Annotated in this window: 53 protein-coding genes and 2 tRNA genes (1 of these 55 running past the window's edge); 19 read left to right on the top strand and 36 right to left on the bottom strand. The window is 68.5% G+C overall.

The window, feature by feature from the left end:
* Positions 1-235: 235 nt before the first annotated feature.
* From H5965_RS09115 to H5965_RS09055, 13 genes are all read right to left on the bottom strand, one after another.
* Complete coding sequence (locus H5965_RS09115) at positions 236-817, bottom strand: transglutaminase domain-containing protein (RefSeq protein ID WP_310969667.1); 582 nt, start codon at positions 815-817, stop codon at positions 236-238.
* 73 nt (positions 818-890) lie between these two features.
* Positions 891-1,496: a histidine phosphatase family protein gene (locus tag H5965_RS09110; protein WP_310968994.1), complete on the bottom strand. Its 606-nt coding sequence runs from the start codon at positions 1,494-1,496 to the stop codon at positions 891-893.
* A 49-nt stretch (positions 1,497-1,545) separates the two neighbouring features.
* The gene (locus H5965_RS09105) at positions 1,546-1,899 is read right to left on the bottom strand and encodes a hypothetical protein (protein WP_310968992.1); all 354 of its coding nucleotides are present in this window, start codon (positions 1,897-1,899) and stop codon (positions 1,546-1,548) included.
* A gap of 139 nt (positions 1,900-2,038) precedes the next feature.
* The gene (locus H5965_RS09100; RefSeq protein WP_310968991.1) at positions 2,039-2,482 is read right to left on the bottom strand and encodes a hypothetical protein; all 444 of its coding nucleotides are present in this window, start codon (positions 2,480-2,482) and stop codon (positions 2,039-2,041) included.
* Between the two features lie 665 nt (positions 2,483-3,147).
* Positions 3,148-4,362 carry a site-specific integrase gene (locus tag H5965_RS09095; protein ID WP_310968990.1) on the bottom strand — a complete coding sequence of 405 codons (1,215 nt, stop codon included), beginning with the start codon at positions 4,360-4,362 and terminating at the stop codon, positions 3,148-3,150.
* Positions 4,362-4,553, bottom strand: a complete 192-nt coding sequence (locus H5965_RS09090; protein ID WP_310968988.1) for a helix-turn-helix domain-containing protein — start codon at positions 4,551-4,553, stop codon at positions 4,362-4,364. The genes H5965_RS09095 and H5965_RS09090 overlap by 1 nt, the downstream gene beginning before the upstream one ends.
* A gap of 12 nt (positions 4,554-4,565) precedes the next feature.
* Positions 4,566-6,173, bottom strand: coding sequence for a replication initiator (locus tag H5965_RS09085; RefSeq protein WP_310968986.1), 1,608 nt, complete (start codon positions 6,171-6,173; stop codon positions 4,566-4,568).
* The gene (locus H5965_RS09080; protein ID WP_310968984.1) at positions 6,173-6,559 is read right to left on the bottom strand and encodes a hypothetical protein; all 387 of its coding nucleotides are present in this window, start codon (positions 6,557-6,559) and stop codon (positions 6,173-6,175) included. The genes H5965_RS09085 and H5965_RS09080 overlap by 1 nt, the downstream gene beginning before the upstream one ends.
* Positions 6,556-8,109 (bottom strand): FtsK/SpoIIIE domain-containing protein, encoded by a 1,554-nt coding sequence (locus tag H5965_RS09075; protein ID WP_310969666.1) that lies wholly within the window; start codon positions 8,107-8,109, stop codon positions 6,556-6,558. The genes H5965_RS09080 and H5965_RS09075 overlap by 4 nt, the downstream gene beginning before the upstream one ends.
* Positions 8,110-8,444: 335 nt before the next feature.
* Positions 8,445-8,696 (bottom strand): AMED_5909 family protein, encoded by a 252-nt coding sequence (locus H5965_RS09070; RefSeq protein ID WP_310968982.1) that lies wholly within the window; start codon positions 8,694-8,696, stop codon positions 8,445-8,447.
* Complete coding sequence (locus H5965_RS09065; protein WP_310968979.1) at positions 8,677-8,943, bottom strand: hypothetical protein; 267 nt, start codon at positions 8,941-8,943, stop codon at positions 8,677-8,679. The genes H5965_RS09070 and H5965_RS09065 overlap by 20 nt, the downstream gene beginning before the upstream one ends.
* 246 nt (positions 8,944-9,189) lie before the next feature.
* Positions 9,190-9,642 (bottom strand): hypothetical protein, encoded by a 453-nt coding sequence (locus tag H5965_RS09060; RefSeq protein ID WP_310968978.1) that lies wholly within the window; start codon positions 9,640-9,642, stop codon positions 9,190-9,192.
* Between the two features lie 22 nt (positions 9,643-9,664).
* On the bottom strand, positions 9,665-9,889 hold the full coding sequence (locus H5965_RS09055; RefSeq protein WP_072476542.1) for a hypothetical protein: 225 nt from the start codon (positions 9,887-9,889) through the stop codon (positions 9,665-9,667).
* 236 nt (positions 9,890-10,125) lie between these two features.
* Between H5965_RS09055 and H5965_RS09050 the strand changes: the two genes are divergently transcribed.
* The 3 genes from H5965_RS09050 to H5965_RS09040 are packed head-to-tail and all read left to right on the top strand — an operon-like array spanning position 10,126 to position 12,108.
* Positions 10,126-10,869, top strand: coding sequence for a DUF5919 domain-containing protein (locus tag H5965_RS09050; RefSeq protein WP_310968977.1), 744 nt, complete (start codon positions 10,126-10,128; stop codon positions 10,867-10,869).
* Positions 10,870-10,877: 8 nt separating this feature from the next.
* Positions 10,878-11,348 (top strand): NUDIX domain-containing protein, encoded by a 471-nt coding sequence (locus H5965_RS09045; protein WP_310968976.1) that lies wholly within the window; start codon positions 10,878-10,880, stop codon positions 11,346-11,348.
* A 16-nt stretch (positions 11,349-11,364) separates the two neighbouring features.
* On the top strand, positions 11,365-12,108 hold the full coding sequence (locus H5965_RS09040) for a hypothetical protein (RefSeq protein WP_310968975.1): 744 nt from the start codon (positions 11,365-11,367) through the stop codon (positions 12,106-12,108).
* A 7-nt stretch (positions 12,109-12,115) separates the two neighbouring features.
* Here the strand turns inward: H5965_RS09040 and H5965_RS09035 are convergent, their stop codons facing one another.
* The 12 genes from H5965_RS09035 to H5965_RS08980 all read right to left on the bottom strand — a co-directional run bounded on the left by H5965_RS09035 (position 12,116) and on the right by H5965_RS08980 (position 22,976).
* Complete coding sequence (locus H5965_RS09035; RefSeq protein WP_310968974.1) at positions 12,116-12,580, bottom strand: hypothetical protein; 465 nt, start codon at positions 12,578-12,580, stop codon at positions 12,116-12,118.
* Positions 12,581-12,867: 287 nt separating this feature from the next.
* Positions 12,868-13,782 carry a DNA-processing protein DprA gene (locus H5965_RS09030; protein ID WP_310968972.1) on the bottom strand — a complete coding sequence of 305 codons (915 nt, stop codon included), beginning with the start codon at positions 13,780-13,782 and terminating at the stop codon, positions 12,868-12,870.
* Entirely contained in the window at positions 13,779-15,179 is a 1,401-nt protein-coding gene (locus tag H5965_RS09025) for an SIR2 family protein (RefSeq protein WP_310968970.1), read from the bottom strand. The genes H5965_RS09030 and H5965_RS09025 overlap by 4 nt, the downstream gene beginning before the upstream one ends.
* Before the next feature lie 572 nt (positions 15,180-15,751).
* Positions 15,752-17,185, bottom strand: a complete 1,434-nt coding sequence (locus H5965_RS09020; RefSeq protein ID WP_310968969.1) for an MBOAT family protein — start codon at positions 17,183-17,185, stop codon at positions 15,752-15,754.
* Positions 17,186-17,238: 53 nt separating this feature from the next.
* Positions 17,239-18,195: a 23S rRNA (guanosine(2251)-2'-O)-methyltransferase RlmB gene (rlmB, locus tag H5965_RS09015; protein WP_310968968.1), complete on the bottom strand. Its 957-nt coding sequence runs from the start codon at positions 18,193-18,195 to the stop codon at positions 17,239-17,241.
* Between the two features lie 29 nt (positions 18,196-18,224).
* Positions 18,225-19,613 (bottom strand): cysteine--tRNA ligase, encoded by a 1,389-nt coding sequence (cysS, locus tag H5965_RS09010; protein ID WP_310968966.1) that lies wholly within the window; start codon positions 19,611-19,613, stop codon positions 18,225-18,227.
* 43 nt (positions 19,614-19,656) lie between these two features.
* Positions 19,657-20,343, bottom strand: a complete 687-nt coding sequence (locus tag H5965_RS09005; protein WP_310968964.1) for an HAD family hydrolase — start codon at positions 20,341-20,343, stop codon at positions 19,657-19,659.
* Between the two features lie 57 nt (positions 20,344-20,400).
* Positions 20,401-20,796 carry a PPOX class F420-dependent oxidoreductase gene (locus H5965_RS09000; RefSeq protein ID WP_310968963.1) on the bottom strand — a complete coding sequence of 132 codons (396 nt, stop codon included), beginning with the start codon at positions 20,794-20,796 and terminating at the stop codon, positions 20,401-20,403.
* A gap of 10 nt (positions 20,797-20,806) precedes the next feature.
* The gene (locus tag H5965_RS08995) at positions 20,807-21,202 is read right to left on the bottom strand and encodes a PPOX class F420-dependent oxidoreductase (protein WP_310968961.1); all 396 of its coding nucleotides are present in this window, start codon (positions 21,200-21,202) and stop codon (positions 20,807-20,809) included.
* Between the two features lie 147 nt (positions 21,203-21,349).
* Entirely contained in the window at positions 21,350-21,817 is a 468-nt protein-coding gene (gene ispF / locus H5965_RS08990; protein ID WP_310968959.1) for a 2-C-methyl-D-erythritol 2,4-cyclodiphosphate synthase, read from the bottom strand.
* The gene (locus tag H5965_RS08985) at positions 21,814-22,428 is read right to left on the bottom strand and encodes a 2-C-methyl-D-erythritol 4-phosphate cytidylyltransferase (protein ID WP_310968958.1); all 615 of its coding nucleotides are present in this window, start codon (positions 22,426-22,428) and stop codon (positions 21,814-21,816) included. Before H5965_RS08985 ends, ispF begins: the two co-directional genes overlap by 4 nt.
* Before the next feature lie 56 nt (positions 22,429-22,484).
* Positions 22,485-22,976, bottom strand: a complete 492-nt coding sequence (locus H5965_RS08980; RefSeq protein ID WP_004559016.1) for a CarD family transcriptional regulator — start codon at positions 22,974-22,976, stop codon at positions 22,485-22,487.
* 286 nt (positions 22,977-23,262) lie between these two features.
* Between H5965_RS08980 and H5965_RS08975 the strand changes: the two genes are divergently transcribed.
* Together H5965_RS08975 and radA are read left to right on the top strand one after the other, a co-directional pair.
* Entirely contained in the window at positions 23,263-23,952 is a 690-nt protein-coding gene (locus H5965_RS08975) for a hypothetical protein (protein WP_310968949.1), read from the top strand.
* Between the two features lie 126 nt (positions 23,953-24,078).
* The gene (radA, locus tag H5965_RS08970) at positions 24,079-25,437 is read left to right on the top strand and encodes a DNA repair protein RadA (protein ID WP_310968947.1); all 1,359 of its coding nucleotides are present in this window, start codon (positions 24,079-24,081) and stop codon (positions 25,435-25,437) included.
* Here radA and H5965_RS08965 read toward each other — a convergent pair whose 3' ends face one another.
* Complete coding sequence (locus H5965_RS08965; protein ID WP_310968946.1) at positions 25,438-26,547, bottom strand: hypothetical protein; 1,110 nt, start codon at positions 26,545-26,547, stop codon at positions 25,438-25,440.
* Positions 26,540-27,133, bottom strand: coding sequence for a sigma-70 family RNA polymerase sigma factor (locus tag H5965_RS08960; RefSeq protein ID WP_310968944.1), 594 nt, complete (start codon positions 27,131-27,133; stop codon positions 26,540-26,542). The genes H5965_RS08965 and H5965_RS08960 overlap by 8 nt, the downstream gene beginning before the upstream one ends.
* 157 nt (positions 27,134-27,290) lie before the next feature.
* Between H5965_RS08960 and H5965_RS08955 the strand changes: the two genes are divergently transcribed.
* On the top strand, positions 27,291-27,884 hold the full coding sequence (locus H5965_RS08955) for a C39 family peptidase (RefSeq protein WP_310968943.1): 594 nt from the start codon (positions 27,291-27,293) through the stop codon (positions 27,882-27,884).
* On the opposite strand, the gene H5965_RS08950 is transcribed toward H5965_RS08955, so the two are convergent.
* From H5965_RS08950 to H5965_RS08925, 6 genes are all read right to left on the bottom strand, one after another.
* Positions 27,881-29,155, bottom strand: coding sequence for a serine aminopeptidase domain-containing protein (locus H5965_RS08950; protein ID WP_310969665.1), 1,275 nt, complete (start codon positions 29,153-29,155; stop codon positions 27,881-27,883). The genes H5965_RS08955 and H5965_RS08950 overlap by 4 nt on opposite strands.
* Positions 29,156-29,203: 48 nt before the next feature.
* Positions 29,204-29,770, bottom strand: coding sequence for a winged helix-turn-helix domain-containing protein (locus H5965_RS08945; protein ID WP_310968941.1), 567 nt, complete (start codon positions 29,768-29,770; stop codon positions 29,204-29,206).
* Between the two features lie 113 nt (positions 29,771-29,883).
* Entirely contained in the window at positions 29,884-30,411 is a 528-nt protein-coding gene (locus H5965_RS08940; RefSeq protein ID WP_310968940.1) for a hypothetical protein, read from the bottom strand.
* Positions 30,412-30,498: 87 nt separating this feature from the next.
* A complete protein-coding gene (otsB, locus tag H5965_RS08935) occupies positions 30,499-33,030 on the bottom strand; it encodes a trehalose-phosphatase (protein ID WP_310968939.1) in 2,532 nt (843 codons plus the stop codon).
* Positions 33,031-33,066: 36 nt separating this feature from the next.
* Positions 33,067-34,509 (bottom strand): trehalose-6-phosphate synthase, encoded by a 1,443-nt coding sequence (locus H5965_RS08930; RefSeq protein ID WP_310968938.1) that lies wholly within the window; start codon positions 34,507-34,509, stop codon positions 33,067-33,069.
* A gap of 81 nt (positions 34,510-34,590) precedes the next feature.
* Complete coding sequence (locus H5965_RS08925) at positions 34,591-36,090, bottom strand: threonine/serine exporter family protein (protein ID WP_310968936.1); 1,500 nt, start codon at positions 36,088-36,090, stop codon at positions 34,591-34,593.
* 180 nt (positions 36,091-36,270) lie between these two features.
* Here H5965_RS08925 and H5965_RS08920 point away from each other — a divergent pair.
* A tRNA-Thr gene (locus H5965_RS08920) sits at positions 36,271-36,343 on the top strand.
* Positions 36,344-36,527: 184 nt separating this feature from the next.
* Positions 36,528-37,631 (top strand): hypothetical protein, encoded by a 1,104-nt coding sequence (locus H5965_RS08915; RefSeq protein ID WP_310968934.1) that lies wholly within the window; start codon positions 36,528-36,530, stop codon positions 37,629-37,631.
* A gap of 61 nt (positions 37,632-37,692) precedes the next feature.
* Here the strand turns inward: H5965_RS08915 and H5965_RS08910 are convergent, their stop codons facing one another.
* Positions 37,693-38,835, bottom strand: coding sequence for a Fic family protein (locus H5965_RS08910; protein ID WP_310968933.1), 1,143 nt, complete (start codon positions 38,833-38,835; stop codon positions 37,693-37,695).
* Between the two features lie 228 nt (positions 38,836-39,063).
* Here H5965_RS08910 and H5965_RS08905 point away from each other — a divergent pair, with 228 nt between their 5' ends.
* From H5965_RS08905 to H5965_RS08865, 9 genes are all read left to right on the top strand, one after another.
* On the top strand, positions 39,064-39,642 hold the full coding sequence (locus H5965_RS08905; RefSeq protein ID WP_310968931.1) for a hypothetical protein: 579 nt from the start codon (positions 39,064-39,066) through the stop codon (positions 39,640-39,642).
* Between the two features lie 5 nt (positions 39,643-39,647).
* Entirely contained in the window at positions 39,648-41,657 is a 2,010-nt protein-coding gene (locus tag H5965_RS08900) for a flotillin family protein (RefSeq protein ID WP_310968929.1), read from the top strand.
* On the top strand, positions 41,654-46,510 hold the full coding sequence (locus tag H5965_RS08895) for a DNA repair ATPase (protein ID WP_310968926.1): 4,857 nt from the start codon (positions 41,654-41,656) through the stop codon (positions 46,508-46,510). Before H5965_RS08900 ends, H5965_RS08895 begins: the two co-directional genes overlap by 4 nt.
* 306 nt (positions 46,511-46,816) lie before the next feature.
* Positions 46,817-46,888, top strand: a tRNA-Glu gene (locus H5965_RS08890).
* A 171-nt stretch (positions 46,889-47,059) separates the two neighbouring features.
* Positions 47,060-49,162, top strand: coding sequence for a hypothetical protein (locus tag H5965_RS08885; protein ID WP_310968925.1), 2,103 nt, complete (start codon positions 47,060-47,062; stop codon positions 49,160-49,162).
* Between the two features lie 138 nt (positions 49,163-49,300).
* Entirely contained in the window at positions 49,301-50,164 is an 864-nt protein-coding gene (locus tag H5965_RS08880; protein ID WP_310968924.1) for an alpha/beta hydrolase, read from the top strand.
* Positions 50,165-50,340: 176 nt separating this feature from the next.
* The gene (locus tag H5965_RS08875) at positions 50,341-50,571 is read left to right on the top strand and encodes a hypothetical protein (protein ID WP_310968922.1); all 231 of its coding nucleotides are present in this window, start codon (positions 50,341-50,343) and stop codon (positions 50,569-50,571) included.
* Between the two features lie 59 nt (positions 50,572-50,630).
* The gene (locus tag H5965_RS08870) at positions 50,631-52,028 is read left to right on the top strand and encodes an MFS transporter (protein WP_310968921.1); all 1,398 of its coding nucleotides are present in this window, start codon (positions 50,631-50,633) and stop codon (positions 52,026-52,028) included.
* Positions 52,029-52,042: 14 nt separating this feature from the next.
* Positions 52,043-52,675 carry a TetR family transcriptional regulator gene (locus tag H5965_RS08865; protein ID WP_310968919.1) on the top strand — a complete coding sequence of 211 codons (633 nt, stop codon included), beginning with the start codon at positions 52,043-52,045 and terminating at the stop codon, positions 52,673-52,675.
* On the opposite strand, the gene H5965_RS08860 is transcribed toward H5965_RS08865, so the two are convergent.
* Positions 52,672-52,842 (bottom strand): hypothetical protein, encoded by a 171-nt coding sequence (locus tag H5965_RS08860; RefSeq protein ID WP_310968917.1) that lies wholly within the window; start codon positions 52,840-52,842, stop codon positions 52,672-52,674. The genes H5965_RS08865 and H5965_RS08860 overlap by 4 nt on opposite strands.
* 375 nt (positions 52,843-53,217) lie before the next feature.
* Positions 53,218-55,416 carry an NB-ARC domain-containing protein gene (locus H5965_RS08855; protein ID WP_310968915.1) on the bottom strand — a complete coding sequence of 733 codons (2,199 nt, stop codon included), beginning with the start codon at positions 55,414-55,416 and terminating at the stop codon, positions 53,218-53,220.
* Positions 55,417-55,796: 380 nt separating this feature from the next.
* On the opposite strand from H5965_RS08855, the gene H5965_RS08850 reads away from it, so the two are divergent.
* Both H5965_RS08850 and H5965_RS08845 read left to right on the top strand, forming a co-directional pair.
* A complete protein-coding gene (locus H5965_RS08850; protein WP_310968914.1) occupies positions 55,797-56,780 on the top strand; it encodes a hypothetical protein in 984 nt (327 codons plus the stop codon).
* A gap of 185 nt (positions 56,781-56,965) precedes the next feature.
* Positions 56,966-57,022, top strand: the start of a protein-coding gene (locus tag H5965_RS08845) for an ion transporter (RefSeq protein WP_310968912.1). 786 nt of this gene lie beyond the right edge of the window; only the first 57 of its 843 coding nucleotides appear in the window; its start codon is at positions 56,966-56,968; its stop codon lies off the right edge, out of view.

The following is a 57,022-nucleotide window of genomic DNA, read 5'->3' as shown; positions in this document are numbered from 1 at the left end:
CTTGCAGTGGGGTACGGCGGAGGCGTCCGCCAGCCGCGGCCACGTGCTTCACCTCCCTCGAACCACCCGAACGGACGTATGCGTAAAGTGTCTGTTCGAGCGCGGGGAGTCACTTTACGCCCGTCCCGGGGTGTGCGAAATAAGAAGTTCGGGGGACAGGACTGACGGACAGACGTCACTCTCGGCAATAATTTACCGGATCGGCCGGTTTTCCGAAAATGCCGGAAAACCATGATCAAAGCGTGCGGGGCAGGCCGTTTTCGTACCAGCCGGGGCCCGGTGCGACCGTCATCAGGAAATCCACGACGGCCGGTGCGGGGGCCGGGTGGATCTCCGGGTGATCGCGTTCGCCGGCGGCGGTGTCCACCGGCCAGGCCAGTTTTTCCGCGTCGAGCGAAAACTCGCCGCCGGCGCCGGTGCGGTTGCCGCGCGCGTCGAGCCGGGACCACTTGCCGTGCAGGTGAACGGCATTCAGCCCGTGCAGCGCGGAGAGCTCCTGGTAGCAGAACCCGGCCGGAATCCCTTGTGCACGCAGCAAAGCCGCGAGCAGGTGGGCCTTCGCGTAGCAGATCCCGACGCGCTCGCGCAGGACGTCCGAGGCCCGCCAGGTGACACGTGGGTCGGCAGCATCGATGACGTGTTCGACCTCGTCGCGCACGAAGAGGAACGCGGTTTTCGCGGCTTCGACGGGATCGCCGTCCACGGGACGCAGGCTGCCGGCCAGCGCCCGGATCGACGGGTGTCCGTGATCGACGACGGCGTCGGCCACGAGGTAGTCGCTCAGCCGATCGGACGTCGGCGTTGGCGCGGGATTCATCCGCGCATCCTGACACGCTGGGCCGTTCGGGCGAGAGCCGATTTTCGCGGCGGTCACTTCTTGTGGTCGCCGACTACGGAACGTAAAAGTCGGGCGGGAAGCCCGTCCAGCGGAGTCCGGCGGGGAGGTGGCTCAGGTCGTTGTAGGTCAGCAGCGCCGCAGGGCGTCCCGGTGAGTACTGGATGACGGTGAGGCCGGCGTTGGCGTGGGTCAGGGTGAGCCACCGCCACGGTGGGGCGTCCTGCGCGGCGCGGACGAGCCAGCCGACGAGGAAGTTGTGCGTGACGAGCACGTCGTACCGCGGCTCGGCCCCGGGAACGGGCCCGCTGAACCGGCGTTCGGCTTCGGCGGCGAGCTCTTCGTCGGCGGGCGGGAATTGGCGGACGAAGGCGAGCAGGAGGTCGCCGGAGGTCTCGGGGAGCTCCTCGCGCTTCGGCGTGTACGGGACGAAGTCGCCTGCCGCCTTCTCGGTGTGGACGGGGACGCTGGGCAGCTGGCTCGCGATGAGGTGGGCCGTTTCGGTGGTGCGGAGGAGCGGGCCGTGGTGGATCGCCGTCACCGGCACGTCCCGGAGCCGTCGTCCGAGGAGGACGGCCTGGCGTCGACCCGCTTCCGTCAGTCTTCCGTCCCGGGCCGCCTCCGCGTGGCGGGTGAGGAAGAGGTAGCGGGTGGTCAGCACCCGGTCAGGGTGTCACGGTTGAGCCGTTCGGGTCAGTGTTTCGGCTCGCTCAGGCGATGGGGACGAGGACGCCTTCGGGACGCTGGCTGGGGGCGAACTGGGCCACCAGCCTGGCCGGCGCGGGGTGGGGGCCGAGGATCGTCGAGGCGAACGGCGTGATCGTGTGGTCGTGGCCGCTGTTCGTCTGCAGGTGGACGCTGACGTGGACGTTGCGGTCGGCCGGGATCTCGAAGGAAACCGAACCCCAGGAGACGACGTACTGGCGGCCGTCGATGCTCGCGATCGGGGCGTAGGCGCGGACGGTGTGGCCGAGGTGGGGGATTTCCACCGTCAGGAGACGGCGGGGGCCGTTGTGGTTGTCCACATACGGGATCACCCCTGGGGTTTTCGACAGTTCGGTCATGGCTCCGAGGTTCAGAACTGGTAGTACAAGGCATGGGACCGCGCTTGACCTGCGGTTCATGACCTAGATCATGCCGCTAGGCCGTCATCAGGCCGTGTCAGGGGGTCGGCCAGCAGGACACGGTGTTCCAGGGAGGAAGTCAGTCTTCTGGGGGCGAAGGAAGCATCGTAGGGAACGCGCTGTTAGTGGCTTCCAGTGTCAAGGTGACTTCGCGGTCCTTATCGAGGTGGACGCTAAAACCCGCGAAGTGCAATTCAGAATAATGGTTAATTGTTTGTGTTCCATATATTCCGTCAACTGCTATGCCTTGGAACTCGACAACGAGGCCGTGTAGATCTAAATCTCTAACTTGATCAAGAGAGACTTGCTTTTTTGCGGGGAAATTGTATTTCAGTCTATCGTTGTACTTCGGCTGGAAATAGCGAATCAGACCTGCTTCTCCGAGGGCAACCGCCTGTTTTTCCCAAAACTCGGCAGATTCGACCGCTTCCAAAACTCTCGCGGTGTGCTCGTCATCCTCTTCGGATGTCTTTTCTGTCGGATTGCGTGGATCGATCTCGGGTGCGACGTTGAGATCCGTCACGGATGCCATCGTCATCCAGACTTGCCGATCTGGCGGAGTCTCAGCCAAGATCCGCTGCGCGGTCTCGTGATGCCTGAGACGGTCCCATGCCGTGCGGTCGCCGGACCCTCCATATGCTTGACCGATATATAAGATCTCGTGAACCTTTGCCACTGAAGGCCAGCCTGGAATAATTGCATGGAGTAGGCCTACGACTCCTGCTGACATGACTTTCCCGACGGAGTCTTCGATGCGGAAATCCTCGTATGGCCAATCGGATTTCCATGTGAAGGGAGGCTTCCCGCTTGCGGTTAGCCGATGAGGTGTTATGAATGGGAACTCATCGAAGCTCTCCCCTTGCTGAAGGCGCAGGGTTCCGCGAATTTCATGTTCGGTAATTTGCACACTGTCTGGTCGTATTGACATCCGAGGTCGCGTTGTTATCAAGTATAGGTGGCATGACTCGAAGTCGGCTGTCAGGCTGGCCTTTTGAAGCTCCTGTTGTCGGCCAACAAAAGATCCCGAGACTGTCACGACCAATGACCATTCAGTAATGTATTTGCGAACCTTATCTGTGGTCATTTTTGCGAGGCCTCCAGTCGCATCTCGTTAGGCATATGTCGATCTAGACTCGACAATCGTTACCGATCTTGGGGTGCAGTGACCTCGCCGAAGCGAACTCGTCGTCACGCCAGGACTGCGTCCACCGCTCGTCGGGCCCGGTCCTTGCTTGACGGCATGAGGTGCGTATACGTCCGCAGCGTGAACCCGGGGTCGCTGTGGCCGAGGTGTTCGGCGAGCGCGGTGATGGACTCGCCAGCATCGAGCAGCGTCGAGGCGTAGAAGTGCCGGAGCGCGTGGAACCCGTCGACGCGCTTCACCCGGGGAACCTCCGCCTTCTTCAAGGCCGGTCCCCACGCCCACTGGTTGTAAACGGGACGGGATACGGCGGTCCGGTCCCGCGTGTAGACGATCACGCGCGCCGAGACGAGTTCGCCGCCGGGATGCTGCCAGGGCAGCGTGACGACGATCGGCGGGAACTTCGCGACGTGTTCCCTAATGTCCTGGGCGACCGACGTCGGTAGCGGAACCTCGCGGATCTTGCCCCGCTTGGGCGGTCCGAAGCACGGCTTCCCGTAGACGAACTTCACCTGCCGCTGGACCGTCACCATGTCTTCGTCGAAGTCGACGTCATCGAGGGTCAGGCCGAACGCCTCACCCTGCCGCAGACCGAGGCCAGCACCGAGGGACACCGTGACCTTGTACCGCTCGGAGATGGCGTCGCGCACGGCGTGGACCCGGTCGGTTGTCCACGGAACGATCTTGCGCGCGGGAATGGCCGGCTTCCGCACCGACGACGCGTTGCACGGGTTCTTCCTGATCAACTCGTCATCGATCGCGGCGTTGAAGATGCTTTGCACGTGGACGAAGAGCACCTGCCGGTAGCTCGCGGCCAGCTTGCCGTCCTGCAGCGCCCGGTCCCACTCCCGGATGCTCGACGGCTTCACCATGTCCAGGTACTTGTCCCCGAGGTGGGGATAGATGTGGTTCTTGAGCCGGACGCCGACCGACTCACGTGTGGACTCCTCGAACGTCTGCGTGCGCAGCCACTTGTCCGCGTACTGCCGAAACGGCACCTTTCCCGCCTCAGGGTCTGTGTACACGCCCTGGTTCATCTCGTGCTCGACCTTGGTCAGGAAGTCGTCGGCCGCGCGCTTCTGCTTGTCCGCGAAAGACTTGCTCCGCTCCGCACCGGTCGGATCTTCGTACCGCACCCGGTAGCGCTTCCCGACACCGAATAGCTCGGTCTTCTCAAGCACCGGCTTGCCGCGCCCGTTGAGCACGACCTTGCCCGCGTCGTCCTTCTTCGGCCGGTACCAGCGGTCCTGGACGTGTCCCATCAGGCAGCCTCCAGCCCGGCCACCCAGGCCCGGACCGACGCGGCGTCGTACCGCAGGTGCCGGCCAACCTTGCTCACCGGCGGTCCCTCGCCTCGCCACTTCCACTGGTAGAGCGTCTTCACCGGAACGCGGAGATAGGCAGCGACGTCCTCAACTGACCAGAGCTGGTCAGTGCTTTCGAAGTTGTTCATGGTTCCCCCTGGTCAAGCTGCGAGCTGAGTTGCCGAAGTTTCCGGACCCTCCCCTGGTGGTCCGGCGGCCGCTAGTAGCGCCCGGTCGTACTCGGCCTTCCACGTGATCCGCTCGGCGATCGCGTGCATGACCAAGTGCGGTCGGGGCGGGATCTGCGGGTCGCCTGGCTCGACCTTCCGCCATACCAGTCGGGTCGGGTCCGGTTGTGGCTTCTCGATCCCGATCGCCGCCAATGCCCGCGTGACGAACGCCTTGCGGTCGGCTTTAAGGTCGTCGAGGGTCTTGCCCGACCATTTGCGCGACACCAGCACCCGACGTCCCGGCAGCCCGAGCGTGGTCCGGCGATGAGCCCGTCCCTTGCAGTGCCCCGGCGTGGTCTTGCTGCCCGCGCCCCTGGGCTGCACCCCGTAGAGCAGCCAGACCGCGCAGCGAGGGGAGCACGGGGTCACGGACAGCTCGGCGTGTAGCCGGTCGTGGTGATCCCGCAGCCGTGCCGTGTCCGCCTCGACCACCTCACCGGTGGACTTGGTCAGGTACTTGGTCAGGTAGCCGATGTGGCGGCCGGCCTCTTCGGTGCCGCCGAGGATGCCCTTAGAGTGCACCTGCCGCCCGAAGGTCACCACGTGCGCCGGGTCCTCCACCTCTTCTACGGCGTTGTCCCATGTGGTCAGCGGCTCGCGGGTGTCCGGGTCCAAGAACGCCCGGGTATCCGGGTCCCAGACCGGCAGCCGATCTGTGTAAACGATCTCGTCGTGCGACGGCCACCAGACCTGGTGATAGGTCGCTTCGGTGACTTGCCGGATCACGTCGTGCGGGATCGCCCCGCGGATCGCCGCGTGGAGATGCGGAGCCGTCCGCTTCTGCGGCTCCACCGTGGCGAAGTACTGCGCGTCCCAGCCGACGACCCGGCGGAGGTTCTGCCACCACCGGTCCACCAGCGCGGCGAAGTGCACCGCGTCGCGGGCGGCCCGCCGGTAGTCATATCGACTTGGATCGACCGGCGAGCCGTCGCCACGGACCGGCCCGTAGGTGTCGCAGGTCAGCGTGACGAACATCGACGGCCGGAACTTCCCCGCGAACTCCCGCCCGACCGTCGTCTTCGCGACCTTCCGACGAGGCAGGTTCGGCGCGTCCTGCCGCCGCTTCGTCGACCGCTTCACCGCCCGCTTGGTCGGGACGTCGAGGGCGGGCAGCCGACCACGCATCCCGAGTTGCCGAAGTTCAGCATCAACCCCGGCGACCTCCTCCCGCAACTCCTCCGCTTCCGCCTGGTCGTGCTCGACCACCTCCCGATAGGCCGCCACCAGGTCCGCCCGGTAGGTCAGCAGCTCCTTGTGATCCTCCGAAGGCGGCTCGGCGGTGAGGACGGGTTCTTCGGTCATGTGCCAGCCCTCGCGGCACTGAGCCTGCCGCAGCGCTTTCGCCTTCCGCGCGCACGGCAGACACACCGACTCCACCGTGGAGCCGCACGGGACCGGGACGTAGCGCAGTTCGCCCGTCTCCGTGTCACCGAACTCCATCGTGAACGGCCGGACGCAGACGCCGTGCTTCTCCGCCGTCGCCCGGATCACGTCAGCAGCCAGCGGCGTCCGCATCCGCTCCGCGCGTGTCTCGCTCATCAGGCCGCCACATCCCCGGGCGTCGACCAGCCACGCAGCAGGTAAACGGGCATGTCCTGCTTCGCCCCGGCCGGGAGGTCCGGGAACGTGCTCGGGCTGAACCGCACGACACCGAACACCAGGACCGGAATGCCGCAGGGTGTCCGGCCGGTGATGGACAGGTGGACCCACCTCCCGTCGACCAGCCGCCACAGCCGAGCCGACACGTCCTCGAGCGTCTGCGTCCACACCAGCAACGCCCGTGACACCTCCGGCAGGCCATCGACGTCGAGCTGAACCGTGATCGGGCTGGACCAGGCGTTGACGTCGACCGACGCGGCCGGCGGCAGCTGATACGAATCCAGGTGATCGCGGATGGCGTCGAGGAAGATCATCAGCCGGTTCACGCGGCCACCCCCTCACCGCCGTGCCGCAGATCCGCGACACCCCCGTTGGTCACGTACGCCTCCAGCGCCTTCACCGTGGCGTCGGAGACCCATCCCGCGCGGATGCGCAGCGGCTCGCGGATGCCTTCGCCCCAGACGTAGCCCACGCCGGCCTCCGAGTCACCGATCCGGTTGGCCCACGCTCCTCGCTCGTACGCGCCGTCACCGAGCACCATCCCGACGTGCGTCTTCGAGGTGACGCGCAGGCACACCCGCCGGGTGAACAGCTCCCGCACCGGGACGGTGTCCTTCGTGGGCTCCTGGACGTAGCCACGGACCGAGATCCCCAACGCCCGACCTTGCGTCGTCAGCAGCGCGACGCGCTCCACAATGGCCTCACGCGTCTTGCGGTCGGTGTACTTCGTCAGCGCGCCGATCTCGTCGAACTCCAGCAGCTCCAACGGATACTCCGTCGACACCGGAATCGTGCGCAGCCGACCGGCGAATGCGCGCTTGCGGGATTCCATCTCCTCCACCAGGTCGTCAAGCAGCTCGACCGCGTCCTTCCCGCCGACCGCGTAGCGGGAGAAGATCCCGCGCCCGTACGCGAGTTCCATGCCCTTGGGGTCGATGCCGGACATGCGCACCACCTCGGCCCGGATCGCCGGAGCAGCAGCCACGAGCGGGCACCACATGACGCTGTTCTTGCCCGCCCCGGAGGCACCGGCGGTCAGGCAGTGCGCACCGGAGCCCAGCAGAGGGACGCGCCAGTCACGGCCGTACTCGGTCCGCCCGGCCCAGACGTTGCGCAGGTCCACGCCGGTCGAGTCGACGCCGTCCGGAACCTGAGGGCCGGCCACCCCGCCGCTGAGCAAGTCGCGCCGCTGAAAGTCGATCGAGACGACGTTGGGAGCCAGCTCGCGGACCTGGCAGCGAGCAACCTTCCGCGCAACAGCCAGCGCTCGGGCGGCCTCGTCGAAGTCCTCCGGCTTCTGCCCGGCCACCAGCTCCACCCGCACCTCGTCCCAGGAGGCACCAGAGCGGACGCCAAGCACCTTGGGCAATCGGGTGCCGGAGCGAGGAGAGGTCGAGCGGGACAGCGCGCGTCGGCGACCGACGAGGTTCACGTTCACCACCACCGGCAGCGCCTCATCCCGCACCGACAGGCCGCAGGCGTGCAGCCACTCCGGCAGCTTCCGCCCGTACACCGCCCACCGGGACCACCAGGAGCGCAGGAACCGCCCGCACCACTGATCGAACGAAACGGCGTCGATCGCCCACCACGCGGCCAAGATGACTGCGACGCTGCCCAGGGTGATCGCCAGGGAGAGCCAGCCGACCAGCTCGCACCAGGCGTAGACCGCGACCACGGCCAGGCTGGTCCGCCACCGCGTCACCACCTGCGCGAGCATCCACACGACCGCCTTGCACAGCCACCACAGGGCCACGAACACCACGGCCGCCGCAGCCAGAGCTTCCAAAATCGACGCCAGGGCACGGCCGACCTTGTGCAGCACCCACACACCGAGCCCAAGCCCAGCGAGGGCCACTACCGCGAAGCCGGGAGACATCACCGACCACCCCGCTTCACGTCGAGGTCCAGCGGCAGCATTCCCAGACAGGGCGCGCACTGGGTCTCGCCGGGCAGGAGTTTGGCGAAGCGTTTACAGGAGGCGCAGCGCGTTCGGGTGACCCCCGTTGACGCCCGCCGGTTGTCGTCGTTTAGCGTTGTCATTGTTCACTTCCGCTGGTTGTGGACAGCGCAGGAGCGGCAAGGTTGGTAGCCGGTTTCCGCTTCTGCGCCTTAACGGATCACACGCACCCATATCAGGGCGTGTTTCATCGCCACACGTCATGGCGTGCGTTTTTCGCTGGTACTGTTGACTTTTCGGTCGTCTATATGTGACTAATCAGCAGGCGTCCCTTCCGCCTGAAGGCTCGCCGAGATCTCACCCGCCTTCTGCTCCTCGTACCCGGCCCAGTACAGCGCCTCGTGGTGATGGCCCCGGTCGACGTCCGCGACGGCCTTGTAGAGCCGTGCGTTGCCGAGGCGGAACGCCAGCCACACCGACGGGTTCGCGTCGTTGGGTGGCCGGCGGTCCATCACGACCTCGTGGGCGTCCCGCAGCGTCTTCGGCTCACCCCTGCGCACCGTCACTCCTCCCCGCGCGGGCTTCCAGCAGCGCCGCCAGTTCCTCGGCGTGGTCGCGGAGCCGGCGAAGGAACACCGCGCACCCCGCCCAGGCGGTCTGATCCTCCGACGGCACCAGCGTCACCACGCACAGCCCACCAGCCAGCACCAGGACCGGCGGATGCGATGCGCCCGTCCCGGTCTCCTCCACCGTCACCTCGGTACCCGCGCCCACCGTCCAGCGCAGCCCCAGCCCGTCCCACGTTGCCGTCATGTCGTTCCCATTCCCGGGCCAAGTCCGCGAACCCCTCGGCCGCCGACTCCAGCGCCGCCACACACCACCACGGCAACCCCCGCGCCTGCGCCAGCTCGTGCCACGCCCGCGACACCCGCCGAGCCGCATTCGCCGTGTTCGTCGCACTCACCGGCGACAGCACCGCACGACCGTGCTCCCACGCCGCCATGTAGTCCCGATACGCCTGCTCCCACGCCTCGACCCGCTCGCGGAAGCCCATCCCTGTCACGCCGCCTTCGCCGGCTCACTGGCCCCACCAGACCGAGACGGCTTCCCGTTGCTGGTGGCCTGCTTGAACCCGGTCGCACGGAACACGTAGGACTGGTACTTGAACTCACCCTGCCCCGCCACGCGCGGTTCGGCCGTCAGGCCGTCCAGCTCGATCGGCCGCATCCCCGGCAACGCCTCCGCCGTGGTCGGCACCGGCTGCACGTCGGCGAGAAGGGTGATCTCGAACGAGGCCCGCTTCGCCCGCGTCTCGGCCGGGTCGGTGACCATCACCTTCCACTGCCGCTTACCCGTCACCTCATCAACCCGCTGCCGCACCGGACGGTTGGCAGCCCGGTCCTCCCGCGACTGGTACTCGTTGTCCGGCGACACCTCGCCCACCATCACCAAGCCCTGCGGAAACGCGTCGTCAAAGTCGATCCCGAACCGGTGTCCCTTGTCGATAGCCATGCTGAATCCCTTGTGTCGTCTGTTAGTTGGTTTCTTCGGGCGGTTCTCCGCCTCGTGCCGCTGCGGCGTCCAATGCTGCGCTCACCTCGTCCAGTTCCCTCCGCAGTACGGCGATGGCGTCGGAGTCCACGAGCAGGACCACCGGGAACGCCTTGCCGAACCGGACTTCCGCGCGGTTTGCGTACGTCAGCGCCCTGACACGAATCGGCAGATCAGCCGTGACGTGGATCTGAACCGTGTCGCGCATGCCACGCCGCGCCTACGCCGCACGTCGGCGAGGTACCGCCCGCTTGTCCAAGCCAGCCGGCCGGACGGCGGTTTCAATGGTCACGCCTACCTCCTCGGTGTCCTGGCACCGGGCCTGCCCCGGCGACCTGACACCCAGACTCCGCCAAAACACGGGACGTGATCACCACGTGGCGGGACATCTCGGGACGTCCCTGGTACCGTCGAAGACGTCCCTACACGTCCCAAGGGTTGACGATGCCGAACGAACGCCTGCGTGACGCGCTACTGCGCAACGGCCTGACGTTGGAGCAGGTAGCCAAGGCCGTCGGGGTCGATCAGAAGACCGTCGAGCGCTGGATCACCAAGAACCGGACGCCCTACCCCAAGCACCGGCACAAGATCGCCGCCATGGCGCGCGAGTCAGAGACCTACCTGTGGCCGGACTCCGTGGCCCCGGAGCGCAAGGCCGAGACGGCCGCCGCCGAGCTTGTGCAGGTCTTCCCGCACCGCAACGCCGTCCCCGTCGAGCTGTGGGACCGGCTGATCAAGGAAGCATCGGAGACCGTCGAGATCCTGGTACACGCGGCCTTGTTCCTGGTGGAACGCCCACGGTTCATCAAGGACCTTGCAGCCAAGGCCGAGGCCGGCGCTCGAATCCGGCTCGCGTTCGGAGACCCCGAGGGAGACAGCGTCGCCCTGCGCGGCGAGGAAGAGCAGTTAGGCGACGGGACGCTCGCGGCGCGCATCCGCAACGCCCTGGCGTCCTACCGACCGTTGGTTGGCGTTGACGGTGTGGAGATGCGGTTCCACAACACGACGCTCTACAACTCAATCTTCCGATTCGACGACGAGATGATCATCAACACGCACGTGTACGGGTTCCAGGGAGCCCACGCCCCCTCCCTCCAGCTGCGGAGACTCTCCGCCGGGGACCTCTTCGAGACCTACTCGGAGAGCTTCGAATCCGTCTGGAACCTCGCCAAGCCGGCCACCTTCTAGGAGGCATCATGACCCGAGTCGACTACTACAACGACCCCAACGCGCCGAAGGCCAACAGCATCGCAGTGGCGGTATCTGCGTTCATCCAGGACGACGATGGCCGGATCCTGATGATCAGGCGCACCGACAACGGCCTGTACTCCATCCCAGGCGGCCAGCTGGAACTCGGCGAGACTCTGGCCGAGGCGGCGGTCCGAGAAGTCCGCGAGGAAACAGGCATCGAGTGCAAAGTCACGGGGGTAATCGGACTGTACTCAGACCCGAGGCACGTCATCGCCTACGATGACGGAGAAGTTCGGCAGGAGTTTTCAATCTGCTTCCGCGCGAAACAGGTGAGTGGGACTCTTCGGACCAGCAATGAAAGCAGCGAGGTTGCCTGGATCTCACCCGATCAAACTAGCTCGATACAAATTCACCCAACTATAAAACTACGAATCAAGCATGGCTTAGCAGAAGAAAAGTCAACCTTCTTCAGTTAGTGGAAATGTGAGCGCAATGACAGGTGCAACCGGTACGCTTAACTTGCTGAAGAGGGCAGACGACGCTCTTGGCGTCCTTGAAGCATTGTCCGAGGAAAGAATCAAAAAACTGACGCTCTTCGAGGTAGACCCCAAGCCGGCAGGTCGCAGCCCGGGCCTCGGCAAAAGTCCTGAAATTCAGGAGTTCGTACCGCAAGCGCTTGAGCTCAGGGAGAACTTCAATATTCCTTACTGGATGAGTATTTTCTTTGTTGCGACAAACTCGGGTAAGGAGATACCGGAAAAGGTACTAGACTCTGCTACTTTTCATGTCGAAACATCGACTCAAAAGAAGGTGGAGATTGCAACCTCATCGGACCTTGTCAAAGAGATCGATGCGACTATTGCACTTTTGCCTGCCGACTATTCATTGATGGTTAGCTCGAAGGTGCTAACCGTGGAAGATGAATACAAACACGTGCCCATGCTTGACTTCCGATTGAAGTCGACGCATTCGAATCACTCGGTCGTGTCAAATGTTGTCCGGCGACTGGGGCTTCCTGGCGTAGTGTTGGATTCGGGACGTTCGTATCACTTTTACGGTGCGAGTCTGATCACTGACACTGAGCTTACGCAATTCCTTGCGAAAGCGCTGCTATTTACCCCGCTCGTAGATTATCGCTGGATCGCACACCAGTTGCTTGAAGGCGCATGCGCACTTCGGGTGTCACCTGGTGGCGCAGAACAGATAACACCTCGCGTGATCGAGATTGTGGCCTAGTTGCCATTCAATCGATAAGCCAGCCCATCGCGCGCGGGAAAGTAAAACGCCTTTTCTCTTGTCGCTGCCACACGCGAGCTGACGCTTCATTAAACTCGGGGTTGATGCGACGAGCGAGTACCAAGATGGCTACTACGGTTGCCCCAGCCAGAGCTAGCGCAGATGCAGCACTCTGTGCACGAGCACCTGTTGTGTAAACATCGTCTAATAGGAGAACCCTGCGTCCGTGTATATTCCCATGAACTGAAAAACCTTCATCGCTCATCACTCGCGAGCCTAGATCAACCCGCCCTCGACGAAGAGGTTGCACATAGGGCGCGCCGAAGCTATCAGTACCTTCAATGATCTTTTGCAAAGAATCGGAAGGTTCGGGACGTGTCGATGGGACGGTCACGACACAATCGAAACCTTCTGTCACATCTTCGAGAAGCGCAAGATTATAGTGTAAGAACAAGTCTAATATCAGCGCCACGAACCGACCATACGACGGCTCGAACTTCTCGCGTCCTGGCTTATAGTAGCTAAGAACATCTCTCAAAGCGGAGGGCTTGCGATACATAGAGATGGGTATGACAAGCTCGCATGGCCGAGAAAGCGACTCCGACATCTCCATGCAGTTCGAACAGAGAGGAAAACGCTCATGTCGCCAACTCCGACAAATTGGACAGATATCTGTATCATCGGAAGGAACGCTGACAAGCAGATCGGCTAAAGCCGACTCCAGCTGTAGCGCCTGCTCCAGTCTTAGTCTAGAAAGCACTATACGTACGCTCTTCTAAGTTCGTCGACCACGTCATCGGAAGACTCGACTATTCCGACATTCTCTTGCATTGCGAATAATCTGATCCACGAATGCTTTTCGGCGGCTCCCCGCCAGAACAGTACCCGTCTCCCTTGTTGCAGCGCAAATTCCACCTCGGTCCTGCTGCCACTTTTTTCCTCCCCGTCGACCAAGAGGCTAACCTTAGAAAGGGCGCTGATCACAGAGTTTCTTGCGACGAATGAACTGGGAGTTGGTGGCGAAGATGGAGGAAAGTAAGTCAGAAGGACGCCGTTATCAAGAATTTTCTCGGCGAGAACAGCATTTTCTGGAGGATAAAGAGGGTATCCTATTCCAAAGCCTAAAACCCCGACTGTTCTTGCGGACAAATCGATGGCAGCCCTGTGTGCTGCGGTGTCAATCCCACGAGCAAGGCCCGAAATAACGCAGAACCCACTCTTGGCGACCGCCGAGGCTGCTTCATAGGAGAAGTCGAGGCTGTCACGTGATGCTCTTCGGCTTCCAATAATGGAAATCGAGCTATTGTCTTCGGGGGAAAGTTCACCCCGCACCCAAATCAACGGCGGACAGTCGTATGACTCTCGTAGATTTCGAGGGAAGTTATGGTCGGTGACCATGTGCAAGCTCAGTCGCGAGTCTTGCTCGGTAAGCTTTCGTGCTGTTGAGAGCCAAAAATCGACCCGGCGTTCATCGAGTCTCTGATCAATATATCGAATAAACTCATTCATTCGTTCTGAGACCCGGCGTACTCCAGTTGAACGAGTCCTCAAGACGTCGGTCAGGTCCCGCGGATGTGCGGGAACTAACTCCAAAGCGGCGAGGACGGTCGCTGCCGCATCAACTGAAGACGCATCATCTGCGTCAAGTAGTTTACCGAGAAGTCCTATTGTCATGTCGGACCACTCAAATACATCGTTTGGCGAATCAGTCTCACCGCAGCCGACACGGCGACGCGAGGGTCCAAGTCATTCAGCAGTTTCCAATCGTCCTGCCGGACGGTTGAATCGTCATCTAATGAGAGAAGTTCTGGCATAGTACGTCCGGACCAGGCGGCTCGGGCCGCGCCGCCGGTGTGAGCCAACGGGATAACCGGCACGCCCATTCCTAAGGCAAGCTCTATCTCATCCATGGTTCCGTCTGCGCCGCCAATTACTACCATCGATCGGCTCTGGTCGATAACATGCCTCCTAAGGTCTGCTTGGTCATAGTTCGTGTATATTGCCGTGCCTACTCGTTCTTTCAGTGCAGGGGCCTCGCCGCTCTTCTGGCGAAAGAAGAGCTCAATAGAGAACGGATCGTAACGGCCGGTCATTCGCCTTTCTCGACCAAACTCATAGGAAACAATCATTGCCGCTTTCCCGGCGAGACTGATAATGCCTAACTCAAATTCAGCGAGCCGACTTCCGAGTAGTTTTGCGACCTCGGTAACGTCTCCGCTGTCGGGGGCGCCGCCAGAGACGAAAATCTTCTTCTTCTTTGTCCGTCTGACCAGGCGACTAAGAAATTCATTGAGTTGTTCAAAATTGTCTACTTCGCAGACGCCAATATTGCTGTTCTCCAGGTCCACGACGCGTAAGTCGTGCAGCCTGCGCTCGGCTGGGTCATCCGGCCGACGCAGTACTGTAAAGTGCTCGGCGTACTCGCTTTTCTGAAGTGACCTAGAGAGCTTAAGTAGAATTTCTATGTTCGGATCAGTGAAGCTGAATCCTAGGAATAGCATTGACTTGGTGAGGTATGTCGCCTTCAAGGTGGCCCATAAGCGCGGATAGGTCAACTCGTAGCGCTCGTAGTCGCTGCGTGTAATAACTGGAGGGGTTAGCCATCTGGCTGGCCCCCCGCTAGATAGGCTTCCATGCATTTTTGTAACGCGCCGACGTTGAGGGACGTTTCGTAGAAGCAAGTCGCCATCAGAGGTAATTACACGAGCTTGAGGAATGCTATCCTCGATAAGGCAATCGTAGTTTGTGGTCCAGATATCATCAATGTCAAGCTGTTCGAGCAACTTGTGTCCGACGCTTGACTTAGTCTCGACCTCGTTCAGTCGACCGAGTATGAGATTGTTTAGAACCGATCTTCCGCCTGGCTCGGTTTGTACGAAGTACTGCGCGAGCAGCGGAAGGTCGGAGAAGTCCTCGGGTACGCGAACCTTAGTGCGGACGTCCTCCAGCAACGAATTCCAACTCGGATAGCCGGCCCCCATCGACAAGCCTGCGCCGACAAACAGAGCAGCGTTACCCGAGAACACAGCTTCCCCATACTGTGTCAACATGTCACGCTCGGTCATTGGCATGGCCTGAGTATAGTCTGCATCTAATTCCCAGGTGCTACGTCAAGTCACCGTCTTCACTTTGCACCCAGACGTGGCGGCTGCCGAACTTGGCTCTATGGGATCAAGGCGCGCCGCCAGCGGCGGCGCGCTGGTCACCTTGCGTTGGCGGGCTCCGGCCCCGTGCGACACGGACGGCCTGCCGCTCCGCTCCGGCCGCCGGTCGCGGGCCGAGCCCGCCGAGCGCAGCCGGGCACAGCGCGCCGCCGAGAGGTCCACCTCAGCTCTAAGAGGCCAGCTCGGGCAGGTGGCCGGCTACTCGACGTCCGTCACCAGCCCCACCGACCCGAGCGCCGGATCGTCCAACGGCCGCCGCACCGCGTCAAGGCTGGGAAGCGTGCCTTGACCCGGCGCGACGGCCGCTGAGGATGGCTGTTTATCGGGACGATGGGGGAGGAGTGGTCGCGGCCGCTCAGGCCGTCTCCAGGCCGTCTGAGGACGGGCAGCGGCGAGAAGTGCGGAGAACTCGCGAGACTTGAATCCACAGGTAGGAGGTGGTGGGAGCCGCCGAAGATCCACCCGTCCAGGGGTGGCCGCTAGAACTGGTAGTACAAGAACGGGCTGAATGTTCCCGTGGCGATCAGGATTGCCGCGTACAGCAGGCCTGCCGTCATCACGCCGATTCGCAACGCCGTCGCCGGGCGGCTTCGGCTCGACTCCAGCAGTGGTCCCGTCACCGGGTGGGCCGGGAGGAGGAACACGGCCAGGGCCGCCAGCAGCAGGACCAGGCGCTGGTTGGTGAACGCCTGCTCCACGCTCGGTCCCAGGCCGGTGAAGTCCGGGATCAGCATGTGGCCGATCATCGACAGCGCGTGTCCGATGTCCGGGGACCTGAAGAACACCCAGCCGAACACCACCAGCAACATCGTCAACGCTCGGCGCAGATGGCGTTTCCAGGGCGTCGACGGGTCCAGGTCCAGGCCGAACCGGCGCTCGATCACCAGGAGCGCCCCGTGGTAGCAACCCCAGACCAGGAACGTCCACTGGGCTCCGTGCCAGAAGCCCGTCAACACGAACACTATGCACAGGTTCCGGTACGTCTTGGCCGCTCCGTGGCGGTTGCCGCCCAGGGGGATGTACACGTAGTCGCGGAACCAGCGGCTCAAGCTCATGTGCCAGCGGCGCCAGAACTCCGTGATCGTCACCGAGGAATACGGCCTCGCGAAGTTCTCCGGCAACCGGAAACCCAGCATGCGGCCCAGGCCGATGGCCATGTCCGAGTAGCCCGAGAAGTCGAAGAACAGCTGGAGCGTGTACCCGATCGCGCCCAGCCAGGCCGTCGCGAACGTCATCTGGTCCGGGGGGACCTTGAAACACGCGTCCACCAGCGGTCCCAGCGAGTCGGCGATGATCGCCTTCTTGCACAGCCCCAGTGCGAACCTCGGGAAGCCCGCCGCGATGTCGTCGAGGCGGTGCGAACGCAGCTGGGGTAGCTGGTCCGCGATCTCCCGGTACCGCACGATCGGGCCCGCCACCAGCTGCGGGAACATCGCGATGTACGCCGTGAACGCCACCGGGTTGCGCAGGGCCTGGCGCTCCCCGCGGTAGATGTCGACCACGTACGAGATGTGGTGGAACGTGTAGAACGAGATGCCGATCGGCACCACCAGGCTCGCCACCGGCACGCTGCCGCCGAACCAGTGGGCCACCGCCGCGATCTGCTGGGTGGCGAAACCCGCGTACTTCCAGACCAGCAGCACCGCGACGTCCAGCGCCACCACCGCGATGAGGATCCGGCGCCGGCGGACGCCGTGGACGTCCCAGGGGCTGGGCGCCAGGAGGGGGCCGACCAGGAAGTTGACCACCATGCAGCCGAGCAGCAGGAACACGAACGCGCCCGCGCCGATCGTGTAGAACAGCAGGCTCGCCACCGCGATGATGCCGTTCCGCCAGCTCCGCGGGCACACCAGCACGGCGATGAGCACCGCCGGCATGAAGTACCACAGGAAGAGCGGCGAAACGAACGACATCGGGTCCCCTCGGTTTATCCGACGGTGACCTTAACCCGGCTGGGTGACCGGGGTCAGACCCGCCCGGCGGCACGGCGGCGGCGCGCCACCTCCGCGAGCAGGACGCCCGCCGCCACCGAGGCGTTCAACGACTCGACGCCCGCCGCCATCGGGATCGACACCGTGGCGTCGCACGTCTCGCGGACCAGGCGGGACAGGCCGCGGCCCTCCGAGCCCAGCACGATGACCAGCGGGTCCGCCGCCAGCTCCAGCTCGTCGATGTCCACCGACCCGTCGGCGTCCAGGCCGACCAGCATCAGGCCCTCGTTCGCCCACGCCTTGAGCTGGCGCGTCAGGTTCGTCGCCACCGCGATCGGCAGCTTCGCCGCCGTGCCCGCGCTCGTGCGCCACGCCACCGCCGTCATGCCCGCGCTGCGCCGCTCCGGCAGCAGCACGCCCTGCGCCCCGAACGCGGCCGCCGAGCGGATCACCGCGCCCAGGTTGCGGGGATCCGTGACGCCGTCCAGCGCGACGAACAGCGGCGTCTGGCCCGAGTTGCGGGCCACCGCCATCAGGTCGTCCGGGTGGGCGTACTCGAACGGCGGGACCTGCAGGCCCAGGCCCTGGTGCATGGCCCGGTTCGTCTTGCGGTCCAGCTCCTCGCGCGGGATCTCGAGGATCGAGATGCCCTTGTCGCCGGCGAGCCGGACGGCCTCGTTGACGCGCTCGTCGATGTCGATGTTCAGCGCGACGTACAGCGCCGTGCCCGGGACGTCCGCGCGCAGCGCCTCGACCACCGGGTTGCGCCCGGCGATCAGCTCCGGCTTGTCGGCCTTCCGCTGCCGGGCCTGGTCGCGCTTGGTCTGGGCGTTCGCCTGGCGGTAGGCCTTGTGCCCGGGACGGTCCTCCGCCTTCGGGGTCGGCCCCTTGCCTTCGAGGGCCTTGCGGCGCTGACCGCCCGAGCCGACGACGGCACCCTTCTTGGTGCCCGCCTTGCGGATCGCGCCCTGGCGCCGCGAATTGCCTGCCATGGTGAAAGTTCCTTGCCTAGAAAGCCGGTTCAGTCGGACTTCACAGTCCACTGAGGACCGTTGGGGGTGTCCTCCACCACGATGCCCGCCTGCGAGAGGCGGTCACGGGCGGCGTCCGCGCGGGCGAAGTCCTTCTCGGCCCGGGCCTGCTGGCGCTCGGCCAGCAGCCCTTCGACGATCCGGGCCAGCGCTTCCTGGGTGGGCGTGTCGGAACCGCCCGCCTCGGACCAGCGCGCGGACAGCGGGTCGAGGCCGAGCACGTCGGTCATCGCGCGGACGGCCGCGGCGAATTCGAGTGCCTTGGAGGTGTCGCCCGCGTCGAGGGCGGCGTTACCGTCCCGGACCGTGGTGTGGACCACGGCGAACGCCTGCGGGGTGGCGAGGTCGTCGTCGAGCGCGTTCGCGAACGCTTCGGGGATCGTGCCGATCGTCACTTCGCCCGACTGGGCGGCGCGGCGCAGGAACGTCTCGATCCGCCGGTAGCCCTGCGCGGCCTCGGAGACCGCCGCGCCGGAGTACTCGATCGTCGACCGGTAGTGCGGCTGGACCAGGTAGTACCGCAGCTCCGGGGCCCGGTAGCGGTCCAGCATCGCCGGGATCGACACGGTGTTGCCGAGCGACTTCGACATCTTCTCGCCCGACATCGTCACCCAGGCGTTGTGCAGCCAGAACCGCGCGAAGGCGTCGCCGGCCGCGTTCGACTGGGCGCGCTCGTTCTCGTGGTGCGGGAAGACCAGGTCGATGCCGCCGCCGTGGATGTCGAACTCCGCGCCGAGGTACGCCGTCGCCATCGCCGAGCACTCCAGGTGCCAGCCCGGCCGGCCCTGCCCCCACGGCGTCGGCCACGACGGCTCGCCCGGCTTCGCGCTCTTCCACATGGTGAAGTCGCGCGGGTCGCGCTTGCCGCGGGTCGGCGTCTCGCCCTGCTGGACGTCCTCGAGGACCTGGCCGGAGAGCTTGCCGTAGTCGTCGAACGACTTCACCGAGAAGTAGACGTCGCCGTCCGCCACGTAGCCGTGGCCGCTCTCGATGAGGCGCTCCATCAGCTCGACCATCTGGGTGACGTGCCCGGTCGCGCGCGGGTTGATCGACGGCGGCAGGCAGCCCAGCTGCTCGTACGCGGTCTCGAAGGCGCGCTCGTGCGTCGCGCCCCACTCCCACCAGGGCCGCTCGTTCTCGGCGGCCTTGGTCAGGATCTTGTCGTCGATGTCCGTGACGTTGCGGACCAGCAGCACGTCCAGTCCACTGTGGACGAGCCAGCGGCGCAGGACGTCGTAGTTCAGGACGCCGCGGACGTGCCCGATGTGCGGAACGCCCTGCACGGTGGCCCCGCACACGTAGATCGACGCCGTTCCGCTACGGACGGGGTGGAACTCCCGTACGCTCCGGGTCGCTGTGTCGAAAAGGTGAAGGGCCACCCTCAAAGGGTACGGGGTCGGGCGAGAGGAATATCTCTGGCCCTCAGCCGACGCCGTGGGTGCGCAACGCCGTGAGCAGGGCGTCCGGCCGCTCGGCCGTGGGCAGCGGGTCGACCAGCGCGAACTCGCAGCCCAGGGCGCGAGCGCCGCCATCGGCTTCCTCGCTGTCGCCGACCATCAGCGTCTCGGTCGCCGGGACGCCGAGCGACTCGACGGCCCTGCGGAAGATCTCCAGCTCCGGCTTGACCGCGCCGACCTCGAAGGACAGCACGAATGCGTCGACGTAGGCGTCCCACCCGCGGGCGGCGAAGGCGGGCCGGATGTCGAAGGCGATGTTGCTCAGCACGCCGACCTTCAGGCCCCGCTCGGCGGCGGCCTTGAGCGCGGCTTCGGTGTCCGGGTACGGCGTCCACTGGCTGGGATCGATGAGCCGGTCGTACAGCGCCTTCGCCTGCTCCACGCGCGGGACGCCGGATTTCTTGAGCACCTCGAGGTACACCTTCCGGTGCAGCTCGGGGTCGCGGTCCCGGTGGTGCCAGGCGTGCAGGTGCTCGGCGTCGAGCTCGACGACCTGCCCGACCGGGGCGGTCATCCGGCGCATCAGCTCGGCCTGCGCCTCGATGTCGAGCGGGTCACCGTTGTGGTTCGTCAGTTCGGTGAGCCAGGACTCGTCCTGCTCGAGCCGGAAGAGCGTGCCGGAGAAGTCGAACAACACCGCCCTGATCGTCATGCGACCCAGCCTAGCGAGGCCGCGGGCGCAGACGTGCCGCCCGCGACCCGCATCACGTCACGCCGCGTAGCCGGTGACCTTGTCCGGGACGACCCGGACGACCACGCGCACGACCTCCGGCGGCTCGGTGCGGAAGTCCTTGCCGTCGTACTTGTGCGAGAGCTCGTTGATCAGCTCCCGGCCGCCTTCCTCGGTGATCTCGGCGCGGCCGCGGACCTCGACGTACTTGAGCGGGTCTTCGAGGTCGAAGACGGACAGCGAGACGCGCGGGTCGCGCTGCAGGTTCCGCTCCTTGAGCCGCCCGCGGACGGTCGCGAAGAGGACGGTGTCGCCGTCCCGCTTCGCCCAGACGACCGAGGTCTGCACCGAGCCGTCGGCGTTGATGGTGGCGACCACCGGGAAGTTGTTGCCGTCGAAGAGGGCCTTGGTGGCCTCGTTGAAAGTCACACCCATGGTCTGGACCCTATTTCACGTTGCCGGCGATCTTCTCGGTTTTCAGGCGCACGACCACCCGCTGGACATCGGCGCCCTCGGGCGGCGGGTCCTCGGCGAGGTACTTGTGGCTGAGCGTCTTGGGCAGTGTCTTGCCGGGGTCGGGGGTGATGGTGACGCGGCCGCGCAGCTGCGTGTGCCGGTAGGGGTTCTCGGCGTCGGTGATGGAGACGCTGATGCGGGGATCGCGCCGCAGGTTGCGGACCTTCCGCCGGTCCTCGGTCGCGCTGAAGACGAGCTCGCCGTCGTCGAGCCCGACCCAGACGACGGAGGTCTGCGGGCTCCCATCGGGATCGAGGGTGGCGACCGTGGCGAAGTTCTTCCCGTCGATCAGCGCGCGGACGTCGTCCGAGAGAGTGAGGGCCATATCACGCCGAACGGGCGCGGGTGGGGGCCTATTCCGCCGCCGGCAGCGGGCGTGCTGGCGCTCCTCGAAGGTCGCGAATGACTCATTCGGGACCTCCGACGTCCCGAATGAGTCATTCGCGACATCACGGGGCCGGCCGAAGTGCGCCTATTCCGCCGCGAGCAGGAGCGCCGTCGCGAAGGCCGCGATGCCCTCGCCGCGGCCCGTCAGCCCCAGGCCGTCCGAGGTCGTGCCCGACACGCTCACCGGGCCGCCCACCGCCTCCGACAGCACCTTCTGGGCCTCGTCGCGCCGCTTGCCGACGCGTGGCGAGTTGCCCACGATCTGGACCGTGGCGTTCCCCACCCGCCAGCCCGCCGCCTCGATCAGGCCGCGGACCTCGGCCAGCATGTCCGTCCCGTGCGCGCCGTCCATGCGGGGGTCGCCCGTGCCGAACACCGCGCCCAGGTCGCCGAGGCCGGCCGCCGACAGGAGGGCGTCGCACAGCGCGTGCGCTGCGACGTCTCCGTCCGAATGGCCCGCGCAGCCGTCCGCCTCCGGCCACAACAGGCCCGCCATCCAGCACTCGCGGCCCTTTTCGACCGGGTGGACGTCCACGCCGTTGCCGACCCTCACAGCGTCTCCTCGTTCTTCGGTGCCGCCGCGATCGCCTCGGCCAGGGACAGTTCGAACTCGGTGGTGACGCGCATCGCGTCCGGGTGGCCCTCGACCGTCGCCGCGCCGGCCGGCGCGAGGTCCGGCTGGAACGCCCCGAACGCGTAGCCCACCGGCGTCTGGAGCGTGCGCAGGCGCGAACGGTCCTCGGTGCCGACGATCAGCGAAGCCGCGTCGGTCACCTTCACCGTGTCCGCCATCGGCAGCACGGGCACGACGACCCGCTCGCCGTCACGGACCGCGCTGATCACGTCACGCACTGTTTGCGCAGGGATGAAGGCCCGCAGCGCGTCGTGGAGGAGTACAACTGAATCACGGGCAAGTTCGGGCTCGACGGCGGCGAAGGCCTGCCGGAGCGTGCCGGGCACCACCCGGCAGCCGAGACCGCGGACGGCCTCGGAAAACGACGAAGCACACCGCTGGGGGGCCGCTACGAGCACCAGATCGATCTCCGGTACGCCGAGCAGCCCCCGCACGGTGTGCGTGAGTAGCGCCTCACCATGGACCGGCGTGAGAGCTGACTCTCCGTCGGAGGCATGATGTGCGACGGTCACGATCGCGACGACGTTCATCGGTACGCGATCGTAGAGGCACCCACCCTCCCGCAAGGGAAGGCGCCTGGCAGTTCTCAGACCGTCGCGGTTTCCAGAACTTCGTCGAGGAGGACCTCAGCCTTGTCCTCGTCGGTGCCCTCCGCGAGCGCGAGCTCGCTGACCAGAATTTGCCGCGCCTTCGCCAGCATGCGCTTCTCGCCGGCTGAAAGTCCGCGGTCCTTCTCTCGCCGCCAGAGGTCGCGCACCACTTCGGCCACCTTGTTCACATCGCCGGAGGCGAGCTTCTCGAGGTTGGCCTTGTACCGACGAGACCAGTTGGTGGGCTCTTCGGTGTGCGGAGCACGCAGAACGTCGAAGACCTTGTCCAGTCCTTCTTGCCCGACGACATCGCGGACGCCGACGATTTCGGCGTTGTCTGCGGGCACGCGAACCGTGAGATCCCCTTGCGCGACCTTGAGGACGAGGTACTTCTTTTCCTCGCCCTTGATCACACGGGTCTCGATGGCTTCGATGAGTGCGGCACCGTGGTGCGGGTAGACGACGGTCTCTCCGACCTTGAAAACCATGTGTCCTCTGCCCCTTTCGCTGACTCCATCCTAGCACGGGCCGCCAGTGCCCACCTAGCGGGCCGGACTCGTCCTCGCAGGTCAGCGGCCTGGCCGGGGGTTGACAAACGTCGGACCCCCGTGCTCACGCAGGTAGCGGGGAAGCGTTTCGTCACGGGCTGGGAATTCCTTTGTGGACGGTTGATCTTGGTCGCCGCGCCCCGGCAACGCACACCCGTTCCGCGGCGGAGATCGACCCCGGCTAGTCTTCGGGGCGACGAGGCCGTGAAAAGGGAAGGACTGCGACGTGAGGCTGCAGAATCGTCGCGTGCTCGGCGCGGGCGTGCTGGCGCTCGGTGCCGCGCTCGTGCTCGCCGGGTGCGGGGCCGGCCAGATCACCCAGACCGACTCGCAGCAGCCCGCGGTCAACGGCACGCACGCCCAGGTCAAGAACATCGACCTGCGCAACGCGGCCGTCCAGTACCCGACGTCGGGCCCGGGTTACGCGGCCGGCGCCACCCCGAAGCTGACCCTGACGATCGTCAACCGGGGCGCCCAGGACGACACGCTCGTCTCGGTGACCACCGAAGACGGCGGCCAGGCGACCATCGAGGGCTCCAAGACCGTCGTCGCCATGCACTCGCTGGTGATCGGCCCGGACGACGCCGTCGAGTCGACGAACGAGGTGCAGTCCACCGGCGCCCCGACGTCGTCCCCGAGCGCGCCGACGTCCACCGCCACGCCGACCGGCAGCAGCTCGGCCACCAACAGCCCGGGCAACAACCTGACCGCGACGGCCACCTCCGAGGTCCCGTCGTCCGGCCCGGCCGCGACGCCGACCGCGCCGGAGAAGGTCGGCCAGGCCACCGTGACGCTGCCCGCGCTCAAGCAGCCGCTCTGGCCGGGCCAGGTCATCAAGGTCACGTTCGTCTTCCAGAACGCCGGACCGGTGACGGTCGACCTGCCGGTCGCGGCGCCGGCGCACGCCAAGGAGTAGGCCTCAGGCCGGTGCGGCCGCGCTCCGGATGCCGCGAATGACTCATTCGCGACGTCCGAGGTCCCGAATGAGTCATTCGCGACACCGGCGGCCGGTTTTGTCGGTGGTCGCCGATAGCCTCGCGGGGTGAAGAAAGGGACCACCTACCGCTGCGGGAGCTGCGGATACGAAGCGGCCAAGTGGCTGGGCCGCTGTCCGGAGTGCCAGGAATGGGGCTCGTTCGAGGAGCGCGGCGCACCCGCGAAGCCGGCCATCCAGCGCGTCGCCGCCGGGGCGCCGAGTGCGCCCGCGCGGCCGATCGGCGAGGTCGACGTCGAAGCTGCGCGCGCCCGGCGCACCGGGGTGCCGGAGCTCGACCGGGTGCTCGGCGGTGGCCTGGTGCCGGGCGCGGTGGTGCTGCTCGCCGGTGAGCCCGGGGTCGGCAAGTCGACCCTGCTGCTCGAGGTCGCCTACCAGTGGGCGAAGACGGTCGACCGGTCCCTCTACGTCACCGGCGAGGAATCCGCGGGCCAGGTCCGGTTGCGCGCCGAGCGAACGGGCAACGTCCACGAGCGGATGTACCTGGCCGCCGAGAGCGACCTCTCCGCCATCCTCGGGCACGTCGACGACGTCAAGCCCGGCGTGCTGATCGTCGACTCGGTGCAGACCATGGCGTCGCCGCAGGTCGACGGCTCGCCCGGCGGGGTGACGCAGGTCCGCGCGGTGACGTCCGGGCTGGTCGCGCTGGCCAAGGAGCGCGGGCTGCCGGTGGTGCTCGTGGGGCACGTCACGAAGGACGGCTCGGTGGCCGGCCCGCGCGTGCTGGAGCACCTGGTGGACGTCGTGCTGCAGTTCGAGGGCGACAAGCACTCGACACTGCGGATGGTCCGCGGCATCAAGAACCGGTTCGGCGCGGCCGACGAGATCGGCTGCTTCGAACTGCAGGAAGAAGGCATCGTCGGGGTGCCGGACCCGTCGGGGCTGTTCATGAGCCGCACCGCCGAGCCGGTGTCCGGCACGGCGATCACCGTCTCACTGGAGGGCAAGCGGCCGCTGCTGGGCGAGGTCCAGGCGCTGGTGTCGTCGACGGCGGCCCCGCAGCCGCGGCGCGCGGTCAGCGGCCTCGACTCCGCGCGGGTCGCCATGGTGCTCGCGGTGCTGGAGAAGCGCGGCGGCCTCAAACTCGGCGACAAGGACGTCTACGCGGCCACGGTCGGCGGCATGAAGATCACCGAGCCGGGCATCGACCTGGCGCTCGTGCTGGCGCTGACGTCGAGCTTCGGCGACGTCGCCCTGTCGCCGCGGCTCGTCTCGGTGGGCGAGGTCGGGCTGGCGGGCGAGATCCGCCGCGTGCCGAGCGTGGGCCGCCGCCTGGCGGAGGCGGCCCGGCTCGGGTTCACGCACGCGCTGGTCCCGCCGGACTCGGGCAAGCCGCCCGCCGGGATCCGGGTGCTGGAGGTGGCGAACGTCGCGGACGCGCTGAACGCGGCCGGCCATGCGCGCTGATCACCCGGAGGTGCGCGTGATGTCGTAGAAGTACTGCGCGTCCGGCGCGTCCTGCCGGTCCGGGGCCACGGGGAACCGCGTTGTCGTGGTGGTCGGCGCCACCGAGCTCGGCGGGGGCACGCCCGTGCTGATCGGCACCTCGGTCCGGCCGGTGATCACCGTCGCCGGCGAGATGTCCGCGGCCAGCAGCCGCGCGGTCGCGGGGTCGACGAACAACCGCACACCGGTCTCCTTGGCCACGTAGACGGTGGCCGGCCGGTTGTCCGGCGTCGTCCGCTGGGGGACGACGAGGATGTTCGGGATGGCGGCGAGCGCGTCGATCAGCGCGAACCGGACATCCGGCCGGAGCAGGCCGGTCGCCAGCGCGCTGCGCGCCATGCCGAGCGACTCCGTGGCGGAGTGCGCCCGCCCTTGCCCGGGGTCCTTGACGTCGACCGTGTCGAACCTCAGCCGCTTGAGCAGCTTTTCCGTGTCGGGGACGAGCGAAGCGACGAACGCGGCGTCCGGGCTCAGCCAGTTCGTGAACGGCGTGTTCCAGAACGGCTTGGTCTCTCCGGAGAAGTTCGGCCGGCCGGGGAACACCCCGCCCGGCCCGTACTCGTCGACGGGCTCGGGCAGCGGTTCGGCGGACCGGCCGTCCGCCCAGTGCGGCTGCGCCGTCAGCGACGTGCGCCGGTGCCACACACCGGTGGGGTCGGCCGGGATCCAGAGCTCGACCCGCCGCTCGGCCTTGATCGCGAACGTCTTGCCGAAGTACGTCGTCCAGTCGCGCTGCTCCGCGTAGTGGAACTCGCCGGGCGCGAGCGGGCGGTCGGGATCGGCGGCGGGCCCGGCGGGCCGCGACGTCTCCGGCGGGTCCGGCGTCCACACGGCGGCGGCGACCCCGAGGCCGCCGACCAGGGCGACGACGGCCGCGGCCACCGCGAGCCACCGCCACGCCCCGCTCGTGCGCGGTCGGGTGGGCGGAGCCTCCTCGACGCCGGCCGCCGCGAGCAGGGACGCGCGGGCGAACGCGAGCCCGTCGTCGTCGCCGACGTCGGTGTTCAGGTCTTCGAGCGCCGAGTCGAGTTCGGCTTCGGACCAGATCTTCTGGACGTTGTCTTCACGCAAGGTCCTGCACCTCCTCGGGGGTCGGGGCGTTCGTCCTGAGCCAGCGTCTGATCCGGTGCAACCGCGACCGGACGGTACCCGGCGGGATGCCCAGCGCCTCGGCGACCTCGGCCGGCTCGAGCCCGGCCCACGAGACGAGCAGCAGCGTGTCGCGGTCGGCCGGGCTGAGCCGGGCCAGCGCCCCGGCCAGCTGCGCGGCCCGCACCTGGGCGTCGACCTGTTCGGCGACGCGGCCGTCGTGGCCCGCGTGGCTCGCTTCGCCGGTCCGCGCGAGCCGCGCGGTGGCCTGCAGCCCGCGCAGTTCGGACCGCACGTGGTGGCGCAGCAGGTTGGTGGCGATGCCGTAGAGCCACGACCGGGCGGTGCCCAGCTCGGGCCGGTAGGACTCCCGCCGCCGCAGCGCGACGAGGAAGGTCTCGGCGACGAGGTCGTTCGCCGGTTCGGCCCCGACGCGGCGGGCCAGGTACCGCCGCAGCTGCGCGGCGTGGGCGTCGAAGAGCCGCCCGAACGCCGGCCCGGGCTCGGGTCCGCCCAGGTCCGGGCGGTCGTGCCCCCAGAGCTCCGAGCCCTCGTGGATCACCTGCATGCCCCCAGTTGCCCGCAGCGTGCGCGAGCGTTCACGGCGCAGCCTACTTTCGTCGTGATCCATCCAGGGCCGGGTGAGGGACAAACGTCGGATTCTGCCGAGATCATCCACGGGTGAGGCGCTGGCCAACCGGCGTCACAACTGGGGAAGGACCGTCATGCGCAGATTCCGCCTGGGCTTCGTCACGCTCGTGGCCGCGATGGGGCTCGTGGCCCTGCCCGCCGCGGCCGAGGCCACCACCGAAGCCGTCCTCAACATCCAGTACCAGGTCCAGGAAACCGGCTACTGGTGCGGGCCGGCCGCCACGCGGATCGCCCTGTCCGCGCGGACGTCGAACCTGCCGAGCCAAGGCACCCTCGCCGCGCAGCTCGGCACCACCACCAACGGCACCGACTGGATCGGGCAGGTCACCGGCGTCCTGAACCGGGACCTCGGCACCTCCTGGTACGAGACCAAGGAGATGCCGAACGACCCGCCCACCCAGGCCCAGCGGGACCTGCTCTGGCGCGACATCGTGCTGGACATCGACAACGGCTACCCGATCGTCGCCAACATCGTCGCGCCCGCGAACAACCACCCGCCGGGCTACCCGAACTACACGATCTACCACTACTTCACGGTCATCGGGTACGACAGCTCCGACATGACCGTCAAGATCGCCGACCCGGCGAACTTCGGCGGGAACCAGATCTACTGGCTGACCTTCAACCAGCTGGCGACGCTGATCCCGCCGAAGGGCTACTCCGCCTAGACGCCCAGCAGGCCCCAGTAGATCGCCCAGGGGACGAACACCACGCCGCCGGCCAGCAGGAGGCCGAGCCGGAGACCGCGGTTCCGCCACCACGCCACCGCCGTGCCGATGGTGGCGGCCACCGCGCCCAGCGACAGCAGCTGCAGCGCCAGCCACGGCAGCGGACGGCCGGCGACGACCGGGCCCAGCCCCTTGCCCATCGACAGCTGGATCAGCACGTCGACGACCAGGAACCCGAGCACGGCGAGCAGCCCGGTCGCCGACAGCCAGCGGGCCGGCCGCGCGGCGGGCCCGCGCCGGACCAGCGGGTACCAGGCGAACGCCACCAGCAGGAACGCCAGCACGGCGAGCTGCAGCCACGTCGATTCGTACCAGGCGAGCGGGGTCACCGCGTTGCTCGGCCGATCCTGCGCCGGCGGTTCGTCGGCCGTCGACGCGCTCGGCGGGTTCTTCACCCAGCTGCCCACGAGTTCGAAGTAGCCCGGCGCGTACCCCGGCAGCTTGTCGAAGCCGTCGGTGGTCCGGCGCAGCTGGTGCTGCGCGTCCGGGAACACCCGCAACGTGTGGTGGGCCACCGATTCCCGGAAGATCCGGACCGCTTCCCCCGGCGGCGTCAGGATGTCCTTCGCACCCCACACGCCGAGGATCGGCTGGCGCAGGCTCTTCAGCACCGGCACCGGGTCGTGGTGCGCCTCCGGGAACACTCCGCCGGCGGAGAGCTGGCGCAGCATCGTCGACGACGCCATCCGCACGAGCGAGCCGTCCATTCCCAGCCGCCGCAACTGGTTCTCGACCGCCCACGACTGTTGCCGCGACGGCTCGACCCCGTTCGCCCCGAGCGTCACGACGAAGGCGACGTCCGAAGAACGCGAAGCCGCCAGTGGCGCCACCCAGCCGCCTTCGCTCAGCCCCCAGACGCCGACCCGCGCCGGATCGACGTCGGATCGCTTGCGCAGTACCGAAACGGCGGCGAGCGCGTCGTCCGCGAGGGTCGAGTACGACCGTTCGAACTGCGAGTAGCCTTCGGTGCGCTTGTCGTAGATGAGCGTGGCGATGCCTTGCCGCGCAAAGGATTCGGCCTGATCGCGGTAGTCGTCCCGGCTGTGCTCCCCCGAGCCGTGGACCATCACCAGGCCCGGCAGCTTCGTGCCGCCGGGTGGTGCGACGACCGTGCCGTGCAACGTCACCCCGCCGTTGGTGAAGGTGACGTCGTCGTTGGTCACGTCCGCGGCCGACGCCGGTGGCGCGAGCGCTGTGACCGCCAGGATCACCCCGGCCAGTAGAACTGCTTTTCGCATGGAAAACCCCCTGGTGTCATGTCATTCCCCTGGATCCGGGAACGCGAGCCAGCGCACGAGCACGCGCCGCGCTTCCGGTGACCGGTCGTCCTCGCTTCGCCAGTACCGGCGGAACAGCTCCATGTAGTCGTCCCAGAACTGCTTGAGCTCGTCCGTGGTGAGCCAGGTGCCGCCGCGCGCGTAGAGCAGTGCGTCCGGCCAATCGCCGGGCAGCTCCTCGCGCGTTTCCGCGAACCGGTTGAGCTTTTCGAGGTCGTCCTCGAACCCCTGCCGCTGCATGTCGTCGAACAGCATCCGGGATTCGGTGCTCTGTTCACTGCGGCGCGGCCACCGGATGTCCCGCGGCCGCGTCCGCCACCACCGTTCCTTGCCCCGCGCGAGCTCCGGGACGTCTTCGACGAACCCGAACCGGGCCAGCTCCCGCAGGTGGTAGCTGGTCGCGCCGGTGTTTTCGCCCAGAGCCTTGGCGAGCCTCGTGGCCGTTGCCGGCCCGGCCGACAGGACGCCGAGAATCCGGCGGCGCAGCGGGTGCGTGACGGCCTTGAGGGCATCCGGGTCGAGCTGTTCCGGTGGTGGAGCGCTGGTCATGGCTCCACTGTAGCCGTGCACAGGAAAGTGTGCAAAGAAATCTTTGTAACTGCGAGCAGGCGGGTGCCCGGGTCGTGGCTCGTCGTTGAGTGTCTACAGAGGACGAACGCTGCTCACCAGATCGGGTGGTCGCTGTACTTCCTGAGCGTCTGCACGGACGGCCGCACGTACAACGTCCCCGCCAGGAAGCCCATGGTGGCGAAGGCGAGCGTCGAGAACGTCGTCAGCAGATCGGGTGCCTGCAGCTCCGCCGTGTCGCGCCACACCCGGAACACGATCGGGACCGCGAACGAGCCGAAGATCAGCACCAGTGTCAGCACGTACGTGAGCCGCAGGGCGCTGCGGGTAGCCGTGGCGCTGGCCACCACCAGGTAGTCGCCGCGGAGGCAGCGGCGGCACGTGAGCACCAGGACCGCGATCGCCAGGACGCCCAGCGGGGGCAGCACCGCCGCGGCCTTGCCGAGCAGCGTGTCCGGGAACGCGTGGCCGTGGACGATGCCCTGGAGGAACGTCGTGAGGCCGAACAGGAGCACCATCCCGGCGATCATCGAGCAGCCGACGACCACCGAGCCCCAGCGCACCCGCTCGGCGAACCGCGGGGGCAACGGCACGAACTCGACCTGGCCGAAGGTCCCCTGCACCCGTCTCACCTCCGAAAGCCGTGAAGGCCACAGTAAGGGACTAACTGTCCCTTGACGTGGCCTTCACGGACTTTCGGACCGAAAGGGCTAACTGGCCGCCAGCAAGTTGGCGCAGCGGATGAGCCCGATGTGCGAATAGGCCTGCGGATGATTGCCGAGGGACCGTTCCGCGATCGGGTCGTACTGCTCCGGCAGCAGGCCGGTCGGGCCCGCCGCCGCGACGATCTGGTCGAACAGCTCCTGGGCCTCGGTGCGCCGCCCGGTGAGCAGGTACGCCTCGATCAGCCACGCCGCGCAGATGTGGAAGCCGCCCTCGCCGCCGGGGAGGCCGTCGTCGCGGCGGTAGCGGTACACAGTGGACCCACTGCGCAGCTCCGCCTCGATCGCGGTCACCGTCTGCTGGAAGCGCTCGTCGGCGGGGTCGATCAGGCCGGTGAGGCCGACGAACAGCGACGCCGCGTCGAGGTCCGTGCCGTCGTAGGCCGTGGTGAACGCCTGGACCTCGTCGTTCCAGCCGTGGGTGAGGACGTCCGCCTTGATCTCCTCGCGCAGGCCGGGCCAGTTGCCCGGGATCTCCCGGCCGTACTGCTCGCCCAGCGCGATCGCGCGGTCGATGGTCACCCAGCACATGACTCGGGAGTAGACCCGGTGGCGCGGCACGTGCCGCTCCTCCCAGATCCCGTGGTCGGGCTCGTTCCAGCGCCGCGTCACGGCTTCCGCCATGGCGCGGACCATCTGCCAGTCCTCGTCACGCAGCTCGTGGCGCGCCTCGGCGAGCGTCCGGACGAGCTCGACGACCGGGCCGAAGACGTCCAGCTGGACCTGGTGGTTCGCCAGGTTGCCGACGCGAACCGGGCGCGAACCGGCATAACCGGGCAGCGATTCGATGACCGCTTCGGCGCCGATGACGCTGCCGGCGAGGGTGTACAGCGGGTGCAGGCGCTCGGGGCCGGCCAGCGTGGCGAGCACGCCGTGCAGCCAGCGCAGGTAGCCCTCGGCCTCCTCGATCGAGCCCAGGTGCACGAGCTCCCGCACGGTCATCGCGGCGTCGCGGATCCAGCAGTAGCGGTAGTCCCAGTTGCGGACGCCGCCGATCTCCTCCGGCAGCGACGACGTCGCCGCCGCCAGCACGCCGCCGGTGTCGGTGTTGACCAGGCCGCGCAGCGTCAGCGCCGAGCGCAGCACCAGGTCGGTCTGCACCCTCGGCAGCTGCAGCTTCGACGTCCACTCGCTCCAGTAGCGGCCCGCGCGGTCCCGGCGTTCCACTTCGGACAGTTCGTGCGGGCCGAGGTCCGTGGTGCCGCAGCGCAGCTCCAGCACGACCGGCTGGGTCGGCGTCGGCTGCACCAGCGCGGACGCGGTGTCGTGCAGGCCGTCGGAGGTGATGGTCCACTCGACGCCCGGCGAGTACAGCACGAACGGCTCGGACGTGCCGAGCACCCGGACACCGCCTTCGGTGACCTCGAGCTTCACCGGCACGCCGCCGAACTCGGGCCGCGGCGCGAACTTGACGCTCGCCGCCGCCTCGCCCGAGATCACCCGGACCAGGTCCGTCCGGTGCGGCGCGCTTTCGGGCTCGAGGTAGTCGGTGACGAGCAGGCGCGACCAGCGCGTTTCGACCGTCATCGTGTTCGGCAGGTAGCGCTGGCCGAGCGGGAGGCCGTTGCGGTGCGGCTTGATGGAGAAGTGGCCGGCCCCCTCGCCGCCGAGCAGGTCGGCGAACACCGCGGGCGCGTCCGGGCCGGGGTGGCACAGCCAGGTCAGCTTCGCGTCCGGCGTCAGCAGCGCGACCGAGCGCTCGTTGGCCAGCATCGACAGCCGCTCGATCGGCGGGGCCGACTCGCCGTACAGCCAGTTCCGGCGTTCCTCGAGCAGGAAGCCGAGCACCAGCGCGACGTCCACGGTGTCAGGCACGCGGAACCCGGCGAGCGTCTCGCCGTCGCCGACCTTGATGCCCAGGTCGGGGCCGGACAGCCGGGCGAAGGCCTTCTCGTCGGTGACGTCGTCGCCGAGGAAGATCGCCGCCGTGGCGCCGACCTGGTGGCGCAGGATGTCCAGTGCGTGGCCTTTGTCCGTTTGGACGACCGCCAGCTCGACCACTTCCTTGCCGTCGGTGGTCGAGACGCCTTCCCAGGTGGACGGTCCGGAGTGGACGGCCGCGAGCACGCGGCGGCCGGCCTCGTGCTCGGCCCGGCGGACGTGCACCGCGATGCTGGCCGGCTTGACCTCCAGCGACACACCTGGGACGTCCAGCACGAGCTGCTCGAGCTCGGACTCCAGCCGCCGGTGCAGCCCCCGCGCCTTCTCGTCGAGGGCGTGGATGAAGCCGATGTCGAACTCGGAGCCGTGGCTGCCGACGAGGTTAACCTCGGAGGGCAGCCGCGAGAGCGTGGCCAGGTCGCGCAGCGCACGGCCGGAGATGACCGCCGTGGTGGTCTCGTGCAGACCGGCGAGCGATCTGAGGGCCCCGACGGACTCGGGCAGCGGGCGTGCCTCGTCGGGGTTGAGGGTGATGGGTGCCAGCGTGCCGTCGTAGTCGCAAGCGACCAGCAGGCGCGGCGTGCGAGCGATCTGGACGATCGCGCGCCGCAGCTCGGCGGGCAGGGCCTCGGCAGTCAACACTCCTCCTCAGGAGCTCGTGCGGTGTCGTTCGGGTTAGTCGACCCCCTCGGCACCCAACGCCTGCAAGAACGAGCGCGCCCAACGATCGACATCGTGCGTGAGGACCTGGCGACGCATGGCGCGCATCCGGCGACGGCCCTCTGCCGGGTCGAGGGTAATGGCAGCCACTAGTGCGTCCTTCACCCCGTCCAGGTCGTGAGGGTTCACGAGGAATGCGCTAGAGAGCTCCGCCGCCGCACCCGCGAACTCGGAAAGTACCAGCGCTCCGCCCAGATCGTGGCGCGCGGCGACGTACTCCTTGCACACCAGGTTCATGCCGTCGCGCAGCGGGGTCACCACCATGACATCGGCAGCGGAGAAGAACCCGGCCAGCTCGGTGCGGTCCACGGACTGGTGCAGGTAGTGCACGACCGGGTGGCCCACTCGGGCGAACTCGCCGTTGATCCGGCCGACCATCTGCTCGATCTCGCCGCGCATCCGCTGGTAGTGCTCGACGCGCTCGCGGCTCGGCGTGGCGAGCTGGACGAACGTGACGTCGTCCGGCTGCAGCCGGCCCTCGTGCAGGAGCTCGTGCAGCGCCTGCAGCCGCAGGTCGATGCCCTTGGTGTAGTCGAGCCGGTCGACGCCGAGCAGGACCGTCTTGGGGTTGCCGAGGTCGCGCCGCAGCTGGGCGGCCCGCTCCTGGACGCCCTTGGTGCGGGCGAGGCTGTCGAGGCCCGCGGCGTCGATGGAGATGGGGAAGGCGCCGACCCGTACCGTCCGGTCGCCGACCTGCATCGTGCCCGGCCGCGACCGGACGCCGACCGCGCCGCGCGTCGACTCGAGGCCGATCAGCTGGCGGCACAGCCACAGGAAGTTCTGCGCGCCGCCGGGGCGGTGGAAGCCGACCAGGTCGGCGCCGGTGAGGCCGCGGATGATCGCCGCGCGCCACGGCATCTGCATGAACAGCTCGACCGGCGGGAACGGGATGTGCAGGAAGAAGCCGATGCGCAGGTCCGGTCTCAATTCGCGCAGCATCGCCGGCACCAGCTGGAGCTGGTAGTCCTGGATCCACACGGTCGCGCCCGGGGCGGCGACCTCGGCGCTGGCCTGGGCGAACCGGCGGTTCACCTTGACGTAGCTGTTCCACCACGCGCGGTCGAACACCGGGCGTTCGACGACGTCGTGGTAGAGCGGCCAGAGCGTCGCGTTGGAGAAACCTTCGTAATAGTCGCGGACTTCGTCGGCGCTCAACGAAACCGGGTGCAGCACCAGGCCGTCGTCGTCGAACTCGTCGACGTCGACGTCGGGGACGCCGGGCCAGCCCACCCAGGCGCCCTTCCTCGACCGCAGGAACGGCTCCAGCGCCGACACCAGCCCGCCCGGGCTGGCCGTCCACCGGCGCTCACCCTCGGCGGTGCGTTCGAGGTCCACCGGTAGCCGGTTCGCCACCACGACGAAATCGGCCTGGTTCGCGTTCTCCTTCTGGTCACTCACGTCGCCTGCTCCTCGCGTCTGGGTCGCGGCCCCAGAGTGAAACCCTATCGCGTGAGCGATGAACATTCGGTGACCGCGGTGTTACTCCAAGCTCCGTTCCGTCGGCTCGAGCGGACCAGCCATGCGTGGTCCGGCGAACCGGCGCTCCAGCCTGCCCAGGCCGGTGCGTACCGGCTGGGCGAGCCATTCCCCGAGTACCACGCCCGCTGCCAGCGCAAGCCCGATTGCGACGGCCGTCATGAGCGTCGAGATGTTGCCGCTCGGCTCCACCCCGATTTGGTATAGACCACGGTAGGTCGAGAGGCCGGGAAGCAGGGGAGTGATCCCGGACACGGCGACCACCAGTGGAGTAACGCCGAGCCGCCGCGCGAGCACGCCGCCGCAGAACCCGACCAGCGTCGCGGCCACCGCGGACGAGCTCACGCCGTCCAGCTTGGCCAGCATCAGAGCGCCGTAGACGGCGGCACCGATGCCCCCGGCGGCCGCCGCGACCAGCATGGCGCGCATCTTCGAGTAGCTCGCGAGCGCGAAGCAGGCGGCGGCGCCGGCCCCGCCGAGCACGACCAGCGGCAGCTGCTGCGGCGTCGACCCGGTCACCTCGGGCAGCGGGGTGCGCGGCAGGCCGAGCATGACGGCGATCCGCAGGGCGAGCACGACCCCGGCGATCAGGCCGGCTGACATCAGCGCGGTCTCCATGGTGCGGCCGGCGGCGGTGACGTTGTAGCCGGTGATGGCGTCCTGCACGGCCGAGACGGTGGACAGCCCGGACAGCAGCACGGTGACCGCGGCCGCGACGACCAGCGTCGGTTTGTCCGTGGTCAGGACGTTGCTGCTGACGATGACCATGGCCGAGAGGGTCGCGACCAGGCCGCCGACCACCTGCTGGAAGAAGAACGGCAGCCCGTAGCGGTTCACCACCCGGCCCACCCGGTCGATCACGCCGCTGATGACGAACGCGACGAGCGCGATGTCGATCCCGCCGCCGAGCAGGATGGTGACGAACGCGGCGACCCCGCCCCAGGACAGCGTCGCGACCCAGCGCGGGTACGGGTGCGGCGCCGAGGTGATCCGCTCCAGCTCGGTCTGCGCCTGCTCGGCGCCCATGTGCCCGCGGACGATCTTGCGGACGAGCTTCTCGGTCTCGGTCAGCCGGGTGTAGTCGAGGCTGCGGCTGCGCACGACGCGCAGCGCGGTGATGGGCGTCAGGTCGGTGCCGCGGTGGCAGGTCACGGTGATCGACGTGAAGATGACGTCGACCTCGCAGTGCGGCAGCCCGAGCGCGCCGGCGATGGCGATGATGGTCGCGGTGACGTCCGAGGCGCCGGCCCCGCTGGCCATCTGGACCTCGCCGATGCGCAGGCTCAGGTCGAGCACGAAGTTGACGGTGGCCTCGTCGGGCAGCTGCGGCCCCATCGCCTCTTCGGCGTCGACGGCGGGGAACTCCCCGGTGGGAGCTTCGAGGACGTGCCACGGCCGCCGCTTGAGGAGGGTGGGGCGGTGGACCCGGGGGCGCTGAGCGGGGGGTTCGAGCAGCGGCCATCTGGTCGCCCGGCCCCCGTTGGTGCGCTCGTTGATCTTCATGATCCATCCACCTCCTCGCTCGTTCCTCGAAGACCATCGACGGCCACCCGCCGACCGTTGCACGGATCATGGAGTGGCGTCCACCACGTCCCTCCATAGTGGCTTGGACCTGCGGATCCCGCTCCGCGAATCGATCACCGGAGGGGGCTCGGTACACTGGCTGCGGCGTCTCGGCGCCAGGCCGGTATAGCTCAGCTGGTAGAGCATCTGTCTTGTAAACAGAAGGTCAGGGGTTCGAGCCCCCTTGCCGGCTCCTTCCCTCCAGAAGGAGAACGTTTCGCCTCGCCGCGGGCCCGAAATCGAGGGGGATTCGTGGTGCGGTCCCGCATGAGCGCGGTCGGCGGGCTCGGCGATGGGGATACGTCCTGCTCCTGCTGGCCGGCAAACACCTCAGTTCCGCTGAAAATGCGGTTTTCCTCGGGTTCTGGGGATTGCTCATGGGTGTGGGCAGCGCCTTGTCGCCGGTGGAGCAGGAGCTGTCACGGCAGACGGCCCAGGCTGCGGCGCAAGGACGCAAGCCGGACCTGAGCGCCGCCCGGACCTTCGCGGTGACCGAGTCCGTCGCGATCGCAGTGGCCGCGGTGCTGGCGGTGCCGGCGGTGAACGCGCAGCTGTTCGACCAGCACCGAGAGCTGGCGCTGGTCGCCGCGTGCGGAGTTGTCGCGTTTCCCGCCTTGTACGCGCTGCGGGGTCTGTTCATCGGCGCTGGGCAGAACGGGCGCTACTCGGCGATCTTGCTGGCCGAGGCCGCCGCGAGGCTGGTGCTGTTCGTCGGGTTCGTCGTCGCCGGGGTCAGCGGGCTGACCTGGCTGGCGGTCGCGGTGGCGGTCGGCTCGTGCGCGTGGCTGCCGTTTGCTTTCCGGGCGCGTGGTTTGGTCGAGCCGGGTCCGTCGAGTGAGGCGTGGGGCGCGCTGTGGCGGCGCATGCTGGGCCTGATCGTCAGTGCGGCGCTGACCGCGAGCGTGCTGACCGGTTACCCGGCGGTGGTCAAACTGGTGGCGCCGCGCGGGAGCGAGGACGCGCTCGGCGGGTTGTTCCTGGCGGTGTCGCTGCTGAGGTCACCGCTGCTGCTGGTGCTCGCCCCGATCCAGACGCTGGCCGTGCCGACGGTGGTGCGGCTGCTGCACCAGCCGGACGGGACGCGCCGGCTGCGGAGGTTCGCGGCCTTGGGGGCGGGCGGCACGCTCGTTGTCGGCGTGGTCGTGGGGGCAGTGGCGTATGTGGCGGGGCCGTGGGTGTTCCACCTGCTCTACCAGGACAAGTTCGCGGTGTCGGCGCGGACGATGGCCGGTTTGGGCTGGTCCGGGATCGCGCTGGCGGCCACGATGCCGACGGTGGCGGTGCTGGTCGCGCGGAAGCAGACGGGCCGGGTGGTCACCGTGTGGGCGGTGGTGGCCGGGTTGAGTTTGCTGGTGCTGCTGGTTTCGCCTGGCGGGATCTTGTTCCGCGCTGTGCTGGGTGCGACCGTCGCGCCGACGGCCGGGTTGGCGGTCGCACTTGTGCTGGTCGCCGCCGAGCGCGATACGAAGCCGCTCCGCTGAGGGTGGCCGTCACCTTGACGGGCGTTTCAGCGGTCGTGGCGGGCGGTCCGCCCAGGACCGGTCAGTCCGCGAACGGGTCGGTCGTGTCCTTCGGACCGCGCGCCGCTCGCACGCGCTCCCTGATCTCGACCAAAGGTGGCTTGGCGACGTAATGCCGCCCTCGCTTCTCGCCTTCGGCCTCGAGAAGGCCGGCGGCCACGAGGGCGCGCAAATCCCGGCTCGCGGTGGCTTCCGTGATTTCATCGGGACTGTCTTCGAAGTAGGAACGGTAAGTGGCATTGCGCACGCGAAGGCCGATCATCGCGTCGAACAAGGCCATGGCGCTCCGCTCGGGAAGGCCGCGGCCCTGGACGAGCGTCTCCAGCTCCGCCCACATGCGTTCACTTTCCTTGACCCGCTGGAGCATCGTGCGTGCCTGGCGCAGGTGCGCGGTCAGCGTGAACCGGATCCACGGGCGGGCGTCCCGCCGGGGTTGCCAAGACCCACCGCCCACCTCGGCGAGCACGTCGTAGTAGGCCTGCGTGTTCTGGCCCAGGTACTCCTCGATGCTCATGAACACCGGGCTCAGCACCCCACTCCGGGCCAGGACGAGGCTTTGCAGGCAGCGGGCCATACGCCCGTTTCCGTCGCGGAACGGGTGCACCATGACGAGGTTCAGGTGGGCCATGGCGGCCCGGACGATGTCCGGGCATTCGGGGCCGGCGTTCAGGCCCGTGGCCAGTTCCCGCATCAGGGCCGGTACCAGGCTCAAGTCCGCGCCTTCGTGGACGATCTCGCCCGTCGCGTCGTTCCGGACGTAGATGTTCCCGGCCCGCCATCGGCCCGGGCGGTTCTTCAGCGCGTAGTTCGTCATCATGTAGTGAAGGCTTTTCAGCAACTGGTCGCTGTAATCGAAGTCTTCGTCTTCGGCCAGCTGCAGCACGTAGGTCATGGCTTCGCGGTAGCCGGTCAGTGCCAAGCGGGTTTCTTCGTCGACTTCGAGGGGCTCCTCGCCGGCGGCGACGTCGACCGCGTCGTCAAGCCCGGCTTCGTAGCCTTCGATGCTGTTCGAACCCTGGATGGCCCGCGCAAGGGAGACCCGGCGCAGGGAACCCGCCCAGCGCCGAGGCTCGGTCAAGTGGAAGCGCAGGGCCGTCTTGAGCTCCTCGACCTGCCGCAGGACCTCTCGCTCGCGTTCGTCGAGCTCCGGCGTCTCGAACAACATGTTTGTAACTCGGATAGCCACGATCAGTGTGATGGTCAGCTAACCGCCTCCATGTCGGATACTATACCAACATTCTGACGGTAGCGTATCCAGGGTGGGCGACTTAACCGACGAGACGAACGACACCGTGGCGAGATGAGCTCGTGTCCGAAATGTTCGTCCCCACCCCCTCCTGCCGGTTATAGTCGCTGGCCAGGGCCCCGCGGCTGCCGGGCCTTCCATGGGGGGATGGAAACGATGAGCGGGTTCGTCACCGCGGCGCTGGCTTTTCCCGCCGTGCTCTTCAGCTTCCTGCTGGTCGTCGTGATCGGCTACTGGGGGCTGGCCCTGCTCGGCGTCTTCGACGTCGAAGACGGGGAGATCGGGTTCTTCGGCGGGGTTCCCCTGTCCATCTCGCTGTCTCTCCTGGTCACCTTCAGCTGGTTCCTCAGCCTCGTCGGCACGGTCCTCATCGAAGGTGCGCCCCTGCGGATCCTGCTCGGCTTCGGCGTCCTGGCCGGAGCGCTCGTGGGCGGGGCGCTCGGGACGCGGCTGGTCATCGTGCCGCTGCGCCGGCTCTTCGCCGGGGTCGAGCCGACGCGGCAGGACTTCGTCGGCCGGGTTGCCGTCGTGCGGACGTCGAGTGTCACCGAGGACTTCGGGCAGGCCGAAGCCGCCGCTGCCGACGGCTCTTCGGCGATCGTCCAAATCCGACTGGCCGGCCAAGGCAACCTCGGCGTCGGCAGCCGCGTTGTCATCTACGACTACGACGCCGAAGGAGAGTTCTTCTGGGTCAGCCCCATGGAACTCGAGGCAGAAAAGGACTGAACTGAATGGATGCCATCGGCCTGGGGGCCGGCGTGTTGATCGCCGTCGTGGTCCTGATCGTCCTCGTGCTGCTGTTCGTCGTGAGCCGGCTGTTCCGCAAGGTGCCGCAGGGCAAAGCGCTGATCATCTCCAAGGTGCGCAAGGTCGACGTCACCTTCACCGGCGCGGTCGTGCTGCCCGTGCTGCACAAGTCCGAGGTCATGGACATCTCAGTGAAGACGATCGACATCGAGCGCACCGGCCAGGAAGGCCTGATCTGCCGCGACAACATCCGCGCCGACATCCGGATCTCGTTCTTCGTCCGCGTCAACAAGACCGTCGAGGACGTCGTGAAGGTCGCGCAGGCGATCGGCACCGAACGCGCCAGCGATCAGGGCACCCTGCAGGAACTGTTCAACGCCAAGTTCTCCGAAGCCCTCAAAACCGTCGGCAAGCAGCTGGACTTCGTCGACCTCTACACCAAGCGCAACGAATTCCGCGACCAGATCATCCGCGTCATCGGCACCGACCTCAACGGCTACAGCCTGGAAGACGCGGCCATCGACTACCTCGAGCAGACCCCGATGGCGTCGCTCGACGCGGCGAACATCCTCGACGCGCAGGGCATCCGGAAGATCACCGAACTGACGGCGATCGAGCACGTGCGCACCAACGAATTCCGCCGTCACGAAGAAAAAGAGATCACGCGCCAGAACGTCGACGCGCGGGAAGCGATCCTCGAGCTGGAACGGCGTCAGGCGGACGCGGAAATCAAGCAGCGCCGCGAAATCGAAACCATGCGGGCGCGCGAAGAAGCCGAAATCACGAAGGTGCAGGCCGAGGAACGGCTCAAGTCGCAGGCCGCGCAATTGCGCACCGACGAGCAGCTCGGCATCCAGCAGCAGAACCAGCAGCGCGAAATCGAGGTCGCCGGCAAGAACCGCGAACGCGTCATCGCCATCGAGTCCGAGCGCATCGAAAAGGACCGCCTGCTCGAGGTGATCGGCCGCGAGCGCGAGACCGAGCTGTCCCGGATCGCCAAGGACAAGGAGCTCGAAACCGAAAAGCGGTCGATCGCCGAGGTGATCCGGGAGCGGATCGCGGTCGAGAAGACCGTCGCCGAGCAGGAAGAGAACATCAAGAAGCTGCGCGTGGTCGAGGAGGCCCAGCGCACCCGTGAGGCCGTCGTCATCCGCGCTGAAGCCGAAGCCCAGGAGAACCTGGTCAAGGGCATCAAGGCCGCCGAGGCCGCGGAGCAGGCCGCCAAGTACAAGGCCCGCGAGGAGCTGACCCTCGCCGAGGCGCGCCAGCAGGCCGCCGAGCTGGAGACGCGGGCCAAGATCCGGCTCGCCGAGGGCATCCAGGCCGAGGAGGCCGCCGCCGGCCTGGCCGCCGCGCAGGTGCGCGAGCGCGACGCCGTCGCGCTGGAGAAGGTCGGCCGCGCCGAGGCGATCGTCGAGCGCGAGAAGGCCGTCGTGGTCGCCGAAGCGCTGCGCGACAAGCTGAAGGGCGAGGCCGAGGGCCTCACCGAGAAGGCCGCCGCGATGGCCGCGCTCGACAGCGCGAGCCGGGAGCACGAGGAGTACCGGCTGCGCCTGGACGCCGAGAAGGAGATTCGCCTGGCCGCGCTTGACGTGCAGCGGGACGTCGCCGAAGCGCAAGCCGTCGTGCTCAGCGCCGGCCTGGAGAAGGCCGACATCGACATCGTCGGCGGCGAGACCGCGTTCTTCGACCGGATCGTCGGCTCGATCGGCCTCGGCAAGAGCGTGGACGGCTTCGTGCAGCACTCCGACGTCGTCGGCGCCCTCGCCCGGCCGTACGTCGACGGGTCGGCCAGCTTCACCGACGACCTCGCCAAGCTGATCGGCGCGGTCAGCACCGAGGACGTCAAGAACCTGACGCTCTCGGCCTTCCTGGCGAAGCAGCTGCAGGCCGGCGGGCCGGACAGCGACAAGCTCCGTGAGCTGATGACCACGGCGCAGCGGCTCGGCCTCGCCGAGACGTCGGTCGCCACCGTCGTCGCCGCGAAGCAGTGACGGCGGCCGAGACGGAGCTGGACGCGGGCACCTATGAAGTGCTCCGCGTCCGGCTGGCCGCCCAGGCCGCCGAACTGGCGAAACGCGCGGACGAGCTCAACGCGCGGCGGCTGGAGGTCTTCGGCAGCGCGCAGCTCGCGCTGGTCGGCACCGAACGCATCCGCACCGCCAACAACTGCGTGCCCCGGGACATCGTCGCCGTCGACGGGCGGATGTTGTTCGGCTACAACGTCTTCATCGGCCTGAAGCCCGAGACGGCGATCGACGACGTCTTCTCGCTGCAGCGCTTCAGCCGCGACGAAGACGCGTTCCGCTTCGACGACGTCAGCGCCGAGGAACTGCCCGAACTGCTGCGTGACGAGCAGTTCGGGCGGGACTTCGGCGAGCTGTACCGGTACTACCGGCAGGCCAAGCTGCTGCAGCTGCGCCGGCTGGACGGCAAGCTGCTCGCGGTGTTCCAGATCGGCCCGCGCACCGAGGACATCCGGGTGCTGCGGTGGGCGATCGCGGCCGACGGCTCGGTGTCCTACCTGGACAGCCGCGGCGAGCGGGACCACGTCTTCCCGCCGTCGCACGACTTCGAGTGGATCGAGACGACCCGCGAGGACCACGTCCTCGGCCGGCACCCGCACATCTCGATCGAGGACGAGGTGTTCGTCGAAACCGTCGGCGGCAACCTGACGGTCAAGGTCGAGAACAACACCGAGACCGGCGCCGGGGTGTACGCCGAGCCGGTGGACGAGCCGCTGCAGAGCCTCGCCGACGCCGAGGTCTCCTACGCCCGGATCGGCCCGCTGATCCTGCTGCGCATGCTGCCGTACAAGGAAACCGAGTACCGCTACCTGGTGTTCAACACGCGCACCCAGGACGTCGTGCGGCTCGACGGCATCGGGCAGGCCTGCCAGCGGCTCCCCGAGGACCACGGCATCATCTTCCCCGGTGGCTACTACCTCGACACCGGCGTCAGCAAGACGTTCGACACCACTGTGGACGGTCTCGAGTTCGAGCGCGTGATCCGCTCGCCCAACGGCGAAGACGTGTTGTACGTCTTCCACGCGCGGGCCGAGGGACGCTCGCTCCTGCTGCCGTACAACGTGATCCGCAAGGAGGTCGCGAACCCGATCCCGTGCCACGGGTACTCGCTGTTCGACGACGGCACGATGATCCTGTTCCGCGCGCTGTCCGACGAACCGAGCCGGGTGCACCCGATGCAGGTGTGGCGGACGCCGTTCCAGTCGGACACCTACGCCGCGTCGCAGCCGGCCGGCACCGGGCCGCTGGAGCGGGTCGGGAACGCCGACCTCGTCCGCGGGATCTCCGACTGCCTGTCGATCACCAGGATGATCGGGGAGATGGCGCCATCGGCGGCGGTGTTCGAGGCGCTGATCGCCGCCTGCGCCCGGGTCTTCGACCACTACCACTGGCTGGGCGAGACCGAGCTGGGCGACCTGCGCTCGCCGCTGTCCGACGTCCGGGTCACCGCCGAGCAGGTGCTGGACGAGTTCGAGACGGTCACCTCGCTCACCGCGCAGGCGGCCGAGGCCGTCGACGCCGCGGCGGCCGACACGGCGTCGCTCGTGCGGCGCGTGCGGGGCGAGGCGCTGAACGCGGCGGACGCCTGGGTGCGCCGCCTCGCCGAGATGCACCGGGCGCGCGGGCGGCTGGTCACCGTGCGGGAGCTGCGGTACGCCGACACCGCGCGCGTGGACACGCTGATCGCGGACCTGGACACCGAGTTCGCCGAGGCCGCGCAGCGGGCCGTGCGGTTCCTGCAGGGCGAGGAGGCGTTCACCGGCTACCACGCCGAAGTGGACGGCCTCATCGCCGCGGCGGGCGCGATCAAGACCGTCGCCGAGGCCGGCCCGGTCGCCGAGCGGCTCGACGAGCAGTCCGCCGGTCTGGAGGTCCTCACCGACGTCGTGGGCGGGCTGGACATCGCCGACGCCGTCGTCCGGACGAAGATCCTGGAGCGCGTCGGCGAGGTGATCGGCGCGGTCAACCGCGCCCGGGCCACGCTCGACGCGCGCCGCAAGGAGCTCCTGGAGACCGAGGGCCGGGCGGAGTTCGCGGCCGAGTTCGCGCTGCTCGCGCAGGCCATCACCGGCGGGCTCGCGGTGGCGGACACCCCGGAGCGCTGCGACGAGCAGCTGGGCCGGCTGCTGCTGCAGCTGGAGAACCTCGAATCGCGGTTCGGGGAGTTCGACGACTTCCTGACCTCGCTCGGGGAGAAGCGCACCGACGTCTACGAGGCGTTCTCCTCGCGCAAGCAGGCGCTGCTCGACGAGCGGGCACGGCGGGCGGACAGGCTGGTCGAGTCGGCCGGGCGCATCCTCGGCAGCGTGACGCGCCGGGTCGGTTCGCTCGGCTCGGCCGAGGAGATCAACACCTACTTCGCGGCCGATCCGATGGTTTCGAAGCTGCGCAGCGTCGTCGAGGACCTGCGGGCGCTCGGCGACCAGGTGCGGGCCGAGGAGCTGGAAGGCCGGGTGAAGGCCGCTCGCCAGGAGGCCGGCCGGGCCCTGCGCGACCGCCTCGACCTCTACGGCGAGGGCGGCGAGACGATCCGCCTCGGCCGCAACACCTTCGCCGTCAACACCCAGGACGTCGACCTGACGCTGGTGCCGCACGACGGCTCGATGAAGTTCGCGATCACCGGCACCGACTACCGGGCGCCGGTGCGCGACGCCGCGTTCGAGGCGACCCGGCCGTACTGGGAGCAGCTGCTGGTCTCGGAGTCGCCGGAGGTCTACCGAGCCGAGTACCTCGCGACCTCGATCCTCGCCGAACGGCCGGCCGCCGAGCTGGTCGAAGCCGACCTCCTGGAAGTCGTGCGGAGCGTGGCCGGGGAGCGGTACGACGAGGGGTACGCGCGCGGCGTGCACGACCACGACGCCGCCGCGATCCTGGGCGCCCTGCTGCGCCTGCGGTCGGCCGCCGGGCTGCTGCGCTACCCGCCCGCCGCCCGGGCGGCGGCCCAGCTGTTCTGGGCGTTCGGCGCCGACGAGCGCGCCAAGGCGTCCTGGACGACCCGGGCCGCGTCGCTCGCGCGGGTGCGGGAGGCGTTCGGCGCCACTCCGGCGATCGACGAGCTGTCGCGGGAGCTCGCCGACGCGATCACGGCGTTCGCCGGCGGGCTCGGGCTGGAGACCGAGTTCGCCGGGGAGTACTTGTTCGAGGAGCTCGCCGTCGGCCCGTCCGGGTTCGTCACCAGCGGTGGCGCGCGGGCGGTGCTGGACAAGTTCCGGCTCGACCGGCGGAGCTTCGCCGAAGACCTGGGTTCGCTCGACGACCTGGCGGACCGGTACCAGCTCGCCGACGCCTGGCTGCGGTCCTTCGCGGACTCGGCCGGGCTGCCGGCCGACGAGCTGCCCGAAGCCGTCGCGATCGAGCTGTGCGACCTGCCGCGGTACGACTCGTCGGCGACGCTGACGGCCACTGTGGACGGTCTGCTCGGCGCGCACCCGCGGATCACCGGGCGGTCGGTGACCGTGCGGCTCGACGAGACGCTCGCCAGGACGCACCGCTTCCGCCGTGACCGCGTGCCGGGCTTCCGCGCGTACCAGCGGCTGCGCAACGAGCTGGTCGCGGCCGAACGCGACCGGCTCCGGCTGGAGGAGTACCGGCCGAAGGTGATGAGCGCCTTCGTCCGGAACCGGCTGCTCGACGAGGTCTACCTGCCGCTGATCGGGGACAACCTGGCCAAGCAGCTCGGCGCGGCCGGCGACGCCAAGCGCACCGACCAGTCCGGGCTGCTGCTGCTCATCTCGCCGCCGGGGTACGGCAAGACGACGCTCATGGAGTACGTCGCCAGCCGCCTCGGACTGGTGTTCGTCAAGGTCAACGGGCCGGCGCTCGGCCACGACGTCACGTCGGTCGACCCTGCGGACGCGCCGAACGCGACCGCGCGGCAGGAGGTCGAAAAGATCTCGTTCGCGCTGGAGCAGGGCAACAACGTGCTGCTGTACCTCGACGACATCCAGCACACGTCGCCGGAACTGCTGCAGAAGTTCATCTCGCTGTGCGACGCGCAGCGGCGGATGGAAGGCGTGTGGGAGGGCCGCACGCGGACCTACGACCTGCGTGGCAAGCGGTTCGCGGTGTGCATGGCCGGCAACCCGTACACCGAGCAGGGCAAGCGGTTCCGGATCCCCGACATGCTCGCCAACCGCGCGGACGTCTGGAACCTCGGCGACGTGCTGTCCGGCAAGGAAGAGCTCTTCGCGCTCAGCTACGTCGAAAACGCGCTGACGTCGAACACCGTGCTGGCGCCGCTCGTGTCGCGTGAACGGTCCGATGTGGACATCCTGGTCCGGATGGCCCGCGGCGACGGGTCCGCGCGGGCGGACCAGCTTTCGCACGCGTATTCGGCCACGGAGCTGGAGCAGGTCCTCGCGGTGCTGCGGAAGCTGCTGCGGGTGCAGCGGACCGTGCTGGCGAACAACCAGGCCTACATCGCTTCGGCGGCGCAGGCGGACGCTTCGCGCACCGAACCGCCGTTCCAGCTGCAGGGCTCGTACCGCAACATGAACAAGCTCGCCGAGCGGATCGTGCCGGTGATGGACGACACCGAGCTCGAAGCCCTGATCGACGACCACTACGCCGGCGAGGCGCAGACGCTGACCTCGGGTGCCGAGGCCAACCTGCTCAAGCTGGCCGAGCTGCGGGGACGGCTGTCCCCTTCGCAGGCTCAGCGGTGGGCCGACGTCAAGGCGGCATACCTGCGGGAACAGGCGTTGGGCGGCGACGGCGAAGACCCGATGAGCCGCGCGGTCGGCGCGGTGGGCCTGCTGGCCGACCGGGTCGAGGCGGCCATCGGGCGAGCGGCTCAGCAGCTGGCGCGGGAAGAGGCTTAATTGCTTTGACGCGGCTCGGCACGTCCGGCGATGATGGGTGCCACACGAACCGAGGAGGGCACATGACGACCATGGAATGGCAGCACATGGCGCACTTCTCGGGGCTCCCTGTCATGACGTAGCCGCGTCGTGCTCCAGGGAGCCGCCCGCCGGGAAACCGGGCCGGGCGGCTTTCTTCTTATATCGGCGAGCTTGGGAAGCGGCGCGGCCTCCAAAACCGCGGCCAGAGGGTTCGACTCCTTCCGCCGGTGCTCTTTTCCCGGCATTCGTCTTCGCTGCAACCAGTGCGCGGACGCGAATGCGCTCGGCGCGTTGGTCCAGCGGTACGGATCCCCGGTTCTCACCCGGGAGACCCGGGTTCGACTCCCGGACGCGCTACCTTGGCCGAAGCCGAAGGAGACGAGGCCCCGGGTTGTGGTCCCGGGCGAAGCCGGTGCGAGTCCGGTCGGCCAACCCACCGCGCGCGGTTCGGTAACCAGCGGGGCCTCATAAGCTCCGCCGACGTGGTTCGACACCACGGCGCGCGACCACCTACCCGGGGGAACTTCCATGCTGCAGACGATCATCAGCCACACCCTGCGCGTCCCGCGCGCCGCCGCCCCGGCCGGCGACGGGTCCGCCGTCGCCCGGCAGCTGGACGTCGTGCTGCTCAGCGTGGGGTTCAAGGCCGATCGCGCGCTGCTCGGCCACCTGTCCACCGTGGCACCCGGCGCGGCGATGGACCTCGCCGCGGCCGTCGTCGGCGCCGTCCGCGGCCTGGTCGGCGACCACGTGCGGCACAACGCCTACTTCAAGAAGTTCCCGCGCCGCGTGCCGGACACCGTCGAGTTCTGGGTCTCCTGCCTGCGCCACACCGGCGGCGGCGACGTCGTCGACCTGCTCACGCTGCCGGGCTACGGCCGTTACCAGCACAGCTTCGCCGACCTGCTCGCCGCGCACGACGAGCTTGTCGCGTCGATCAAGGACCGGGTGACCGTCGTCCACTTGGGTGGCACGCTGGAGGAAGAAACCCGCGCGCTGTACCGATCCTTGGCCGAGTCCGGCACCCCGCTGGGGGAAGCCGACCTGCAGCTGCTCGCCGAGCTGGCGGTCACCTGCGGGGACGTCGAGCTCGAAGCCGTGCCGGTGCGCGAGAACCGGGCCGTGCTCAACGCCGTCCGGCTGGCGGAAGGCCGGCCGCTGGTGGCGGTCGACACCGTCGTCGACGTGCTGCGCGCGGCGTGCCAGGCCAGCGGCGGCGACGTCACGCTGGCCGAACCGACCCGGTTCCGCAGCTTCCGCCGCCGCGAGCGGCGTGTCCTGCTCGCCGCGCTCGACGGTGTGATCGCGGGCAACGCGGGCAAGCTCGGTGACGTTTCCCGCTTCGCCGAACGGTTCAAGCGGCTGGGCAGCTACCTGCACCCGTACGAGACCACGGCGTACCCGGGCGCGCGCGAGGTGTTCGACGTCGCCCGCGGCGACCGCAAGGTGTCCTCGGTGGCCGGCCGTGCGGAGCGCGCGTTCGCCGACGGCGATGTTTCGCGCGCCGCCGAGGTGCTGACCGCCGCGCCGGGCCTGTTCATGCGATCGCTGGATCGGCTGCTGCGGCAGGCCGATCCGGTCGACGACGTCCTCGCCGCGGCCCGCACGGTGCTGGGTTCGGTGTCCGGCCGGGTGCTGTGCTCCGTGCGCGAGCACCTGCTGAACCGCGCCACGCCGGACGCCGCCCGTGTGTTCACGACGCGCAGCCGTCGCGCGTGGGTCGCCGCCGACACCCGCCCGCCGCTGCCGCGCGAAGTGATCGCGCGGGTGAGCGACCTGATCGACGCCGAACTCTCCGCACGGCTGCCGGCCGGCGGGCGGCTGGTGGTCGACCCGGCCGTGCTGGACGTCGCGCTCCCGCTGTCGGGGAAGGCGAGCGAGGACGGGTTCGCCGTGCTACCGCGCGGTTCGCGCACCCACGTCGAGGGGGAAGTGCTGCGGTTCTTCACCTATTGGCGGCAGGCGCGGGAAACGACCGACTTCGACCTGTCGGCATTGTTGCTGGACGCCCGCTTCCGGTACGCCGGGCACGTGTCGTGGACCAACTACCACGACGGCGGCGCGGTGTACTCGGGCGACCTCACCGAGGCGCCGGACGGGGCGACCGAGTTCATCGACATCCCGCTGGACTCGCTCGGCGCCGCGTACGTCGTGCCGCAGGTGAACGTCTTCTCCGGCGAAGGTTTCGACGACGTCGCCGAGTCGATGTTCGGCTGGATGCTCCGCGACCGGGCGCAGGCCGGCGCGCCGTTCGAGCCCCGCACCGTGCGGACCCGCTCGGACCTGCGCGGCCGCGGCCGCGTCGCGCTGCCGATGGTCTTCGGCCGCGACCGGTCCGGCACGTGGACGGCGACCTGGCTGCACCTGTACCTGTCCGGCTCGCCCCGGTTCAACCGGCTCGAGACGAATCAGGCGAGCACGAGCGTGCTGGCGCGCGGCCTGGTCGAGCGGAAGTACCTGACCGTCGGGTACCTCGTCGGGCTGATGCGCGACACCGAGGTGACCGTGTGGGAGCCCGGTGCGCGGCCGGCAGAGCCGGTCACCTACGTCGGCCTGCACCGGCCGGAAGGGCTGCCCGAGGGGTCGACCGTGCTCACGCTGGAGACGCTCAACCGGCTGGTCCCGGCCTGATAGGGTGGTCGATGCGAGGCCATGAGCGGGCTTCCTTCTCCTCTGTAAACGGCTTAGCCCGCTCGCCTTCCTCGCCTCGACGGAAATTGTCGGACCCCTCGTCTAACGTCTCGATGAGACCAGACGAGGGGAGTCCCGATGACCACGCACACCCTGGAAAGACCCGAAGCCGACATCGTCTACGACGTGCACGGCCCGGCGCCCGCCGAGAGCCCGCGGCCACCGCTGTTCATGATCGGGCAGCCGATGACGGCGGAGGGGTTCGGCGCGCTGGCGTCGCACTTCGCCGACCGCACGGTGGTCACCTACGACCCACGCGGGCTCGGGCGCAGCGTCCGCAAGGATGGACGCGAGGACCACGTGCCGGCCGTACAGGCGGAGGACATCCACGCCGTCATTTCGGCGCTCGGCGCCGGGCCGGTGGAGGTGTTCGGCAGCAGCGGGGGCGCGGTCGCCGGGTTGGCGCTGGTGACGGCGCACCCGGAGGCCGTGAGCACGCTCGTCGCCCACGAGCCGCCGATCGTCGCGTCCCTGCCGGACGCGGCCGCGGCCGAGCGGGCCGGCCAAGCGGTGCGGGATGCTTACGAGGCCAAGGGGTTCGGCGCCGGAATGGCGGCGTTCTTCGCGATGATGTCGTGGCAAGGCCCGTTCACCGACGCGTATTTCGCACTTCCACTGGCGGACCCGGTCCAATTCGGACTCCCGCCCGAGGACGACGGCCGCCGCGACGACCCCCTCCTGACCGACCGCACACTGGCGGTGAGCGCGTACCGGCTCGACGTCCCGGCCTTGGCCGCGGCTCGGACGCGGATAGTCGTGGCGGTCGGGGAGGAGTCGCGCGAGGTGTACACCGGCCGCGCGGCGATCGGAACGGCGACGCTGCTCGGCCAGGAGGCGACGGTGTTCCCGAGCCACCACGGTGGTTTCCTCGGCGGTGAGGACGGCTATGCCGGGCAGCCGGAGGCCTTTGCCAAGAAGCTGCGGGAGGTGCTTGAAGGCTGAGTGCCGCCCCCGCTTGCGGCGGCCAGCTGCCGGCTCGAGCTCGCGGCGGCGTGCGTTGCGGCCCGGGGGCGGCGATCGGCATGGCCGGGGCTGCTCGGGCGGATGTTGCCGTGCGGCGGCGGTTCCTGCGGCGGCGAGGCGGTCGGCCGGAGCCTTCGCTGAGCAGCCGGTGAGAGATGCTCGTGAGTTTCCCGCTTGCGGCGGCCAGCTGCGGGCTCGAGCTCGCGGCGGCGCGCGTTGCGGCCGGGGCAGCGATCGGGACGCTGCTCGGGCGGATGTCGTCGCACGGCGGCGGTGCCCGTGGCGGCGAGGCGGCCGGAGCCTTCGCCAACCAAATCCAGGAGGTCCTCAAGAGCCAACTTCCCACCTCTCCAACGCGCGCCGGACTCAATCAAACGTTTGGTTGACAGAGTCGTCCGGTTGCTTGACGATGACTGGGTCAAGGTCGTCGCTGGGGAGGTACGTCGTGGAGAGGCACGCGCTCAGGTGGTGGGCACTGGCGGTCGCGGTCCTCGCGGTGCTGGTGGACATGATCGACAACCAGATCGTCGCGGTGGCCCTGCCGACCATCCGGCGGGAGCTCGGCACCGGCGAGGCCGCGCTGCAGTGGATTTCGGCCGGCTACGCGCTGGGCTTCGCGCTCACGCTGATCACCGGCGGCCGGCTGGGGGATCGCCACGGGCCGAAGAGGCTGTTCGTGGCGGGCATGCTCGTGTTCACGGCCGCCTCGCTCGGGGCCGGGCTCGCCGGGCACGCCGGCGTGCTGATCGCCGCGCGGGTGGTGCAGGGTGTCGGCTCCGGGCTGATGGTGCCTCAGGTGCTGTCGTTCGTCCACGCGGAGTTCGACGAGCGCGAACGCCCGAAGGCGATGGCCTGGTACGCGGCCGCGTTCCCGGTCGGCGGGCTCGCCGGGCCGCTGCTGGGCGGCGCGCTGACCGAGGCCGACCTCTTCGGCACCGGCTGGCGGGCGATCTTCCTGGTGAACGTGCCCATCGGCGTGCTCGCGCTGGCCGGCGCGCTGGTCACCATGCCCGGCCGGCCGGGGTTCTTCCGGCACCGGATGGACCCCGTCGGGCTGGGGCTGCTGACCGCCGCGCTGTTCGCCGTCTTCTACCCGCTGGTGCAGGGGCGCGAGCTGGGCTGGCCGGCGTGGTCGATCGCGCTGCTGGTGGCGGCCGTCCCGCTGGCCGGCGTGTTCGCGTGGCACCAGCGGCGCCAGTTCCGCCGCGGCGGCGAACCGCTGCTCCCGCCGGACCTGCTGCGGCAGGTGGCCGGCAGCCAGGCCGTCCTGCTCTGCGTCAACACCGGCGTCGGCGTCTTCTTCGTCCTGACGCTGCACCTGCAGCTCGGGCTCGGCTTCACGCCGTGGGAAGCGGCTCTGACGTTCGCGCCGTCGACGCTCGGCATCGTCGTGGGCAACGTCCTGGCCATGCGCCTCGCCCCGAAGCTCGGGCGCGCCTTCACCGCCGGCGCCGTCGGCGTGCTGCTGGCCGGGCTGGTGGTGCTCGCCGTCCTGGTGTCGCAAGTGGACACCGCACTGCGCGGCTGGGAACTGGTGGTGCCGGTGATCGCCGTCGGGCTCGGCATGGGGGCGGTGCTGAACGCACTGTTCGCGACGTCGATGGCGGGGATCCGGCCCGAGCAGGCCGGCGCGGCGTCCGGCGTCGTGAACACGACCGTCCAGCTCGGCACGGCGACCGGCATCGCCTTGTTCGGCACCGTCTTCTTCACCCGGCTGGACAGCGGATCCGCGTCGGCGACGGCGGGCGCGCTCGCGGTCAGCGCCGGGGTGCTCGTGCTGGCCCTCGTCCTGACGGCGGCGCTGCCTCAACCGTCTGTTCGACAGAGTCAAGCGGCTGGTTGACGTATAGTCGCGGCGTGACCGCGTCGAAGCCCCGCCGTTCGCCGAAGCCCCAGGAGCGCCAACGGGATCCGGAGCGCACCCGCCGGCTGATCCTGGAGGCGGCGGCCGCGGAGTTCGCGGCGAAGGGCTACGCCGGCGCGCGGATCGCGGCGATCGCGGCGCGGGCCGGGGTGAACCAGCAGCTGATCTCGTACTACTTCGACGGCAAGGAAGGCCTGTACCGGGCGATGTCGGAGGGGTGGGGACAGCGGCAGAGCGAACTGATGGCGCCGGACCTGCCGCTGTCCGAACAGGTCCGGCGGATGGCTCTGGAAACGGTGGAGAGCCGCGACGGCGTCCGGCTGCTGGCGTGGTCGGGCCTGGAGTACGAAGGCCCGGAGACCGATCCCGACCACGCGCCGCGCACGCAGCGCCTGACCGGGACGGTGGAGCGGCTCGGCGCACTGAAGGCCGAGGGCCGCCTCCCGGACTGGGCCGACCCGGAATGCCTCACGGTGCTCCTGATGGCGGCGGCGATGGCCCCGGTGACGTTGCCGCACGTGGTCGACGGCCTGACCGGGACGCAGGCGGACTCGCCCGAGTTCGTCCGGCGGTACGCCGACCAGCTGGCCAGCCTGATCGAACACCTGGAGTCCACCGGCCCTTAGTGCGCGACGGGTTCGGCAGCGGCGGTGGCGGTGGCGGCCGGCGCGGCAGGCCCGGGCGTGCTCGCCGGAGCACTGGGCCCGGCCAGCGCCAGCCCGGCGAACAGCGCGATCAGGACGATGCCCAGCGCGGTGCGGAGAAGGGCGGAAACGGAACAGACGACCATCATGGCAGACTCCTCGGAATTCCCCGGTGAACGGGATTCGGTGGATTTCACGGTGGTTTCGCGAAATTCCGGTCTGTATCGATGGTGCGCGCCGGACGCCGGTCGCGACAAGGTGTTTCCCGTTGCCGGCAACGTCTTTCGCCGGGGAAACCCAGCTCGCCGGCTTGGAACTCAATGCGTGGTCATGACGGCAACCTCACCCTGGATTTCGACTTCCCTGCGGTTGATCGCCGCGACGGAAGCCTTCGCTACCCCGACGGGCGCGGTGGCCAGTTAGTGTCCAGCTTTTGACCTGTTTTCCCCAGGGCAGACCTGTCGTGAGTGGTAACGCGGGTCAGAACCCGCGTTACCACTCACGACGGCCGGAGAGGGCGAGGCTCACTCCGCGAACGCCGGCCGATCCCGGTACTCGGCCTCACCCAGCACCGCCGGGTTGAGGGTGACCCGGTACGCCGCCGCCTCCGCCCACCAGCGCCCTGCTTCCGCGCGGTCTCCGCGGGCTGCCGCCGTGTTTCCCAAACCCGTCAACGCCCTCGCCCGCTCGTACTCGTTGCCCGCGTCGTCGGCCACCTCGGCCGCCAGGTGATAACCGCGCGCGGCCTCCTCCCAGCGGCCCGCGCGGAAGTGCACCCAGGCCACGCAGTTGACCGACATCGCCCGGTCCACCGGCAGCTGAGCGAGCTCGGACGCCTCCGAAGCCGCCGCCAGGGCCTCGGGAAAGCGGTCCAGGGCCACCGAAGCGAGGGCGATCCCGCGCAGCGCGATCACCACGTTGCGGGTGCGGCCCGTGCGGCGGTACACCTCCAGCACCGTCATCAACTCGGGCAAGGCCGCCTCCGCTTCGCCGCGGTACAGGCGGGCCCACGCCAAGCTGGACAGCGCGTCGATCGTGCCCCGGTCGTCCCTGGCCAGGGCGAACTCCGCCTGGGCCTGCTGGTGGAAGCGGACCGCCTCGTCGGGACGGCCCGCCTCGATGTGGGCCATGCCGAGGTTGTTGAGGATCATGCCCGTCGCGCTCGGGTCGGCAGCCGCGCGGGCCGCCTCCAGTGCTCGCTCGTGCGTGCGGATCCACGGCTCGAACAGCTTCTCGCGGAAGAAGAACGCCCGGAGCACGAACGCCAGCTGCCAGCAGCGGTCGTGCAACCCGTGGCGGGCCGCGGTATCGACGATGTCCGCGAGCGTCGGCCACTGTGCGCCCAGCCAAGCCAGCGCGCCTTCGGCGTCCGAGAACGGCGTGACGGCCGGGCCCGGCAGGCCGGTCGGCGGGCGGAAGCGGTACGGCTCGGCGAGCTCGTCGGCCGCCACCGTCAGCGCGACGAGGTGCTCGACCAGCCGGCGTACGGCGACTTCGCGGTCCTCCGCCGCCACTTGGGGCAACGCGTGCTTCGCCGCGAAGGTGCGCATCAGGTCGTGGAGCTCGACGTACCCGCGTTCGTCGCGGACGACCAGGTGGGCGTCGTGCAGCCGGTCGACCAGCCGGTCCGTCTCGCCCGCGTCGAGACCGGCGAGCGCTTCGACGGCGCTCGTCTCCGCGGCCGCGGCGGGGTGCAGGGTGAGCAGGCCCAGCAACCGCCGTTGGTCGTTGGGCAGTGCTTCGTACGAGACGGCGAACGCGGTGGCGACGCTCCGCTCGCCGTCCTCCAGCGCACCGAGGCGGGTTGTCTCGTCGGCCAGCCGGTCGCGCAGCTTCGCCGCCGTCCAGCCGCCCGCGATGAACCGGGCCGCGACGATCCGGACCGCGAGCGGCAACTGCCCGCAGTGCCGGACGATCTCGGTCGCCACTTCGTCGTCGGCCGGCGCGTGGTCGTCGGCGACGGACCGCAGCAGCCGCACGGAGTCGCTCAGCGGCAGCACGCCGACCGGGAAGTGCCAGGCGTCGTCGAGCGCCGGCAGCCGGCCGCGGCTGGTGACCAGGATCCGCGACGACGTCTCGCCGTCGGTGATGGCCCGGATCTGCTCGGCGGACCGGACGTTGTCCAGCACCAGGATCATCCGCCGCCCGCGCAGCTGGTCGCGGACCAGGTTGGCCAGGCCGTCTTCGTCGGCGGGGAGCTGGTCGGCCGAGACGTCCAGCAGCCGCAGCAGCCGGTGCAGGGCTTCGCCCGGCGACAGCTCGACGGCCCCGGGGGTGTGGCCCCGGAGGTCGAAGAACAGGCAGCCGTCCGGGAAGGTCTCCGCGACCCGCCGGGCGGCGGCGACGGCCAGCGCCGTCTTGCCCGCACCCGCCATTCCGTGCACCACCCCGACCCGGGCGCTGTCCCGCCCGAGCAGCAGCGCGGAAAGCGCCGCCAGTTCGGTTTCACGGCCGACGAAGTACCGGCCGCTGTCCGGCAGCCCGACGATGCCGCCGGCGCTGCGGCGGGCGGGGAATGCCGATTCCGCGACGAGGGCGAGCAGTTCTCCGCCCGCTCCCAGTGCCTGGTCGCAGGCCTTGGCGAGCTCGCGGTTCACGCGGGCCTTGCCGTTCTCCACCTTGCTGAGGTAGCCCTTGGTGAAATGGACGGACGCAGCGAGTCCGGTCAGTGACATGCCGACCGACATCCGTCGACGCTTCAATTCCGCTCCAAAGTCCGGCATGGGTCGATCATCCTGTAATCGGTGAACGGGGGGAAGGTCCGCCGGCGGCCCGGGCCCGCCGGCGAGGGTGCTGGTCAGCCCAGCAGGGAGACCAGCTGGCCGAGCACGATGATGAAGTGCGTGTGCATCGCGTTCCCCTTTCCGGATCACCGCCACCGCGGTTTTCCCGCGGCGGCTTCCTTGGTTGCCGGAGGATTCCGGCGAACCAAGCTTGACCCGGCGAATTGCCCGGCGGGAGACGTTTCCCGTTGCCTCTCAAAGGAAATCGCTGACCTGCGCGGTTTCCCGGAACGGGAAACCGCGGGAAACAGGTGATGGCGTCGTGGAGCGCGCCCGAGGTGGGTAGACTTCCACGCAACGACCAAGACGGAGGTGACGGCTTGGCTCAGGAGGCGGCCGAAGCGAAGATCAACGCTCTCTCAGCGGAGCTGAAACTGCTTCGCAAGGGGCTCGGCGTCCAAGCGAAGACCCTGCCTGCGCTGGTCGGGGAACAGTTGCGCGAAGTGTGCGGTGTCGACGAAGAAGACACCCCGGGAACGGTTCGCGGCAAGGTGGTCGAAACGCTCCGCCGGTTGATCGAAAAACTGCCCGATTCGCAGCGGCGCACGGCGCGGATCGTCCTGGGGTTCGGCACCGGCCCGAACGAGCGCTACACCCAGCGCCTGGAACTGCTGGGCACGGGCGCCGACCGGAACGTGCGCACGATGCAGCGCCGCGCCGACGACGTCATCTACCTGATCGCCGAGGCCGCGTACGGTGCGCCGTCGCCCTACGGCGGCTCGCTGATCAGCGATGACGGCCCCTGGCACACCTCGGCGCTGGCGGTCCGGCTGACGTTGACCGGGGTGGCGGCCGCCGAGGTCTTCGAGACGCGCCGGGTGGTCAGTCACGTCGCCGGGCTCGCCGACGTCGAGCACGCGATCTCCCTCGCCCGGCCGGCGAGCACCACCGTCCAGCCGGACCTTTCGGGCCTCGGCATCGACGTCGTCGCCGGCGGTGAAGTGCATTCGGTGCGGATGGTCAGCTCGTCCCGGGTCGCGTTCAGCCTGCGGCCGCCGCAGCCGCTGGACGCCGGTGACGAGCACGAGTTCTTCTTCCGCATCCGGGTCGACGAGCTGCCCTCGCCGTTCTACTGCTGCACGCCGGAGTTCCCGTGCGAGAGCTTCGACCTCAACGTCCGGTTCGACCGGCGGCAGCCACCGCAGCGCGTCTGGCGCATCGACGGCGAATTCTCCAAGGACGCCCAAGACCCGCTGACCGCGCGCAAGCCGCTCTTCCTCGACAACGCGGGCGAGGTGCACACCAGCTTCCGCGAGCTGCGGCCGGCGCGGTCCTACGGCGTGGGCTGGCAGCCCGCTTCTTGAACCACCAGCCGCTTCCCCGTGCACCGGAGCGAGCCGGCTGTGCGGTGTCCGCTCCATGCTCCTCCTCGCCGTGACCGCCACCGTCCACAATGCCGCATCGGGCGCGCGTTGGGCGTGACGAAAAGTGGACAAAAACTCGACAGTGCTTACCCGGCTGAGAGACGCCGTCCGTGCCATCATCGGGCATGGTCACGAGTGAACCGGAGCTCAACAGCGGCGTGCTGCCCGGGAACGTGCGCGCC

The organism is Amycolatopsis sp. 505, assembly GCF_031625235.1.
Classification (GTDB): Bacteria; Actinomycetota; Actinomycetes; order Mycobacteriales; family Pseudonocardiaceae; genus Amycolatopsis.
This window is presented reverse-complemented; position numbering and strand designations above follow the sequence as displayed.

What these genes read in the sequence shown, in the direction of transcription:
- H5965_RS08995 (WP_310968961.1), bottom strand. Translation starts at nt 21,202, where the DNA reads ATGGCCCTCACTCTCTCGGACGACGTCCGCGCGCTGATCGACGGGAAG.
- H5965_RS09050 (WP_310968977.1), top strand. Translation starts at nt 10,126, where the DNA reads ATGCCGAACGAACGCCTGCGTGACGCGCTACTGCGCAACGGCCTGACG.
- H5965_RS08915 (WP_310968934.1), top strand. Translation starts at nt 36,528, where the DNA reads ATGGGTGTGGGCAGCGCCTTGTCGCCGGTGGAGCAGGAGCTGTCACGG.
- H5965_RS08960 (WP_310968944.1), bottom strand. Translation starts at nt 27,133, where the DNA reads ATGCAGGTGATCCACGAGGGCTCGGAGCTCTGGGGGCACGACCGCCCG.
- H5965_RS08955 (WP_310968943.1), top strand. Translation starts at nt 27,291, where the DNA reads ATGCGCAGATTCCGCCTGGGCTTCGTCACGCTCGTGGCCGCGATGGGG.
- H5965_RS08985 (WP_310968958.1), bottom strand. Translation starts at nt 22,428, where the DNA reads ATGAACGTCGTCGCGATCGTGACCGTCGCACATCATGCCTCCGACGGA.
- rlmB (WP_310968968.1), bottom strand. Translation starts at nt 18,195, where the DNA reads ATGGCAGGCAATTCGCGGCGCCAGGGCGCGATCCGCAAGGCGGGCACC.
- H5965_RS09040 (WP_310968975.1), top strand. Translation starts at nt 11,365, where the DNA reads ATGACAGGTGCAACCGGTACGCTTAACTTGCTGAAGAGGGCAGACGAC.
- H5965_RS08910 (WP_310968933.1), bottom strand. Translation starts at nt 38,835, where the DNA reads ATGTTGTTCGAGACGCCGGAGCTCGACGAACGCGAGCGAGAGGTCCTG.
- H5965_RS08925 (WP_310968936.1), bottom strand. Translation starts at nt 36,090, where the DNA reads ATGAAGATCAACGAGCGCACCAACGGGGGCCGGGCGACCAGATGGCCG.
- H5965_RS08980 (WP_004559016.1), bottom strand. Translation starts at nt 22,976, where the DNA reads ATGGTTTTCAAGGTCGGAGAGACCGTCGTCTACCCGCACCACGGTGCC.
- H5965_RS09045 (WP_310968976.1), top strand. Translation starts at nt 10,878, where the DNA reads ATGACCCGAGTCGACTACTACAACGACCCCAACGCGCCGAAGGCCAAC.
- H5965_RS09115 (WP_310969667.1), bottom strand. Translation starts at nt 817, where the DNA reads ATGAATCCCGCGCCAACGCCGACGTCCGATCGGCTGAGCGACTACCTC.
- H5965_RS09095 (WP_310968990.1), bottom strand. Translation starts at nt 4,362, where the DNA reads ATGGGACACGTCCAGGACCGCTGGTACCGGCCGAAGAAGGACGACGCG.
- H5965_RS09055 (WP_072476542.1), bottom strand. Translation starts at nt 9,889, where the DNA reads ATGCGCGACACGGTTCAGATCCACGTCACGGCTGATCTGCCGATTCGT.
- H5965_RS08885 (WP_310968925.1), top strand. Translation starts at nt 47,060, where the DNA reads ATGCTGCAGACGATCATCAGCCACACCCTGCGCGTCCCGCGCGCCGCC.
- H5965_RS09060 (WP_310968978.1), bottom strand. Translation starts at nt 9,642, where the DNA reads ATGGCTATCGACAAGGGACACCGGTTCGGGATCGACTTTGACGACGCG.
- H5965_RS08875 (WP_310968922.1), top strand. Translation starts at nt 50,341, where the DNA reads ATGCTCGTGAGTTTCCCGCTTGCGGCGGCCAGCTGCGGGCTCGAGCTC.
- H5965_RS08945 (WP_310968941.1), bottom strand. Translation starts at nt 29,770, where the DNA reads ATGACCAGCGCTCCACCACCGGAACAGCTCGACCCGGATGCCCTCAAG.
- H5965_RS09030 (WP_310968972.1), bottom strand. Translation starts at nt 13,782, where the DNA reads ATGACAATAGGACTTCTCGGTAAACTACTTGACGCAGATGATGCGTCT.
- H5965_RS08905 (WP_310968931.1), top strand. Translation starts at nt 39,064, where the DNA reads ATGGAAACGATGAGCGGGTTCGTCACCGCGGCGCTGGCTTTTCCCGCC.
- H5965_RS09005 (WP_310968964.1), bottom strand. Translation starts at nt 20,343, where the DNA reads ATGACGATCAGGGCGGTGTTGTTCGACTTCTCCGGCACGCTCTTCCGG.
- H5965_RS09085 (WP_310968986.1), bottom strand. Translation starts at nt 6,173, where the DNA reads ATGAGCGAGACACGCGCGGAGCGGATGCGGACGCCGCTGGCTGCTGAC.
- H5965_RS09020 (WP_310968969.1), bottom strand. Translation starts at nt 17,185, where the DNA reads ATGTCGTTCGTTTCGCCGCTCTTCCTGTGGTACTTCATGCCGGCGGTG.
- H5965_RS09065 (WP_310968979.1), bottom strand. Translation starts at nt 8,943, where the DNA reads ATGACGGCAACGTGGGACGGGCTGGGGCTGCGCTGGACGGTGGGCGCG.
- H5965_RS09075 (WP_310969666.1), bottom strand. Translation starts at nt 8,109, where the DNA reads ATGTCTCCCGGCTTCGCGGTAGTGGCCCTCGCTGGGCTTGGGCTCGGT.
- H5965_RS08880 (WP_310968924.1), top strand. Translation starts at nt 49,301, where the DNA reads ATGACCACGCACACCCTGGAAAGACCCGAAGCCGACATCGTCTACGAC.
- H5965_RS08860 (WP_310968917.1), bottom strand. Translation starts at nt 52,842, where the DNA reads ATGATGGTCGTCTGTTCCGTTTCCGCCCTTCTCCGCACCGCGCTGGGC.
- H5965_RS09105 (WP_310968992.1), bottom strand. Translation starts at nt 1,899, where the DNA reads ATGACCGAACTGTCGAAAACCCCAGGGGTGATCCCGTATGTGGACAAC.
- H5965_RS09025 (WP_310968970.1), bottom strand. Translation starts at nt 15,179, where the DNA reads ATGCCAATGACCGAGCGTGACATGTTGACACAGTATGGGGAAGCTGTG.
- H5965_RS09000 (WP_310968963.1), bottom strand. Translation starts at nt 20,796, where the DNA reads ATGGGTGTGACTTTCAACGAGGCCACCAAGGCCCTCTTCGACGGCAAC.
- H5965_RS08900 (WP_310968929.1), top strand. Translation starts at nt 39,648, where the DNA reads ATGGATGCCATCGGCCTGGGGGCCGGCGTGTTGATCGCCGTCGTGGTC.
- H5965_RS08855 (WP_310968915.1), bottom strand. Translation starts at nt 55,416, where the DNA reads ATGCCGGACTTTGGAGCGGAATTGAAGCGTCGACGGATGTCGGTCGGC.
- H5965_RS09090 (WP_310968988.1), bottom strand. Translation starts at nt 4,553, where the DNA reads ATGAACAACTTCGAAAGCACTGACCAGCTCTGGTCAGTTGAGGACGTC.